This window comes from Salipiger sp., assembly GCF_059781815.1.
On sequence record NZ_JBYNAH010000001.1, the window covers coordinates 9,887 to 64,918 of the forward strand.

56 protein-coding genes are annotated in these 55,032 nt (G+C 65.1%); 25 read left to right on the plus strand and 31 right to left on the minus strand.

The features are described from left to right. Positions 1-145: 145 nt before the first annotated feature. Positions 146-703, minus strand: coding sequence for a nucleotide exchange factor GrpE (locus tag AC6RA4_RS00050; RefSeq protein ID WP_500156164.1), 558 nt, complete (start codon positions 701-703; stop codon positions 146-148). A gap of 9 nt (positions 704-712) precedes the next feature. Next, complete coding sequence (gene hrcA / locus AC6RA4_RS00055) at positions 713-1,777, minus strand: heat-inducible transcriptional repressor HrcA (RefSeq protein WP_500156166.1); 1,065 nt, start codon at positions 1,775-1,777, stop codon at positions 713-715. Positions 1,778-1,890: 113 nt separating this feature from the next. On the opposite strand from hrcA, the gene rph reads away from it, so the two are divergent. From rph to hemW, 3 genes are read left to right on the plus strand one after another with little or no spacing between them, the layout of a single operon-like run. Beyond that, the gene (gene rph / locus AC6RA4_RS00060; protein ID WP_500156168.1) at positions 1,891-2,604 is read left to right on the plus strand and encodes a ribonuclease PH; all 714 of its coding nucleotides are present in this window, start codon (positions 1,891-1,893) and stop codon (positions 2,602-2,604) included. Further along, the gene (rdgB, locus tag AC6RA4_RS00065; RefSeq protein ID WP_500156170.1) at positions 2,601-3,212 is read left to right on the plus strand and encodes an RdgB/HAM1 family non-canonical purine NTP pyrophosphatase; all 612 of its coding nucleotides are present in this window, start codon (positions 2,601-2,603) and stop codon (positions 3,210-3,212) included. The genes rph and rdgB overlap by 4 nt, the downstream gene beginning before the upstream one ends. Further along, positions 3,205-4,356, plus strand: coding sequence for a radical SAM family heme chaperone HemW (gene hemW, locus AC6RA4_RS00070; RefSeq protein ID WP_500156172.1), 1,152 nt, complete (start codon positions 3,205-3,207; stop codon positions 4,354-4,356). Before rdgB ends, hemW begins: the two co-directional genes overlap by 8 nt. Positions 4,357-4,434: 78 nt before the next feature. On the opposite strand, the gene AC6RA4_RS00075 is transcribed toward hemW, so the two are convergent. From AC6RA4_RS00075 to rho, 6 genes are read right to left on the minus strand one after another with little or no spacing between them, the layout of a single operon-like run. After that, positions 4,435-5,343 (minus strand): ParB/RepB/Spo0J family partition protein, encoded by a 909-nt coding sequence (locus AC6RA4_RS00075; protein WP_500156173.1) that lies wholly within the window; start codon positions 5,341-5,343, stop codon positions 4,435-4,437. A gap of 26 nt (positions 5,344-5,369) precedes the next feature. After that, positions 5,370-6,179, minus strand: a complete 810-nt coding sequence (locus tag AC6RA4_RS00080) for a ParA family protein (protein WP_500156175.1) — start codon at positions 6,177-6,179, stop codon at positions 5,370-5,372. Continuing rightward, a complete protein-coding gene (gene rsmG, locus AC6RA4_RS00085) occupies positions 6,172-6,795 on the minus strand; it encodes a 16S rRNA (guanine(527)-N(7))-methyltransferase RsmG (protein WP_500156177.1) in 624 nt (207 codons plus the stop codon). The genes AC6RA4_RS00080 and rsmG overlap by 8 nt, the downstream gene beginning before the upstream one ends. Then, positions 6,792-8,660 (minus strand): tRNA uridine-5-carboxymethylaminomethyl(34) synthesis enzyme MnmG, encoded by a 1,869-nt coding sequence (mnmG, locus tag AC6RA4_RS00090; RefSeq protein ID WP_500156179.1) that lies wholly within the window; start codon positions 8,658-8,660, stop codon positions 6,792-6,794. Before mnmG ends, rsmG begins: the two co-directional genes overlap by 4 nt. Before the next feature lie 12 nt (positions 8,661-8,672). Continuing rightward, positions 8,673-9,956, minus strand: coding sequence for a tRNA uridine-5-carboxymethylaminomethyl(34) synthesis GTPase MnmE (gene mnmE, locus AC6RA4_RS00095; protein ID WP_500156181.1), 1,284 nt, complete (start codon positions 9,954-9,956; stop codon positions 8,673-8,675). A gap of 19 nt (positions 9,957-9,975) precedes the next feature. Continuing rightward, entirely contained in the window at positions 9,976-11,247 is a 1,272-nt protein-coding gene (gene rho / locus AC6RA4_RS00100) for a transcription termination factor Rho (RefSeq protein ID WP_500156183.1), read from the minus strand. Positions 11,248-11,783: 536 nt separating this feature from the next. Between rho and AC6RA4_RS00105 the strand changes: the two genes are divergently transcribed. The 4 genes from AC6RA4_RS00105 to dnaQ are packed head-to-tail and all read left to right on the plus strand — an operon-like array spanning position 11,784 to position 14,482. Then, entirely contained in the window at positions 11,784-12,383 is a 600-nt protein-coding gene (locus AC6RA4_RS00105; protein ID WP_500156185.1) for a Maf family protein, read from the plus strand. After that, complete coding sequence (locus AC6RA4_RS00110) at positions 12,380-13,210, plus strand: shikimate dehydrogenase (protein WP_500156187.1); 831 nt, start codon at positions 12,380-12,382, stop codon at positions 13,208-13,210. The genes AC6RA4_RS00105 and AC6RA4_RS00110 overlap by 4 nt, the downstream gene beginning before the upstream one ends. Further along, entirely contained in the window at positions 13,210-13,800 is a 591-nt protein-coding gene (gene coaE / locus AC6RA4_RS00115; RefSeq protein WP_500156189.1) for a dephospho-CoA kinase, read from the plus strand. The genes AC6RA4_RS00110 and coaE overlap by 1 nt, the downstream gene beginning before the upstream one ends. Continuing rightward, complete coding sequence (gene dnaQ / locus AC6RA4_RS00120) at positions 13,793-14,482, plus strand: DNA polymerase III subunit epsilon (RefSeq protein ID WP_500156191.1); 690 nt, start codon at positions 13,793-13,795, stop codon at positions 14,480-14,482. Before coaE ends, dnaQ begins: the two co-directional genes overlap by 8 nt. Before the next feature lie 4 nt (positions 14,483-14,486). On the opposite strand, the gene secB is transcribed toward dnaQ, so the two are convergent. Further along, positions 14,487-14,996, minus strand: coding sequence for a protein-export chaperone SecB (secB, locus tag AC6RA4_RS00125; RefSeq protein ID WP_500156193.1), 510 nt, complete (start codon positions 14,994-14,996; stop codon positions 14,487-14,489). A 57-nt stretch (positions 14,997-15,053) separates the two neighbouring features. Next, positions 15,054-15,569 (minus strand): FxsA family protein, encoded by a 516-nt coding sequence (locus AC6RA4_RS00130; protein ID WP_500156194.1) that lies wholly within the window; start codon positions 15,567-15,569, stop codon positions 15,054-15,056. Between the two features lie 103 nt (positions 15,570-15,672). Between AC6RA4_RS00130 and AC6RA4_RS00135 the strand changes: the two genes are divergently transcribed. Genes AC6RA4_RS00135 through AC6RA4_RS00145 form a run of 3 tightly spaced genes read left to right on the plus strand, consistent with a single transcriptional unit; the run spans position 15,673 to position 17,965 of the window. Continuing rightward, positions 15,673-16,332 carry a Tim44/TimA family putative adaptor protein gene (locus tag AC6RA4_RS00135; protein ID WP_500156196.1) on the plus strand — a complete coding sequence of 220 codons (660 nt, stop codon included), beginning with the start codon at positions 15,673-15,675 and terminating at the stop codon, positions 16,330-16,332. Further along, complete coding sequence (gene mltA, locus AC6RA4_RS00140) at positions 16,332-17,375, plus strand: murein transglycosylase A (RefSeq protein WP_500156198.1); 1,044 nt, start codon at positions 16,332-16,334, stop codon at positions 17,373-17,375. The genes AC6RA4_RS00135 and mltA overlap by 1 nt, the downstream gene beginning before the upstream one ends. After that, entirely contained in the window at positions 17,372-17,965 is a 594-nt protein-coding gene (locus tag AC6RA4_RS00145) for a Smr/MutS family protein (protein ID WP_500156200.1), read from the plus strand. Before mltA ends, AC6RA4_RS00145 begins: the two co-directional genes overlap by 4 nt. Positions 17,966-17,968: 3 nt before the next feature. Here AC6RA4_RS00145 and idi read toward each other — a convergent pair whose 3' ends face one another. Beyond that, on the minus strand, positions 17,969-18,490 hold the full coding sequence (gene idi / locus AC6RA4_RS00150) for an isopentenyl-diphosphate Delta-isomerase (RefSeq protein ID WP_500156202.1): 522 nt from the start codon (positions 18,488-18,490) through the stop codon (positions 17,969-17,971). A gap of 138 nt (positions 18,491-18,628) precedes the next feature. Between idi and AC6RA4_RS00155 the strand changes: the two genes are divergently transcribed. After that, a complete protein-coding gene (locus AC6RA4_RS00155; RefSeq protein ID WP_500156203.1) occupies positions 18,629-19,057 on the plus strand; it encodes a c-type cytochrome in 429 nt (142 codons plus the stop codon). Positions 19,058-19,165: 108 nt separating this feature from the next. On the opposite strand, the gene AC6RA4_RS00160 is transcribed toward AC6RA4_RS00155, so the two are convergent. Beyond that, complete coding sequence (locus AC6RA4_RS00160; RefSeq protein WP_500156205.1) at positions 19,166-20,284, minus strand: polysaccharide biosynthesis/export family protein; 1,119 nt, start codon at positions 20,282-20,284, stop codon at positions 19,166-19,168. A gap of 190 nt (positions 20,285-20,474) precedes the next feature. Between AC6RA4_RS00160 and AC6RA4_RS00165 the strand changes: the two genes are divergently transcribed. Continuing rightward, positions 20,475-21,086 carry a sugar transferase gene (locus AC6RA4_RS00165; RefSeq protein ID WP_500156207.1) on the plus strand — a complete coding sequence of 204 codons (612 nt, stop codon included), beginning with the start codon at positions 20,475-20,477 and terminating at the stop codon, positions 21,084-21,086. A gap of 10 nt (positions 21,087-21,096) precedes the next feature. On the opposite strand, the gene AC6RA4_RS00170 is transcribed toward AC6RA4_RS00165, so the two are convergent. Together AC6RA4_RS00170 and AC6RA4_RS00175 are read right to left on the minus strand one after the other, a co-directional pair. Further along, complete coding sequence (locus AC6RA4_RS00170; RefSeq protein WP_500156209.1) at positions 21,097-21,768, minus strand: YjbF family lipoprotein; 672 nt, start codon at positions 21,766-21,768, stop codon at positions 21,097-21,099. Then, a complete protein-coding gene (locus AC6RA4_RS00175) occupies positions 21,765-23,849 on the minus strand; it encodes a YjbH domain-containing protein (protein WP_500156211.1) in 2,085 nt (694 codons plus the stop codon). Before AC6RA4_RS00175 ends, AC6RA4_RS00170 begins: the two co-directional genes overlap by 4 nt. A gap of 274 nt (positions 23,850-24,123) precedes the next feature. On the opposite strand from AC6RA4_RS00175, the gene AC6RA4_RS00180 reads away from it, so the two are divergent. The 10 genes from AC6RA4_RS00180 to AC6RA4_RS00225 all read left to right on the plus strand — a co-directional run bounded on the left by AC6RA4_RS00180 (position 24,124) and on the right by AC6RA4_RS00225 (position 37,274). Beyond that, on the plus strand, positions 24,124-24,957 hold the full coding sequence (locus AC6RA4_RS00180; RefSeq protein WP_500156212.1) for a flagellar motor protein MotB: 834 nt from the start codon (positions 24,124-24,126) through the stop codon (positions 24,955-24,957). Positions 24,958-25,062: 105 nt separating this feature from the next. Then, entirely contained in the window at positions 25,063-26,361 is a 1,299-nt protein-coding gene (locus tag AC6RA4_RS00185; RefSeq protein WP_500156214.1) for a flagellar hook protein FlgE, read from the plus strand. 39 nt (positions 26,362-26,400) lie between these two features. After that, a complete protein-coding gene (gene flgK / locus AC6RA4_RS00190; RefSeq protein WP_500156216.1) occupies positions 26,401-27,861 on the plus strand; it encodes a flagellar hook-associated protein FlgK in 1,461 nt (486 codons plus the stop codon). Between the two features lie 24 nt (positions 27,862-27,885). After that, a complete protein-coding gene (locus tag AC6RA4_RS00195) occupies positions 27,886-28,890 on the plus strand; it encodes a flagellin (RefSeq protein WP_500156218.1) in 1,005 nt (334 codons plus the stop codon). Next, complete coding sequence (locus AC6RA4_RS00200; protein ID WP_500156220.1) at positions 28,887-29,999, plus strand: flagellar basal body P-ring protein FlgI; 1,113 nt, start codon at positions 28,887-28,889, stop codon at positions 29,997-29,999. The genes AC6RA4_RS00195 and AC6RA4_RS00200 overlap by 4 nt, the downstream gene beginning before the upstream one ends. Before the next feature lie 100 nt (positions 30,000-30,099). Further along, positions 30,100-30,969 (plus strand): flagellar motor stator protein MotA, encoded by an 870-nt coding sequence (gene motA, locus AC6RA4_RS00205; RefSeq protein WP_500156221.1) that lies wholly within the window; start codon positions 30,100-30,102, stop codon positions 30,967-30,969. Then, on the plus strand, positions 30,966-33,209 hold the full coding sequence (locus tag AC6RA4_RS00210; RefSeq protein ID WP_500156223.1) for a hypothetical protein: 2,244 nt from the start codon (positions 30,966-30,968) through the stop codon (positions 33,207-33,209). The genes motA and AC6RA4_RS00210 overlap by 4 nt, the downstream gene beginning before the upstream one ends. Positions 33,210-33,357: 148 nt before the next feature. After that, a complete protein-coding gene (flhA, locus tag AC6RA4_RS00215) occupies positions 33,358-35,418 on the plus strand; it encodes a flagellar biosynthesis protein FlhA (RefSeq protein ID WP_500156225.1) in 2,061 nt (686 codons plus the stop codon). Further along, positions 35,415-36,176, plus strand: coding sequence for a flagellar biosynthetic protein FliR (locus AC6RA4_RS00220; protein ID WP_500156227.1), 762 nt, complete (start codon positions 35,415-35,417; stop codon positions 36,174-36,176). Before flhA ends, AC6RA4_RS00220 begins: the two co-directional genes overlap by 4 nt. Before the next feature lie 6 nt (positions 36,177-36,182). Continuing rightward, positions 36,183-37,274 carry an EscU/YscU/HrcU family type III secretion system export apparatus switch protein gene (locus AC6RA4_RS00225; RefSeq protein ID WP_500156229.1) on the plus strand — a complete coding sequence of 364 codons (1,092 nt, stop codon included), beginning with the start codon at positions 36,183-36,185 and terminating at the stop codon, positions 37,272-37,274. 427 nt (positions 37,275-37,701) lie between these two features. On the opposite strand, the gene AC6RA4_RS00230 is transcribed toward AC6RA4_RS00225, so the two are convergent. From AC6RA4_RS00230 to AC6RA4_RS00270, 9 genes are read right to left on the minus strand one after another with little or no spacing between them, the layout of a single operon-like run. Continuing rightward, a complete protein-coding gene (locus AC6RA4_RS00230) occupies positions 37,702-38,229 on the minus strand; it encodes a flagellar basal body-associated FliL family protein (protein WP_500156231.1) in 528 nt (175 codons plus the stop codon). Positions 38,230-38,239: 10 nt separating this feature from the next. Further along, on the minus strand, positions 38,240-38,968 hold the full coding sequence (gene flgH, locus AC6RA4_RS00235) for a flagellar basal body L-ring protein FlgH (RefSeq protein WP_500156232.1): 729 nt from the start codon (positions 38,966-38,968) through the stop codon (positions 38,240-38,242). 3 nt (positions 38,969-38,971) lie between these two features. Continuing rightward, a complete protein-coding gene (gene flgA, locus AC6RA4_RS00240; RefSeq protein ID WP_500156233.1) occupies positions 38,972-39,388 on the minus strand; it encodes a flagellar basal body P-ring formation chaperone FlgA in 417 nt (138 codons plus the stop codon). Then, positions 39,388-40,173, minus strand: coding sequence for a flagellar basal-body rod protein FlgG (gene flgG, locus AC6RA4_RS00245; RefSeq protein ID WP_500156235.1), 786 nt, complete (start codon positions 40,171-40,173; stop codon positions 39,388-39,390). Before flgG ends, flgA begins: the two co-directional genes overlap by 1 nt. A 10-nt stretch (positions 40,174-40,183) precedes the next feature. Beyond that, complete coding sequence (locus AC6RA4_RS00250; protein WP_500156236.1) at positions 40,184-40,897, minus strand: flagellar hook-basal body complex protein; 714 nt, start codon at positions 40,895-40,897, stop codon at positions 40,184-40,186. Position 40,898: 1 nt separating this feature from the next. Further along, complete coding sequence (locus AC6RA4_RS00255) at positions 40,899-41,168, minus strand: flagellar biosynthetic protein FliQ (RefSeq protein ID WP_500156237.1); 270 nt, start codon at positions 41,166-41,168, stop codon at positions 40,899-40,901. A 3-nt stretch (positions 41,169-41,171) separates the two neighbouring features. Continuing rightward, entirely contained in the window at positions 41,172-41,462 is a 291-nt protein-coding gene (fliE, locus tag AC6RA4_RS00260) for a flagellar hook-basal body complex protein FliE (protein ID WP_500156238.1), read from the minus strand. A gap of 29 nt (positions 41,463-41,491) precedes the next feature. Further along, positions 41,492-41,884, minus strand: coding sequence for a flagellar basal body rod protein FlgC (gene flgC, locus AC6RA4_RS00265; protein WP_500156240.1), 393 nt, complete (start codon positions 41,882-41,884; stop codon positions 41,492-41,494). Between the two features lie 16 nt (positions 41,885-41,900). Beyond that, positions 41,901-42,278 (minus strand): FlgB family protein, encoded by a 378-nt coding sequence (locus AC6RA4_RS00270; RefSeq protein WP_500156242.1) that lies wholly within the window; start codon positions 42,276-42,278, stop codon positions 41,901-41,903. Between the two features lie 85 nt (positions 42,279-42,363). On the opposite strand from AC6RA4_RS00270, the gene AC6RA4_RS00275 reads away from it, so the two are divergent. After that, positions 42,364-43,725 carry a FliI/YscN family ATPase gene (locus AC6RA4_RS00275; RefSeq protein WP_500156244.1) on the plus strand — a complete coding sequence of 454 codons (1,362 nt, stop codon included), beginning with the start codon at positions 42,364-42,366 and terminating at the stop codon, positions 43,723-43,725. 5 nt (positions 43,726-43,730) lie between these two features. On the opposite strand, the gene AC6RA4_RS00280 is transcribed toward AC6RA4_RS00275, so the two are convergent. From AC6RA4_RS00280 to AC6RA4_RS00305, 6 genes are all read right to left on the minus strand, one after another. Next, positions 43,731-44,948, minus strand: a complete 1,218-nt coding sequence (locus AC6RA4_RS00280; RefSeq protein ID WP_500156246.1) for a DUF1217 domain-containing protein — start codon at positions 44,946-44,948, stop codon at positions 43,731-43,733. Next, positions 44,945-45,349, minus strand: a complete 405-nt coding sequence (gene flbT / locus AC6RA4_RS00285) for a flagellar biosynthesis repressor FlbT (protein WP_500156248.1) — start codon at positions 45,347-45,349, stop codon at positions 44,945-44,947. The genes AC6RA4_RS00280 and flbT overlap by 4 nt, the downstream gene beginning before the upstream one ends. Continuing rightward, positions 45,346-45,723, minus strand: coding sequence for a flagellar biosynthesis regulator FlaF (flaF, locus tag AC6RA4_RS00290; RefSeq protein ID WP_500156250.1), 378 nt, complete (start codon positions 45,721-45,723; stop codon positions 45,346-45,348). The genes flbT and flaF overlap by 4 nt, the downstream gene beginning before the upstream one ends. An 83-nt stretch (positions 45,724-45,806) precedes the next feature. Then, positions 45,807-47,096 (minus strand): flagellin N-terminal helical domain-containing protein, encoded by a 1,290-nt coding sequence (locus AC6RA4_RS00295; RefSeq protein WP_500156251.1) that lies wholly within the window; start codon positions 47,094-47,096, stop codon positions 45,807-45,809. 208 nt (positions 47,097-47,304) lie between these two features. Beyond that, on the minus strand, positions 47,305-47,667 hold the full coding sequence (locus tag AC6RA4_RS00300) for a flagellar protein FlgN (protein ID WP_500156253.1): 363 nt from the start codon (positions 47,665-47,667) through the stop codon (positions 47,305-47,307). Then, positions 47,654-47,914, minus strand: coding sequence for a rod-binding protein (locus tag AC6RA4_RS00305; RefSeq protein WP_500156255.1), 261 nt, complete (start codon positions 47,912-47,914; stop codon positions 47,654-47,656). Before AC6RA4_RS00305 ends, AC6RA4_RS00300 begins: the two co-directional genes overlap by 14 nt. Positions 47,915-50,275: 2,361 nt before the next feature. On the opposite strand from AC6RA4_RS00305, the gene AC6RA4_RS00310 reads away from it, so the two are divergent. Then, positions 50,276-51,646 carry a flagellar hook-length control protein FliK gene (locus AC6RA4_RS00310; protein WP_500156257.1) on the plus strand — a complete coding sequence of 457 codons (1,371 nt, stop codon included), beginning with the start codon at positions 50,276-50,278 and terminating at the stop codon, positions 51,644-51,646. Between the two features lie 10 nt (positions 51,647-51,656). Then, positions 51,657-52,331 (plus strand): flagellar hook capping FlgD N-terminal domain-containing protein, encoded by a 675-nt coding sequence (locus tag AC6RA4_RS00315; protein ID WP_500156259.1) that lies wholly within the window; start codon positions 51,657-51,659, stop codon positions 52,329-52,331. Positions 52,332-52,693: 362 nt separating this feature from the next. On the opposite strand, the gene ubiB is transcribed toward AC6RA4_RS00315, so the two are convergent. Both ubiB and ubiE read right to left on the minus strand, forming a co-directional pair. Further along, positions 52,694-54,226 carry a 2-polyprenylphenol 6-hydroxylase gene (gene ubiB, locus AC6RA4_RS00320; protein ID WP_500156261.1) on the minus strand — a complete coding sequence of 511 codons (1,533 nt, stop codon included), beginning with the start codon at positions 54,224-54,226 and terminating at the stop codon, positions 52,694-52,696. Positions 54,227-54,229: 3 nt separating this feature from the next. Further along, a complete protein-coding gene (ubiE, locus tag AC6RA4_RS00325) occupies positions 54,230-54,982 on the minus strand; it encodes a bifunctional demethylmenaquinone methyltransferase/2-methoxy-6-polyprenyl-1,4-benzoquinol methylase UbiE (protein WP_500156263.1) in 753 nt (250 codons plus the stop codon). Between the last annotated feature and the right edge of the window lie 50 nt (positions 54,983-55,032).

Consider the following 55,032-nt stretch of genomic DNA (forward strand, 5'->3'; position numbering starts at 1 on the left):
GGACCTCGCTTCGCTCTGCGGTGGCTAGTTAGTTAGTTCTTTTGGCGCCCCCCCCCCCCCCCCCCCCCCCCCGGGGGGGGGGGGGGGGGGGGGGGGGGGGCGCCCCCCCCCCCCCCCCCCCCCCCCCGCGCCGGGAGCCCAGAGATCAGCTCGCCGGCATCGAGCTCACGCCGACCTGCGCGGGACGCAGCAGACGGTCGTAAAGCATGAAGCCTTCCGCCGAGACCTGGATGATCTCGCCCGCCTTTGTGCCCGGCACCGGCGCCTCGAACATCGCCTCGTGCTGCTGCGGGTCGAACTTGTCGCCGACCTGCGGCGAGATCGTCGTCATGCCATGCTTGGCGAAGGTGTTGGTCAGCTCGCGCAGGGTCAGCTCGATGCCCTCGATCAGCGCCTCGGCGGCGTTTTCCTCGCGGGCCACGCCAAGCGCGCGGTGCAGGTTGTCATAGACCGGCAGCAGGTCGCGGGCGAGACGCGAGCCGCCATATTGCTGCGCCTCGCGACGATCCTTGTCGGCCCGCTTGCGCGCATTCTCGGCATCCGCCAGCGCGCGCATGAAGCGATCCTTGAACTCGTCGCGCTCGGCGCGCAGCGCATCGATCTCTGCTGCCTCGGTATCGATCTCCTCGGCCTCGTCCGCATAGGCCTCGGCCTCGGCGGCTTCGATGTCATCGAGAAACTCGTCGTTCTTCGGGTCTGCCATTGTTCACCTCTAGCTCCGCTCGGCAATCAGCTTGCCGACCAGCTGCGCCGTATAATCCACGATCGGGACGATCCGGCCGTAGTTGAGGCGCGTGGGTCCGATCACGCCCACCGCGCCGATGATCTTACGATCCGCGTTCATATAGGGAGACACCACCAGAGAGGAACCCGAAAGTGAGAAAAGTTTGTTCTCCGAGCCGATAAAAATGCGCACCCCGTCGCCGGTCTCGGCGAGTTCCAGAAATTCGGCAATGTCCCGCTTGCGCTCGAGGTCGTCGAACAGGCTGCGGATGCGGTCGAGCTCCTCGGTCTCGGCCTCGGTGCCAAGCAGATTCGCCCGTCCGCGCACGATCAGCCGGGCCGAATTGTCGGCGTCGCTCTCCCACGTGGCGATGCCCGCCTCGATGAGATCGGCGGCCAGCGTGTCGATCTCCTGCCGCCGGCGCGAGATTTCCTCGGCCATCACCCCGCGCAGTTCCGAGAGCGTCTTGCCCTCGATCAGCGCGTTGAGGAAATTCGCCGCCTCCCGCATCGAGCTTGGCGTCTGTCCGGGCGGCGGCCGGAACAGCCGGTTCTCCACGTGGCCATCGCCAAACACCAGCACCACCAGCGCCCGGTCATGGCCGAGGCTGACGAACTCGATATGCTTGATCGGCGCCTCGTGCTTCGGCGTCAGCACCAGCGAGGCGCCATGGGTCACCCCCGACAGCGCCGAGCCCACACGGTCGAGAATGCCGCCCACATCGTCGCCCCCTGGCCCCAGCGTGGCGTCGAGCTTTTCGCGATCCGAGAGATCGAGGTCACGCACCTCCAGAAGCCCGTCGACAAACATCCGCAGGCCAAGCTGGGTCGGGATCCGTCCGGCGCTCACATGCGGGCTGTCGAGCAGGCCGAGATATTCGAGATCCTGCATCACGTTGCGGATCGTCGCCGCCGAGACCTTTTCGCTCAACGACCGCGTCAGCGTGCGCGAGCCGACCGGCTCGCCGAACTCCAGGTAGCTCTCGACAACCTTGCGGAACACCTCGCGCGAGCGATCGTTCATCTCTTCGAGCAGCCGGGTTCCTTCGTTCATCCGTGTCTCTCCGCGTCCTTGGGCCATTAAAAGCACCCCTCCTGCGCCGTCAATCGGGGTTGCGGGGATAGCGGGGCACCAGTATCCCGGGCGCAACCGAGAAAGGGACTTCCATGAGACCGTCAGGACGAGATTTAAGCGAAATGCGCCCCGTTTCAATCGAGACGGGTGTCACGAAACATGCCGAGGGCTCGTGCCTGATCAAGATGGGCGACACCCATGTGATCTGCACCGCCTCACTCGAAGAGCGCGTGCCGCCGTTCATCAAGGGCTCGGGGCTTGGCTGGGTGACCGCCGAATACGGCATGTTGCCGCGCTCCACAGGCTCGCGCATGCGCCGCGAGGCCACCACCGGCAAACAAGGCGGCCGCACCGTCGAGATCCAGCGCCTGATCGGCCGCAGCCTGCGCGCCGGCGTCGATCGCGTCGCGCTTGGCGAGCGCCAGATCAGCGTCGACTGCGACGTGATCCAGGCCGATGGCGGCACCCGCTGCGCCGCGATCACCGGTGGCTGGGTGGCGCTGCGCCTTGCCGTGAACAAGCTGATGAAGGCCGGTGACGTGAAGACCGATCCGCTGATCTCGCCGGTCGCGGCGGTGAGCTGCGGCATCTATGCCGGCCAGCCGGTGCTCGACCTCGACTATCCCGAGGACAGCGAAGCCGGCGTCGACGGCAACTTCATCCTGCGCGGCGACGGCCAGCTCATCGAGGTGCAGATGTCGGCCGAGGGCGCGACCTTCTCGCGCGACCAGATGGGCAAGCTGCTCGATCTGGCCGAAGCCGGCGTGTCGCAGCTCGTCGAGGCGCAGAAGGCCGCGACCGCATGACCCGCAAGTTCGAGGGCAAAAAGCTTCTCGTCGCGACCCACAACCGTGGCAAGCTTGAGGAGATCGCCGATCTCCTCAAGCCCTACGGCATCGAAGTGGTCGGCGCGGCCGAGATGGAGCTGCCGGAACCGGAAGAGACCGGCACCACCTTCGTCGAAAACGCCCGCATCAAGGCCCATGCCGCAGCGAAAGCCACCGGCCTGCCGGCGCTCTCGGATGACAGCGGCATCGCCATCGATGCGCTGGATGGTGCGCCCGGCGTCTACACCGCCGACTGGGCCGAAACCGGCAATGGCCGCGATTTCATCATGGCGATGACCCGCGCCCATGACGAGCTGACAGCCTCTGGCAAGCCCGAGCCCTGGACCGCGCGCTTCTGCTGCACCCTGGTGCTGGCCTGGCCCGATGGCCATGACGAGGTGTTCCCCGGCGTGATGGAAGGCCGCGTGGTCTGGCCGATGCGCGGCGATCAGGGTCACGGCTATGACCCCGTGTTCCAACCGCAGGGCTACGACATCACCTTCGGCGAGATGGATCGCTGGGAGAAGAACAAGATCAGCCACCGCGCCGATGCCTTCGCCAAGTTCGTGACGGGCTGTTTTGGCTGAGACTTGGCAAGCTGGGGGCTTCGGCCTCTACGTGCACTGGCCGTTCTGCGAGGCCAAGTGCCCCTATTGCGACTTCAACAGCCATGTGGTGTCGCACGTGGATCAGGCCCGCTGGGCCGCCGCGCTGGTCAGCGAGCTTGCCCGCTACGGTCGTCTGACCGAGGGGCGGGTTCTGCGCTCGATCTATTTCGGCGGCGGCACGCCCTCGCTGATGGCGCCGGAGACGGTTCGCGCCGTGCTTGATGCTTCCCGCGATCACTGGGCCTGGGCCAACGATATCGAGATCACCCTCGAGGCCAATCCCCGTTCCGTCGAGATCAACAAGTTTGAAGGCTTCGCCATAGCGGGCGTCAACCGCGTGTCGCTCGGGGTGCAGGCGCTGCGCCCTGACGACCTGCGCCGCCTTGGCCGTCTGCACGATGTCGACGAGGCTGTCCGCGCGCTCGAGATCGCCAAATCGACCTTCAACAGGGTCAATTTCGATCTCATCTACGGGCGGCAGGGCCAGAGCCTCGCGGCGTGGGAGGTGGAACTGCGCGAGGCGCTGGATCTCGCCGCGGATCACCTGTCGCTCTACCAGCTGACCATCGAGGAAGGCACCGCCTTCTGGGATCGCGCCCAGGCCGGCAAGCTGCGCGATCTGCCGAGCGAGGATCTCGGCGCCGATCTCTACCTCGCGACGCAGGAGATCTGCGAAGCGGCAGGCAAGCCGGCCTACGAGGTCTCGAACCACGCCGGCGAGGGCGACGAATCCCGGCATAACCTAGTCTACTGGCGCGGCGGCGATTACGTCGGCGTCGGCCCCGGCGCGCATGGGCGGGTGACGGTGAACGGACAGCGCTACGCCACCGTGGCGCGGCGCGCGCCCGGCGACTGGATCAAGGCGGCGGAGGCCGGTTCCGGAGAGCTCGAAAGTGAGGCCCTAACGCGCCAAGATGTATGGGCAGAATACCTGATGATGGGGCTGCGTTTGAGTGAAGGCCTAGATCTCGAACGTGCGCAGCTGATCGATCCGGATCGCACCGGGGCTCTCTCGCTCGACCCGCTTGTCGAGCTAGGCTTGATCTGGCGCGACGGCCAACGCTTTGGGGCAACCCAACAGGGCCGGATGCTGCTCAACACGCTCACTGCCGAATTGCTCTAAACCCCTTCAAGATCCCAGACACAACAAAGCCCCGGCGCCTTTCGGCCCGGGGCTTTTCTTTGCGGGTCTCCCCTGCCCTTACCGGGCTGCGCTGAGGATCATGCAGAGCGTATCGAGCTCTTCGAGGCTCTCGTAGGAGATCGTGAGCTTGCCGCCCTCTGCCCCCGGCTTGTGCGCCACCGAGACTTTCATCCCGAGCGCCGCTGACAGGTCGCCCTCGAGCGCACGGGTGTCCGCGTCCTTGTCGACCGCGTGCGGCGCGGCAGCCGAAATCTTGGGACGTTTCGGCTCGGATGCACCGCGAACCAGAGCCTCCGCCTGCCGGACGGAGAGCTTCTTTGCCATGATCTCGCGCGCGATGGCCTCGGGGTTCTCGGCGGTCACCAGCGTGCGCGCATGACCGGCGCTGAGATCCCCGTTCCGAACGTAGTCCTGCACGCTATCCGGCAGGTTCAACAAGCGCAGAAGGTTCGCGATATGGCTGCGGCTCTTGCCGAGCGCCTCCGCGATCTTCTCCTGGGTATGGCCAAAGCGGTACATCAGCGCCTTGTAGCCCGCCGCCTCTTCGATGGCGTTCAGGTCGGCGCGCTGAATGTTCTCGATGATGGCGATCTCGAGCGTTTCCTGATCGTCGAGCTCGCGCACCAGAACCGGCACTTCGTGCTGCTGCGCCATCTGTGCGGCGCGCCAACGGCGTTCACCGGCGACGATCTCGAACTGACCTTCCGCTCCCGGCGCCGGGCGCACGATGATCGGCTGGATGATGCCCTTGGTCTTGATCGACTCGGACAGCTCCTGCAACTGCTCGGGCGTGAAGGTGCGACGGGGCTGGTCCTTGTTCGGAACCAGGCTTTCGATTGGGACCATCCGGTCCGGGGTCTTCGGAGTCATGCTTTCCTGCTCGCGGGCAGGTGCAATATCGACATCCGACATCAGCGCGGACAACCCGCGACCAAGGCCTCGGCGTGCTTCCTTTTTCTCTGCCATCTCTGCTCTTTCTTTTCTTTTTCGGGTCAGGCGGCGAGCCGCGCGTTCTTGCGCAGCAGTTCGTCGGCAAGGTCACGATAGGCCGCGGCCCCCTTCGACTGGCTGTCGTAATTCAGCACAGACATTGCGTAGGACGGCGCTTCGCTGACCCGCACGTTGCGCGGGATCACGGTCGAGAACACCAGATCGCCAAGGTTCTCGCGGGCATCGTCTTCGACCTGCCGCGAGAGGTTGTTCCTTGCATCGTACATGGTCAGCAGCACGCCCTCGATCCGCAGGTCGGGGTTCGCACTCTGCCGGATCTCCCGCACTGTCAGCATCAGCTGCGACAGCCCTTCGAGGGCAAAGAACTCGCTTTGCAGCGGAACAAGCACGGAATGAGCGGCCACCATGGCGTTCACGGTCAGCAAGTTGAGCGACGGCGGGCAATCGATCAGCACGTAATCAAAGCCGAACCGGTCGATCTCGACCTGGCGCAGCGCGTCATGCAGCAGAAAGCTGCGCTTTTCGTTCGAGACAAGCTCGATATCCGCCGAGCTGAGATCCACCGTCGCCGGGATCAGATGCAGGTTTTCCTGATCGGTCGGCAGAATCGCATCCTCGAGCGCGACATCGTCGAGCAGCAGCTCGTAGGTCGTGTACTGCCGGTCATCGGGTTCGATCCCGAGCCCGGTCGAGGAATTGCCCTGAGGATCGAGGTCGACGACGAGGATCTTGTGCCCCTTCTCGGCCAGCGCGGCGCCCAGATTGATCGTCGTCGTGGTTTTTCCGACGCCGCCTTTCTGGTTCGCGATGGCAATAATCTTGGGGGCGCTAGGCCGCGACGGATCAGACATGTGTCAGCTCTCCGATGGTCAGGACGACTGCGTTTGGATCTGTAATGCTTGTACGCCGGGCGAGATCGAACTTCCACGATTCCCGCGCGGCGGCCACCTCTTTTTCCCAGTTTGCGCCTTTCAGGAACACGGCCTGCCCGCTGTCGGACAGGTGCCGGTCCGCGAAGGACAACAGGGTCGACAAGTCCGCCAGCGCCCGCGCGCTCAGCACATCGGCATTCAGCGGTGGGATCTGTTCGATGCGCCCGACAATCACCTGCGCCTGCACGCCGGTCTCACGCAGAACCGAACGCAGGAAGACCGCCTTGCGCTGATCGGATTCTACCAGCGCGACTTTCAACTCCGGCGCAAGTTCATGAGCAAGGATCGCGACCACAAGACCCGGGAAACCACCGCCCGCACCGAGATCTGCCCAGAGTCCGGAGTTCCGCCCTTCCAGGTCGAAAACCTGCGCGGAATCGATGATATGGCGGTTCCAGCCATCGGAAAGCGTACTCTTGGCGACGAGATTGATCTTCGGGGACCACTTCTCGAGCATCTCAATGAAATGCGTCAGCCGCTCCTGTGTTTCACGTGAAACATTGATCGCTGGCAGGCGCGGGTCCAGGGCGCTCATGCGGACTTGACCTGACCATGCCGCCGCAGACGCAGCAAAAGCAGCGAGAGCGCCGCGGGCGTCATGCCATCGACCTTGCCAGCCTGCGCGAGATTCACCGGCCGCGCCAGGGAGAGCTTGTGCTTCAACTCGTTCGAAAGCCCTTCGACAGTCGCAAACTCGAAATCGCGCGGAATCGTCATCGCTTCATCCCTGCGCAGCGCCTCTACATCCTTTTGCTGACGCGCGATGTAATTGGCGTAAAGCGCGTCCCGTTCGAGTTGCTCGGCGATCTCGCCATCGATCTCTCCGAACGACGCTTCGCCGCGCGTGAGCGTGGACATATCGACATCCGGGAAGGCAAGCAGCTCGAATCCGTTGCGCTTCTGCCCATCGGGCGAGACCTGGATACCCATCGCGCCAAGATCCTTCGGGGCAAACTGGCGTGATTCAAGCAACTCGCGGCCCGCCGAAAGCTTTTCGAGCTTGGTTTCAAACGCGATGCGGCGCTCCTCAGAAAGACAGCCAAGCTCGATGGCCCGCGGTGTCAGGCGCTGATCGGCATTGTCGGCCCGCAGCGACAGACGGAACTCCGCGCGCGACGTGAACATCCGATAGGGCTCGCTAACCCCGCGCGAGGTCAGATCGTCGATCATCACGCCGATATAAGATTCGGAACGACCGAACTGCACGCTCCCCTGCCCCAGCGCTTCGGCCGCTGCGTTCAGCCCGGCAACGAGGCCCTGCGCCGCGGCCTCCTCATAGCCCGTCGTCCCGTTGATCTGCCCGGCAAGGAACAGGCCAGAGACATTGCGAACCGCAAGACGAAGATCGAGCGAGCGCGGATCGACAAAATCGTACTCGATGGCGTAGCCCGGCTGCAGAATCTCGGCGCGCTCAAGACCGAAGATCGAGCGCACGTAATCGATCTGGACGTCTTCCGGGAGCGACGTCGAGATGCCATTGGGATAGATCGTGTGATCGTCGAGCCCCTCCGGCTCGAGAAAGATCTGGTGAGACGTCTTGTCGGCAAAGCGGACAATCTTGTCCTCGATCGAAGGACAATAGCGCGGGCCGATCCCCTCGATGTGGCCGCCATACATTGCTGAGCGGTCGAGGTTCTCACGGATAATCTCGTGCGTGCGCTCATTGGTATGCGTAATGCCGCAGCTGATCTGGCGCGCCGCTGGGGCCTTCGACAGGAAAGAAAACAGCACCGGTTCGTCATCGCCGGGCTGTTCCTCAAGCTGCGACCAGTCGATGGTGCGCCCGTCAAGGCGCGGGGGCGTTCCGGTTTTCAGGCGCCCAAGCTCAAGACCGAGGTCATCGATCCGCTCGGCCAGACGCACCGAAGGGCGATCGCCCATGCGCCCGCCCGGGTGAGACTTGTCGCCAATATGGATGACACCACGCAAGAACGTGCCCGTGGTCAGGACCACCGCGCCGGCACTTAAGTTGGAGCCGTCTTCCAGAACCACGCCCGAGACCTTGTCCGCCGACATGATCAGGTCGACCGCTTCACCCTCAACGATGGTCAGGTTCGGCGTCGCCTTCATCTCGCGCAGCATTGCTTCGCGGTAGAGCTTGCGATCCGCCTGAGCCCGCGGTCCCTGCACGGCCGGTCCCTTGCGGCGGTTCAGCAAACGGTACTGAATACCCGCCTGGTCCGCCACACGACCCATCACGCCGTCCATCGCGTCGATCTCGCGGACGAGATGGCCCTTCCCGAGCCCGCCAATCGCCGGGTTGCAGGACATGACGCCGATGCCAGCCTCGGAAAGCGTTACCAGAGCGGTGCGGGCACCCATGCGGGCGGAGGCCGCCGCGGCATCCGCGCCAGCATGTCCGCCGCCCACGACGACAACGTCGAAATCACGATGTTTCACGTGAAACACTCCTCACTTACCGATGCAGAAGCTTGAGAAGATCTCGCCTAGCAGATTCTCTACGTCGATGCGACCGATCAAAACTTCGAGCGCCCTGATTGCTGTACGGATTTCCTCAGCCGCGAGATCATAGCTGTCCGGGCCACGAGCGAGCAGATCTTTCGCGGCGTCAAGCGCGATCCGACCGTCGAGAAACGCAATCCGGTGCCGCTCCCGCGTGGCGAGCCCGGCAGCCTGGACCTTCTCGGAAAGACGCGCGCCGATCTCGGAAATCAGATGATCGAGCCCCTGCCCCGTCTTGGCGGAAATCCCATCGGACGCGCCGGACAGATCCGCCTTGGAGCGCAGCACGATATCGCCGCTGATGGGTTCAAAATCCGGCATCCCGCGCTCGTCGCTCAGGATCACGCGAAGATCCGAGGTCAGAGCTCGGTCCCGTGCACGGGCAATGCCGATCTTTTCAACCGGATCCTGGGTGTCTCGCAACCCGGCGGTGTCTAGCAGCGTTACCGGCAAGCCGGCGATCTCCATCCTGACCTCGATCACGTCGCGTGTCGTGCCCGCGATCTCGGAGGTGATGGCCGCGTCGCGGCCCGCGAGCGCGTTCAGCAAACTCGATTTTCCGACATTCGGCGCGCCGACAATGGCGACCTCGAAGCCCGTGCGGATGCGCTCGGCGCCATCCATCCCGCGAATTTCGCGATCCAGCCCGGCGATGACGCGGTCGAGGATTGCACGAACGTCGGCGGACACATCGACCGGAACCTCTTCATCGGCAAAATCGATTGTCACCTCAAGCAGCGAGGCCGCATGCACGAGATCCCGGCGCCACTCTTCGACACGATCGCCAAGAGCACCCGCAAACACGCGCAGCGCTTGGATGCGCTGACTTTCGGTCTCGGATTCGATGAGATCGGCCAGCGCTTCGACCTGAGTCAGGTCGAGCCGGTCATTTTCCAGCGCGCGTCGGGTGAACTCGCCGGCCTCTGCCATGCGCAACCCGTCCATATCTTCGAGCTCTCGCAGCACGGCACGCTGGATCGCAACGCTGCCATGGACGTGAAACTCGGCCACCGCCTCCCCGGTGAAACTGCTCCCATGCGCAAAAAGCAGGACCAGCGCCTCATCGAGCACCTGCCCCGCCCGGTCGGTCAACCGGCGCAGCGCAGCCTCGCGTGGTTTCGGCAACGCGCCACACAAGCGCTCTGCCGACGCCCAGGCCTCGGGGCCGGAAACGCGGATGACCGCTACGCCGGCTTTCCCCGGCGCACTTGCAAGCGCAAAGATCGTGTCCAAACCTGCCTCCCGGCCGGCGTCAGCTGTTCATCGAGTCGAAGAATTCCGAGTTTGTCTTGGTCTGCTTGAGCTTCGACAGAAGGAATTCGATGGCGTCGGTGGTGCCCATCGGGTTGAGGATGCGGCGCAGGACGAAGGTCTTCTGCAGATCGATCTTGTCGATGAGCAGGTCTTCCTTTCGGGTGCCCGACTTGAGGATATCGATCGCCGGGAAGACGCGCTTGTCGGCCACCTTGCGGTCGAGAACGATCTCGGAGTTGCCGGTGCCCTTGAATTCTTCGAAGATCACCTCGTCCATGCGGCTGCCGGTGTCGATCAGCGCGGTCGCGATGATGGTCAGCGAACCGCCCTCTTCGATGTTCCGCGCCGCACCGAAGAAGCGCTTCGGCCGCTGCAGGGCGTTGGCGTCGACACCACCGGTCAGGACCTTGCCCGAGGACGGCACCACGGTGTTGAAGGCACGACCAAGTCTTGTGATCGAGTCGAGAAGGATCACAACATCTCGTTTGTGCTCGACCAGGCGCTTCGCCTTTTCAATGACCATTTCCGACACCGCCACGTGGCGCGTCGCCGGTTCATCGAAGGTCGAGGAGACAACCTCGCCCTTCACCGAGCGCTGCATGTCGGTGACTTCCTCGGGGCGTTCGTCGATCAGCAGGACGATCAGGAAGCATTCCGGGTGGTTCTTCTCGATCGAGGTGGCGATGTTCTGCAGCAGAACCGTCTTACCGGTCCGCGGAGGCGCCACGATGAGCGAGCGCTGGCCTTTGCCGATCGGCGCGACGAGGTCGATGATGCGGGCCGAGCGATCCTTGATGGTCGGATCCTCGATCTCCATCTTCAGCCGCTCGTCGGGATAGAGGGGCGTCAGGTTGTCGAAAGCAACCTTGTGACGGGCGCGCTCGGGATCCTCGAAGTTGATCTTCGAGACGTCGACGAGCGCGAAGTAACGCTCTTCGTTGTCAGGCGCGCGGATTTCGCCTTCGATGGTGTCGCCGGTGCGCAGCGAATACTTCCGGATCATCTCGGGCGAGACGTAGATGTCGTCGGGACCGGGCAGATAGTTCGCTTCCGGAGAACGCAGGAAGCCGAAGCCGTCCTGAAGCACCTCGAGAACGCCGTCACCGCAGACTTCCCAGCCTTCATCCGCCCGCTCGCGCAGGATCTGGAACATCATCTCGCCCTTGCGCATGGTCGAGGCGTTCTCGATCTCGAGCTCCTCCGCCATGGCGAGCAGATCCTTCGGGCTCTGCGCCTTCAGATCAGAGAGGTTGAGCGTTTCGGTGCTCATGCTGAATCCTTTCGGGCCAAGCGTGTCGTCGGCCTCAAAACTGTCTTTCTCTGGGAAGTGATCAGCCCGGACGGGCGTCGGACTCGGATTTAGCTATCCCGAGGGGGTGAGTCAATCTTGCTGAGAGATCGAGAGGCGTGAGGCCGGGGCCTCCCTTATCTCAAGAAAGAAAGAGAAAGGATGATTTTGGTTTAGGCCCCCTCGAGTCCGGTGGATTATTGAGTTCTCTCAGAGTTTTCCCGATCCGGATTGCCTGTGGATAAAATTGTGGGGGTTATGAAGAAAGTATACAAATTATCGGAAATCTTTGTTCGTTTTCAATGCCGTGTATGAAACATGCGGTCTCGGGAAAACTTTTGGACAGGGCGGGGACCGAGGGGGGCGTCCCCAGCAGCGAGTTATCCATGCCCACAGACTCAGGAATCACCCCGGCGCGCCGTGAAAGGCCCGGGTTTTCCCCGTGCTTGCATGTCGGTGGGATTTTCCTCAGAACCATCCCCCGACAAGACCCCAAAGCTTTCGACAGGTTTTTCCACATGAGTCTGCCGTTCATCCTCGCCTCTGGGTCCGAAATCCGGGCCGAGCTGCTGCGCAAGGCGGCGGTTCCCCATCGAATCGAGCCCGCGCGCGTCGATGAATCCGCCATCCGCGACTCACTTACCGCCGAAGAGGCCTCGCCGCGCGACATCGCCGACGCATTGTCGGAGTATAAGGCCCGCAGCGTGGCCCGGAAGAACCCGGGCGCCTTCGTTCTCGGCTGCGACCAGATCCTCGCGCTTGGCAAAGAGGTGTTCGCGAAGCCCGAAACCCCGGAAGAGTGCCGGGAACAGCTCGTCCGGCTGCGCGGGCAGCGGCATCACCTCTATTCTGGGGCCGTGATCTATCAGGATGGCGAGCCGATCTGGCGTCACGTGGGCGTCGCGCGGCTGGTGATGCGCAACTTCTCGGACGCCTATCTCGACGATTACATCGCCCGGAACTGGGAGAGCGCGCGCCACTCGGTCGGTGGCTACAAGCTCGAGGAAGAGGGCGTGCGCCTTTTCGCCCGCATCGAGGGCGACCATTTCACCATTCTCGGGCTGCCGCTGCTCGAGCTCATCGCCTTTCTGCAGGTCCGGGAGATCATCGCCGCATGACCGACACGCGAATTCCACTGGCCGGGGTCATCGGGCATCCGGTCGCACACTCCCGCTCGCCGCTTCTGCATGGTCACTGGCTCAAGACATACGGGCTTCAGGGGCACTATATCCCGATGGATATCGCGCCGGAGAAGCTCGAAACCGCCTTCCGCACCCTGCCCGATTTGGGCTTTGTCGGCGTCAACGTCACCATTCCCCATAAGGAGAAGGTGATGGAGATCGCCGATCTGGTCTCCGACCGGGCGACGCTGATCGGGGCGGCGAACACCATCATCTTCCGCAAGGATGGCAAGATCCACGCCGACAACACCGATGGCTACGGTTTCATCGAGAACCTGCGCCAGGGGGCGCCGGGATGGGATCCGAAGGCCGGCCCGGCGATGGTTCTGGGCGCCGGCGGCGCTGCACGGGCGGTGATCGCCTCTCTGCTCGAGGTCGGCGTGCCCGAAATCTGTATTTCGAACCGCACCCGCAACCGCGCCGAGCAGCTGCGCGAAGAGTTCGGCGCGCGGATCCGTGTTGTCGAATGGGTGCAGGCCGGCAACGCGATGGACGAGGCGGCGCTGGTGGTCAATTCGACCTCGCTTGGCATGGTCGGAAAGCAGGAGCTGCGCGTGCCGCTTGACGGATTGCAGCCGGGGACGGTGGTCACCGATCTGGTCTACACGCCGCTCGAGACCCGGCTTTTGCGGGTCGCGCGGGAGCAGGGCTGCACCTGCGTCGATGGCCTGGGCATGCTGATCCACCAGGCGGTGCCCGGCTTTGAGCGCTGGTTCGGCAAACGCCCCGAGGTCGATGACGCGACCCGCGCCGCGATCCTGTGATGGGCTTTCTGCTCGGTCTCACCGGCTCGATCGGCATGGGCAAATCCACCACGGCGGGCTTCTTCGCCGAGGAAGGCTGCGCGGTCTGGGATGCGGATGCGGCGGTGCATCGTCTCTATTCAAAGGGCGGCGCGGCCGTTGCTCCGATGCAGGCGGAATTTCCGGATGCCATCGAGGATGATGCGATCTCGCGCGACCGTCTTCGCGCGATCATCGCGGGCGATGCGACCGCGCTGCCCCGCATCGAGGCCATCGTGCATCCGCTGGTGCAGGAAGACCGCGCCGCGTTCATCGCCGCGCATCCCGACCGGATCGTCGTGCTCGACATCCCGCTGCTCTTCGAGACCGGCGCCGACAGAGCGATGGATGCAGTCGCATGTGTCTCTATTCCAGCCCAACTCCAGCGTGAGAGGGTTCTGGCGCGGGGCACCATGAACGCCGAGGATCTCGATCGCATCCTTGCGCGACAGATGCCCAATGCTGAAAAATGCGCGCGGGCAGATTATGTCATCGAGACCGACACGCTTGAGCACGCCAAGGCTCAGGTGCAGTCTGTGATGCAGGATATCGAAAGGCGGCGACATGCGTGAGATCGTACTCGACACCGAAACCACCGGCTTCGAGCCGGAAACCGGCGACCGGATCGTCGAGATCGGCGCGGTGGAGCTCTACAATCACGTGCCCACCGGCAAGACCTATCACCAGTATATCAACCCCGAGCGCTCGATGCCTCAGGAGGCGTTCGAGGTGCACGGGCTGGGCGACGATTTCCTGCGCGACAAGCCGTTGTTTGCGCAGATCGTCGATGACTTCCTCGCCTTCATCGGCGACGCGAAGCTGGTGATCCACAACGCGACCTTCGATGTGAAATTCCTCAATGCCGAGCTGGGCTGGTCCAAGCGCCCTCTCCTGCCGAAGGATTGCGCCATCGACACGCTGGCCATCGCGCGGCGCAAGTTTCCAGGCTCGCCCGCCTCGCTCGACGCGCTGTGCCGTCGCTTCGGGATCGACAACTCGTCGCGGACGCTGCACGGCGCCCTGCTCGACAGTGAAATTCTGGCCGATGTCTATCTCGAGCTGATCGGTGGCAAGCAGCCGGATCTCGTGCTGAGCCCGGTGCGCCAGGGCGGTGGCTCCGATGGCGCGGCAGAGGATTGGCGCCCGCAGCGCCGACCGGAGCCTCTGGCGCCGCGGATCACGGAAGAAGAAAAGGCGGCTCACGCCGCCTTTGTCGAGAAACTCGGAGAGGCCGCGCTCTGGTCGCGCGGCTGAGCGCTTAGGCGTCGAGCTTCTGCTCGCCGGCGGCGGCGCTCGCCTGCTGGCGGCGCAGCAGTTCGTTGCGGTACAGCGCGACGAAATCGATCATCTCGAGGTTCAGCGGCGGGAAGCCACCGTCGCGGGTCACGTCCGAGACGATGCGGCGCGCGAAGGGGAAGATCATCCGCGGGCACTCGATCAGCAGGAACGGGTGCAGCTGCTCTTCCGGGACGTTTTCGATGTGGAACACACCGGCATAGTCCATCTCGAGGATGAACAGGGTGGTGTCGGTGCCCTTCGACTTCGACTCGACCTTGAGCTTGAGGACAACCTCGTACTGGTGATCGGCGGTGCGCTTCTTGGCGTCGAGGTTCACCTGAACCTGCACGTCGGGTTGCACTTCGCCGTTGCTGCCCTTCTGGGCCAGGATGTTCTCGAACGAGAGGTCGCGCACGAACTGCGCGAGCACGTTCATCTTCACCGGGGCCTGTGCTGCGGCCTCACCGTTTTGGGTGGCTTCTTCTGCCATGTGGTCTCACTCCTCGAAACAGGTTTGGCTATGCAATAGCAGCCCCGAGACGGCGTCTCAATGCTTCGTCCAGCCAGAGCCGGGGTGATTTGGCTTCTTGCCCTGGCCAAGCTCGGTAAACTCCCCGTCGATGACGTCGCCCTCGCCGGAATGCTGCGGGTTTTGCCGGATGTCGGGCCGCGGGCCGGGATGCGGCCCCGGACGGCCGCCCATCTCGAAGCGGGTCACGGTCACACGGCGCGAGATGTAATTCAGCACCATCTTGCGGAAGGCCGGTGTCAGAAGCGCAAAGCCCACCGCATCGGTGAAGAACCCCGGTGTCAGCAGCAGGGCCCCGGCGAGCAGGATCATCGCGCCATGGGCCAGCGGCGTGGTGGGATCCTCGAGCCGCGAGAACGAGCCCTGCAGATCGCCCATCGCCCGCAGCCCCTGCGAGCGCACCAGCCAGGTGCCGATCACCGCGGTGATGACGACGATGGCGAGCGTCGGCCAGAGGCCGATCAGGCCGCCCACCTGGATGAACAGGCCGATTTCGATCAGCGGCACGAGCAAGAATGCCAGAAAAAGCCACATATGCGGTCTCCCTTCGGGTTGGGGGCCGGTAGACTTGCCGGGACCCAGCCCCTACATAGGATTGCAACGACAAAACTTCCACGTTTGCGCGCATGAGGTGCCGATGAACACGCCGATCGTCCAGCTTCTGGTCCTTGCCGGGATCGCGATTTTCCTGATCCTGCGGTTGCGCAGCGTGCTGGGAACCCGCGACGGCTTCGAGAAGCCCCAGGCCCCCGCTCCCAGCCGCCGCGACGACACCGCGCGCGACTTCGAGGTCATCGAAGGGGGCCCCGATCGCGACATCATCGATCACGTCCCCGAAGGCAGCCCCGCCGCCGAGGCCCTGGCCAAGATGAAGCGCGCCGAGCCCTCCTTCGGCGTGGGTGAGTTCCTCTCCGGCGCGCGCGGCGCCTACGAGATGATCCTGATGGGCTTCGACAATGGCGAGATCGAGGATCTCAAGCCGTTCCTGTCCGACGAAATCTACGAGACCTTCAGCGATGTGATCGAGCAGCGCGCCCAGCAGGGTCTGACCATCGAGGCGCAGTTTGTCGGCGTACGCGAGCTGACACTGATCGACGCGACCTTCGACGACGCCGAGCGTCTGGCCGAGATCACCGTGAAATATGTCGGTGAGCTGACCTCGGTGGTGAAGAACGCCGCCGGCGAGGTGATCGAGGGCAGCCCGACTGCGGTCAAGCGCCAGAAGGATGTGTGGACCTATGCCCGCCGCATGGGCAGCGACGATCCCAACTGGCAGCTGGTCGCGACCGACGAATAATGCGACAGGCGATCCGTGCCGCGATCCTCGCCGGCATGGCACTGGCAGGCACCATGAGCGCGGCGGACACAGACACCACATACCAGATTCTCGAGTTCTCCGATCTCGACGGATGGGCGGCGGACGATCACTCCGCCGCCCTTTCGGTATTCCTCGAGACCTGTGGCGATCTCAGGGAACCCGACTGGCGCAGCCTTTGCGCGCTGGCGCGGGAAACCGACGATGCGAAAGACTTCTTCGAGCTGTTCTTCCGCCCGGTGCTGATTTCCGACGGAGCTGACGGACTCTTCACCGGCTATTTCGAGCCCGAGCTCGACGGATCGCTGATCGAGACCCCGCGCTATCGCTACCCGATCTACCGCATGCCGCCCGAAGCCGTCGAAATCCGGCCCTGGCTCGAGCGGCGCGAGATCCTGTCGACCGACGTGATGCGGGGCCGGGGGCTCGAAATCGCCTGGGTCGACGACCCGGTCGAGCTGTTCTTTTTGCAGGTTCAGGGCTCTGGCCGTATTCGCCTGCCCGACGGGCGCCATCTTCGGGTTGGGTACGGCGGGGCCAACGGCCACCCCTACCGCTCGATCGGCAAGGAACTCGTCCGGCGCGGCACCTTCGATCCGCACCAGGTTTCGGCGCAGGTGATCAAGAACTGGGTGCGCAGCAACCCGTTCGACGGCGAGGACCTGCTCTATCACAACCCGTCCTACGTCTTCTTTCGCGAGGTGAGCGAAGTGCCCGCCGAGCGCGGTCCGCTCGGTGCGATGAACCGCTCGATCACCACGCTGCGCAGCATCGCCGTCGATCCCGCCTTTACCCCGCTGGGCGCGCCGGTCTGGATCGAGAAGGCCGGGGCCGAGCCGCTTCACCGGCTGATGATCGCGCAGGATACCGGCTCGGCGATCAAGGGCGCGCAGCGGGCCGACATCTTCTTCGGCACCGGCGATGCTGCGGGGCGTCGGGCGGGCGAAATCAAGGATCCGGGCCGCCTCGTGGTGCTTCTGCCGATCCAGCGCGCCTACGCGTTGCTGCCGGAATCGGTGCTATGAGAAAGCGGCGGCTGCGACCGGAGGAGCTGGAGCTATGGCAGCAGGTGGCCAGATCCGCCGAGCGCCTGCCGGGGCAGAAACCGGCGCCAGAGCCCGAAGAGGCCGCGAGCCGGCGGCCGCCGCGCAAATCGCCGCCGCCAAGAGATCCCCTGCCCTCTTTCGATCTCGGCAGCCGGTCGCAACCGGCGCCCGAACATCACGATTTCCTCGGCACCACCTCGGACCGGCTGGCGCGCGATCCGGTGCGCATGGACTCTAAGGCGTTCACCCGGATGAAGCGCGGCAAGCTGGTCCCGGAGTCGCGCATCGACCTGCACGGCATGACCATCGATCAGGCCCATCCCGAACTGATCCGCTTCATCCTGACCTCGCAGACCCGCGGCTTGCGGCTGGTGCTGGTGATCACCGGCAAGGGCATGCGCGAGGATCCGCACGATCCGATGCCGCGCCGGCGCGGTGTCCTGAAGACGCAGGTGCCGCAATGGCTGCGCCTGCCGCCGGTGGCGCAGGCGGTGCTTCAGGTCTCCGAGGCGCATGGCAAGCATGGAGGCTCGGGCGCCTATTACGTCTATCTGCGCAAGCGCCGCTGAGGCTCAGAGATCCGCGAGGATCTGCTCGGAATGCTGGTCGAGATAGATCCGCAGCCACGGCGTGAACCGCTCAGGCTCGTCACGCGTCTGCCGATGCAGATCGTCGAGCGCGACCCAGTCGGTGTCCATCACCTCGTCCGGGTTCGGCGCGATCTCCAGCCCCTCGGGCGCATGGCCCACGAAAATGTCGACCAGCTCGTGCTCGATCATGCCGCCGCCCACGTCGGCACGGTACTCGACCTGGCCGCGAGGGCTGAGCGCGACGCCCTCGATCCCAAGCTCTTCGCGCAACCGGCGCAGGGCACAGTCGAGCGGCGCCTCGTCCCAATGCGGATGGGTGCAGCAGGTGTTCGCCCAGAGCCCCGGCGTGTGATACTTGCCGAGCGCCCGGCGCTGGATCAGCACCGCGTCGCCGCGCAGCAAAAAGACCGAGACGGCCTTGTGCCGCAGGCCCTTGAGATGCGCCTCGAGCTTGTCGACCGGCGTCAGCGTGCCGTCGACCCATGCGGGGATGTCGTTGGTCATGGCGCTTCTTTCCAATGCCATGCGGGCGGCGTCAAGCCGCACTGCCATTTGGTCGCAGACGGGCGGTCCGGCTATTGTTGAGCCGCGCGACACTGCGCTAGGTTTTTGTCCGGAGATACGTCACGGGAGACAAAATCCATGAAACTCAAGATAGCCACGGCCATCGCCGCAGTGACTCTTGCAGGCAGCGCCATCGCTCAGGAGGCCGGCGACGCCGCCGCGGGCGAGGATCTTTTCGGCAAGCGCTGCCGGTCGTGCCACATGATCGTCGACGATGCCGGCGAGACCATCGTCAAGGGCGGCCGCACCGGCCCGAACCTTTACGGCGTGATCGGCCGCGAGGCCGGCGCGGTCGAGGATTTCCGCTACAAGAAATCCATCGAGGAAGCCCGCGCCAAGGGTCTGGTCTGGGATGAGGCCACTTTCGAGGCCTACGTTCAGGACCCGAGCGGTTTCCTCAAGGAATACCTCGATGACAGTGGCGCGCGCTCGGGCATGAGCTTCAAGCTGCGCGAAGGTGCCGCGGACGTGTATGCTTACCTCGCCTCGCTCAGCGGCGAGATGTGATCCTGCTGTAACGGTCCGGAGCGGCGGAGCCAGGACCGCCGCGACCGGAGCAACGAAAAAGGGCGCATCCTCGGATGCGCCCTTTGCATTTCAAACTGTCGCCGGGGATCAGTTGGCGAGACCGGCGATCTGCTGCGTGGTGCCGAAGGCGGTGCCGATCAGCGAGAACAGCGTCCGGGTCTGGCTGAGCGGGGATTCGGTGGCCAGCACGGTGTCGCCCGGGTTCAGGGTGAACTTCCGCGCCGAGAACAGCCCGTCCGCCGAGGTCAGATCGAACACGAACACCACTTGCTGCATGTTCGGAGCGCTGCCATCGGAGCGCAGCTGGTGCACATCGTATTCGCGCAGGATCAGGACACCCTGGGGGTCGGCGCGGGTATCTGCGAGACCGCCAAACAGTGCGACGGATTCGATGGCCGAAACCTTGTCCTTCGGGAAGTCGATCAGCGCTTCCGTGCCCGAGGCGCCGATGGCGGTGAAGGTCTTCTTGTCTTCCTCGATGATGACGGTGTCACCGGGCATCAGCAGGGTGTTGCGCGTGCCGTTGTCGAGCAGGTCTTCCGCCGAGGTCTCGTAGGTCGAGCCGTCTCGCAGCAGCCGCACGCGCGGATTGTTGAGGCTCGGGCTGATGCCGCCGCCATCCGCGATCAGGCCGAGGATCTTGTAGTTGCGCGAGGGCATCGGGTAGGCGCCGGGCCTTGCCACGCCGCCGACCAGTTCGACCGAGTTGCTGCGGCCCTGATGCAGGCTGAGCTGCACCTGCGCCGAGGGCGCGATCTGCATCAGCTGGTCCTGGATGCGGGCGCGCGCCGCCTGCGGTGTGAGACCGCGGATATGCACGTCATCGACATAGGGAACAAAGACCGCGCCGTTGGGGCCGACCTCGACCCCGGTCAGCGCCGCGGACTTGGCGGTGGCGGCGGTCAGCAGGGAGTTTTCCTGGCTGTCCCAGATCACGATATCGACCTTGTCACCGGTCTGGATGACGCTCGAGTTCGTGCCGGAGGAGGTTCCGGGCCAGGCGTATTCGTTTTCCCAGCCGGTGCGCGGCCAGGTGGCGATCATCGGCATGTTCGCCCGGGTCACCGGGATCACCTGGAACGAGGGGTTCTCAACGTTGTATTCGTTGATGATCTCGGACTGGACGGCCGCGCCGCGGGGCAGCTGTGAGCAGCCGGCGGTGATCAGGATCAGGAGCGCAGCGAGAATTTTGTGTGGTCTTGGCAATACAGGGGCCCTCGGAAATCCTTTGGTCGTATCACAGGCTTTCTTAGCCTTTGTCGCAGGTGTTAGACAATCTTCTATCGTCGGAAACGCCAATCGGACAGGTAATCGTGACAGTATCAGCGTTTTGCCAGCGGGACAGGCGAAAACCGGCCACCCGATGCGTCAGGCCCCATCCGGCGGAGGCGCGCGCATGACGTTCTCTAAACGTGCTTTCGATGTGGTTCTGTCCTGCCTTCTCATCGTGGTTCTGTCACCGGTGATCGTGGTCATTGCCCTGCTGATCCTGATTCGGGACGGCGGGCCGGTCCTCTATCTCTCGGAACGCATGAAGACGCCGGACGAGGGCTTCCGGCTGTGGAAATTCCGCACCATGACAACGGATCTTCATGACAGTGGCGTGTCGGGCGGCGACAAGGCCAACCGGATCACCCGCACCGGCGGCATGTTGCGGCGCTATCGGCTCGATGAGCTGCCCCAGCTCTGGAATATCCTGCGCGGCGATATCAGCTTCGTCGGGCCACGCCCGCCCTTGCGGCGCTATACCGAGATGTTTCCCGACCTCTATGTCGAGGTGCTGAAATCGCGCCCGGGTGTCACCGGGCTTGCGACGCTGGCCTTCCACCGCACCGAAGAGCGCCTGCTCGCGCCCTGCAGCAGCAAGGAAGAGACCGAGGCGGTTTATTGCCGGCGCTGCGTGCCGCGCAAGGCGCAGCTCGACCTGATCTATGCCCGCCGGCGCAGCCTGTGCTACGACGCGCGGCTGATGCTGGCGACGGTGCTCCGCCGCATCTCACTGCACTGATTGCCGCCGGTTATCGCCGGATCTTGTGCATCGCGACATAGCCGAGGTTCTGCCCCAGCCATTGCCGTGAGGCGAGCACGTCTCCGTCGTTCGAGACAACGTAGTAATCCACGAACGGCGGGCCGTCGGCGCTTTCGCAGGCGGCGACCACTTCCGTCGCCATGCCCTGCACGAGGCCCATGGAGACCTCGACCGGTTTGTCGGGCTCGACGCCACAGCGGTAGGTGAGCACCTCGGTGACATCCTCTGGCGTCAGGAAACGCTGAATATACGTCGCCTGCCCGGTCCGGCGCGCCCGTACCAGTTCGAGCAGCGCCGCCTCGTCGGTCGACATCAGATCGCCGCTGAGGCCGCGCGTGCCGGTGATCATGCCGTTGCGCATGGTCACCGCCTGACGACCGACGTTGGCGTAGGTGTCATAGGGTCCGTTCTGCTCGATCCGGATCAGCAGCGTCTGCGAATCCCGGTCCGTCACGCTGAGGAAGGCGACGGGCAGGTCGGTCGCCGTCAGGGTCCGGACGATGCTTTCCTGGCTGACGCGCGAGGGTGTTCCCTTGCCGCCGAAGATCGCGCCGTAGGCCGGTTTGAGCGGAAAATCGTAATACGGGTCGTTGCTGCAGCCGACCAGCGCGGTGCTCAGCCCGAGAACCGCGGCAAGACGCGGAAACAGTCGCGAAATCATCGCCAGAATCTCCCCCAGGAGTTGGCGACATCGGGCTCGTGCCACGTGCGCACCTGTTCATAGAGCCGGCTCGAGACATTGAGCCGGGCGCCGCCGTCACGCTGCACCGAGCGGATGGTGAAGGTATCGGTCCCGCGCGAGGGTTGCGCCGTGCCGATCGCGAAGGGAACCGTCAGCATGATGCCCTTGTCGAACGAGCCTTCGCCGAACTCTTCCTCCGAGACATCGGTGAAGGTGGCAAAGGCGCCGACCCGCCAGCCATTGGCGAATTCGCGCGACAGGGTGAAGGTCGCGCCGTAGTCGCCGGCGAGATAGCGGCCGACATCGACCTGACCGTGGAACCCGTTGCCAAAGGCGTAATAGCCCGAGACATGGCCGTTCACGTCGGGGATCTCGCGTTCGATGCCGGAGACCGGATCGACGGTGACGTTGTCCTGAAGCCCGAACAGGCCGTCATAGGCGCGACGGCGCACGTAGTTCAGCTCGGCGCCGAGGGCGAAGCGGCTGTCGGCGGGTTTCCAGAGCACCTCGCCCGACACGCCGGCATACATCCGCTCGAGATAGCCGACGCTCAGACGGCTGTAGAAATCGGGGCCCGGGCGGCCGTAGAAATCCAGCGTCAGGCGGCTGATCGCGGGATCGCCCTGCTCGGCATATTCCTTGTAGTCGGTTCGAACGCGCGGCAGCAGCGACTCGGATTCCCGCGTGATGCTGTCGAGATTGCCGAAGACCTTCTTCTTGATCGCGCCCGAGAGCACGATGTTCGGCCGCAGCTCCCAGCTCGCCGACAGGCTCGCGCCGACGTCGATGCGCAGCGGGGCTTCCGGGTCGAAGGTGGCGTAATCGTAGTAGGGCGTCAGCTTCCAGGTGAAGCGCGGGAATTCCTCGAGATCGGGCGAGAGTCCGCGGCCATAGGCATCGGTGATCTTGGTCCGCGCCAGCATCTCGACCGCGGCGTCGTTCTCGAGCGCCTCGAGATCGCTGCGCTGCAGGATCACCGCCGACATCGGGATGCCGTTCTCGGTCGGCACGATGACGAATTCCTCGACCGAGGCGGGCATCAGCCGGGTCATGACCCTTGCGGTGCGGCCGATGGCCTGCGCAGGGGCGCCGTAGGTCGGGTTGCGCAGCTGGACGGTTGCCGTGCGCGCCGTCAGGTCGAAACCAACGAGGTCGATCTTCTCGCGCTCGAGGCTCGAAGCGAGCCGCTGCTTGGTGCCTGCCTCGGCGCTCGCGAGATCTGTCGTCCAGCCAAGATCCGAAGCCGTTTCGGGCGCCCGCGGCTTGACCGGCAGGCCACCGGTCTCGGCGCCGCCGGGGGTGCCGAGGGTCTTGGGGTTGAACGGATAGCTGAGCTGGAGCCCGAAGGTATCGCCGTAGGCGTAGTAGAGCGACAGCTGCGAGTTGTTGTCGAAGCGGTACTGCACCCCGACATTGACCGGCGAGTTGTGGTTGAAATCGCTCTTCGCGGTTTCCTGGTCATACTGGTCCGAGGAGTATTCAAGCTCGAACGTCAGGCGGTCGTTCGGCGAATAGCTGATGCCGGCGAAAGGCGCGACATCGCCGCGAAACCAGCGGTCATAGGTCGGGATGCCGCCGCGGCCGAGGATGGTTTCGGGGCGGGTGCCGAAGGTCGCGATGGGATCGTAGCTGCCAAGCCGCCCCCATCCCAGACCGCCGGTGACCTTCAGGCCCTTTGCCAGCGTCTTGGTGGCGACGATGTATTCGCCGCTGTAGATACCGGTGCCGATGAAATCCTGCAGACCGACGGCGATCGCCGGGCGCATCCGGGTCTCGCTCAGAAGCTGAAGGCGGATGTCGAAGCTGCGGTCGTAATAGACCCCGTCGACGCTCGACGGGTCGTCGAAATTCTCGATCCCGGTATAGCGGAACGTGCCGGTGAGCCACGGCGTGATCTGGAAGGCCAGCGAGCCGCGGTTGCTGTCGGCAATGCGGCCGTAGGTCAGGCCGATGGTCGCGTCGGGCGCCATCTCGGCGGTCGGCATGTCGATCAGACCGGGCGAACCATAGGTGTTGTAGCTCGGGAAGGTCTGCGAATAAGCCGCCCCCGTGACAAGCATGACCCCCGCGGCGGTCGCCACGACGCCAATGCGTCTCGCTCTTTTTGCTGCCCCAGCCGCCATTCAGCAGACCCCGTGTTCCGTAAGGTTCCTCGGCCTTACAGCTATTCGGAAACCGGTCATCTGTCTATCTGCAGGAGACTCGCGCTCGCGGTTTGTGGGATTCTCGGCACGTCTTCGCCCGTGAATGCGCTAACAGTTTTAAACGTTAAGCCAAGGGTAACTGCCGCTCCGCTAGACCCCTGCCCGGGGTGAAAGACAAAGGTGGTGGAACATGGCGGTCGACAGCAATGTCGCCCCGGTCATCATCAAGAAGAAGAAGGTTTCGGGCGGTGACGGGCATCACGGCGGCGCATGGGAGGTCGCCTATGCGGATTTCGTCACTGCCATGATGGCCTTCTTCATGTTGATGTGGCTACTGAACGCGACAACTGAAAAACAGCGCAAGGGGCTGGCGGACTATTTCAGCCCGACGATCGCGGTGAACCGCGTATCCGGTGGCGGGGATGGCAGCCTCGGGGGCGAAAGCATCTTTTCCGAGAACGTGCTGCCGCGGGTCGGCACCGGCGCGACCAGCCTCCGGCCGACCTCGCAGAACGCCGCAAGCGGCGCCGGACGGCTCGGCGATGACGGGGCCGAGGCCCCGAAGGACGAGGCTCTCGAGGCGGTCGAGGATCTGCTGATGGGGCATGGCGGTGAAAGCATGATCACCGACAACCTGATGCGCCACATCGTGACCCGCGTCACCGATGAGGGGCTGGTGGTCGAGCTGTTCGCGACCGAGGACGCCCCGCTGTTCGATCCCGGCGGCGCCCCGACCGAGCTGTTGCGCGCGCTGTCGGGCGTGATCGCCCGGGTGTCGGGGATGGTCAGCAATCCGCTCGCCATCGAGGGGCATGTGGGTGCCTATCCCGTCGTGCTTGCCCGCGATCCTTCATGGGAGGTCTCGACGCGCCATGCCGACCGCTTCCGCGAGCTGCTGCTCTCCGACGGGCTCGAGAAGGCCCGGATCAACCGGGTCACTGCGCACGCGGATCGCGAACCCTCCGAGAGCAACCCGATGGACCCGCGCAACACCCGGCTCGAGATCATCTTCCTGCGCAGCTGAGCGGCCGGAGATGTGCTTCGGATTTTAGCTGTTAGGGCCGGGTTAAGCCGCAGCCTCTAACTCTGGTGACGAGTTCTTCGAAGGTGACAGCAGAAAGGCGCGTCCATGACCATTTCTTCGTCTCTCAATGCCGGCGTTTCGGGACTGTCGGGCAATGCCAGTCGCCTCAGCGCGATCTCCGACAACATCGCCAACTCCTCGACCTACGGCTATCGCCGGGTCGAGACGGATTTCACCGCGCTGGTGATGTCCAGCGGGCGTCAGCGCGCCTACACCGCCGGCGGCAGCTCGATCGACAATCTGCGGCTGGTCGACGAGGGCGGCGCGATTGTCTCGACCAGCAATGCCACGGATCTCGCGGTGGACGGCATCGGCATGCTGCCGGTGGCATCGCAATCGCAGTTCGAGGCGACGGGCGAGCCCGAGCTGCTGCTCACCTCGACCGGTTCGTTCCGGATTGACGAGAACGGCTATCTGGCAAGCGAGAACGGGTACTACCTGATGGGCTGGCCCGCGGCTCTCGATGGGACGATCCCGCCCTACCCGCGCGACACGATCAACGGGCTGGAACCGGTCAAGTTCAGCCTCAGCCTCACCGGCGACCCGACCACCTCGGTCGATATGGCACTGAACCTGCCGGCCACCGCCACGCAGGCCGGCGCGGGAGGCGATGCCGAGTATCTCGAGATCGAGTATTTCGACAATGTCGGCATCTCGCAGAGCATCTCGATCACCTTCACGCCAACGGTGCCCGCCACTGGGATCTCGAACGAGTGGACCATGGTGATGACCGACAGCGCGCAGGACGGCGCGGTGATCGGCGAGTATACCATCACCTTCGACGACACGACCGGCGCGGGTGGCACGATCGCCACCGTGGCCGATATCACGGGCGGTGCCTACGATGCCGCCACCGGCCTTTTCACCGTCGACGTGGCAGGCGGCCCGATCGAGTTCGATATCGGTGCGGCCGGCACCACCGGCGGCCTGTCGCAGCTTGGCGACAGCTTCGCGTCGATCTCGATTTCCAAGGACGGCTCCTCGGTGGGCAACATGGTCTCGGTCGAGGTCGACGAGAACGGCTATGTCAGCGCGCTCTACGACAGCGGCCAGAGCCAGGTGCTGTATCAGGTCCCGCTAGTCGACCTGCCCAATTACAACGGCATGATTGCGGTCGACGGCTCGACCTTTCGGCCCTCGCCGGACAGCGGGTCCTTCTTCCTCTGGGACGCGGGCGATGGCCCCACCGGCAGCGTGAAATCCTACGCGCGGCAGGAATCGGCCACCGACATCGCGCAGGAACTGACCGACATGATCCGCACCCAGCGCGCCTATTCCTCGAACGCCAAGGTGATCCAGACCGTCGACGAGATGCTGCAGGAAACCACCAACATGAAGCGCTGAGCCCGGTAGCGGGATCGGCGCCTGACCGGAGGGCGGAAAATGTCATTGAGCGGAGCACTGTCCAACGCCCTAAGCGGGCTCACGGCCAACAGCCGCGCCGCCGGTCTGGTGGCCTCGAACATCGCCAACGCGACGACGGAGAGCTACGCGCGGCGTACGCTCGATCTCACCTCGCGCGCCCTGGGAAGCTCCGGCGGAGTGCTGATAGACGGCGTCACCCGCCATGTCGATCTCGCGGTGCTGGCGGACCGGCGTCTGTCGGATGCGCAATCCGGCTTTGCCGACGGGATGCAGAGCTTTTCCAGCCGTATCGAGACGCTGCTCGGCGCCTCCGACAGCGCCGGCTCGCTGGTGGGGCGCTATGCCGCCTTCGAGACCGCGCTGCTCTCGGCGGCCTCCGACCCGTCCTCGGACCAGCGCCTCACACTTGTCGCCCAGCGCGCCGAGGATTTCACCACCATGCTCAACGAGGTCAGCGAAGAGATCCAGGATGCGCGCACCGATGCGGATTGTATGATCGCCGTCCAGGTGGATCGCCTCAACAGCGCGCTGGGCCGGGTGTCGGAGCTCAACATCGCGATCGGCGACAGCCTGCTGCGCGATGGCGATCCGGCGTCGCTGATGGATCAGCGTCAGCGCGTGATCGACGACATCTCGGACATCGTGCCGCTGCGCAGTGTCGCGCGCGACAACGGAGCGCTTGCGCTCTATGCGGCGTCGGGCACCGTTCTGCTCGATCCGGACTTCCACAGTGATCCGGTCGAGATCAGCTTCGCCCCGCAAGACCCGGTCACGGCCGATCTGAGCATCGGCGGCGGCGGACTGTCCGGGCTCGAGATCAATGGCCAGCCGATCAACAGCAGCAATGACGGCCCGCTCGGCGGCGGGAGCCTCGGCGCCCAGTTCCAGATCCGCGATCTGGCCGGACCCGAGATGCAGGCGGTGCTTGACGGCATCGCCCGCGACCTGATCGACCGCTTCGCTCCGGGTGGGCCCGATACCACGCTCGCCGCCACCGATCCCGGACTTTTCACCGATGCCGGCTCTGCCCTTGATCCGATCGATGAGACCGGCCTCGCCGGGCGCATTGCACTCAACGCGCTCGTCGATCCGGCGGGCAGCGAGGTCTGGCGTTTGCGCGATGGCCTCGGCGCGGCAACCCAGGGCCCGGTGGGCGAGGCGCGCCTGCTGCAGGGCTACTCCGACGCGCTCAAGGATCTGGTCAGCCCGGGCTCGACCGCGCTGGGCACCGGGGCGCAGAGTTTCGCCCAACACGTCGCCGATTTCCACGCCGCCATCGCCGCCGCCCGGCTTCGGGCCGATGGCGAGCAGAGCTTCAGCAGCGCCCAGAACACCGCGTTGAAGGAGCTGGAACTGTCGAAAGGGGTCGATACCGATGCTGAGCTGCAGGATCTGCTGCGCATCGAGCAGCACTACGCGGCGAATGCGCGGGTCATCACCGCGGTGGACGAGCTGATGCAGACCCTGCTGAACATCTGAGGCTGAACACCCGAGGAGGCGCGAATGGACACTGTCGGAGATCTTGCCAGAACGCTGGTGCTGCGCACGCATCAGACCCGTCTCAACCGCGATCTCGACCGGCTCGGCACCGAGATTGCCACCGGCTTCGTCAGTGATCCGGTTGCACATCTCGGCGGCGACGTCTCGACCCTGCTCTCCATCGACCGGCGCCTGACGCAGCTCGAAACCTACCGGGTCAATACCACCGAAGCCGCCTTCCTCACCGGCACGATGCAGACCACGCTGGAAGAGATTCAAACCCGCTCCGAGCTGCTTTCGCAGGTGCTGCTCGCGGTCGAGCTCACCCCGAACGACGAGATGTTCCGCACCCTCTCGACCGAGGCTGGCAATGCGCTTGGCCATTTGCTCAACGGTCTCAACCGTTCGGTCGCCGGCCGTTTCCTGTTCTCGGGCACTGCCACCGATACCCCTTCGGTGATCGACAGAGAGGCAATGATCGCCGAGCTTCAAGCCGCGCTGGCCGGTGTCACCGCCGCCGCCGATGTTGAAACCGCACTCGACACATGGTTCGACGCCGCTGGCGGCGGCTTCGAGACTGACGCCTATCTCGGCGCGACCACCTCGCTCGCACCGCTGCAACTGAGCGCGACCGAAAGCGCCAGCGTCGATATCCGTGGCGACGATCCGGTGTTTCGCGACGTGATGAAGGCGATGGCCAAGGCCGCGCTGGCAAGCGACGGCTCGCTGACCCTGAGCGGCGCCGTCAAGGTTGAGCTTATCTCGACCGCCGCGCTCGATCTGCAGACCGCGATGGCGAGCATGGTCGAACTGCGCGCCGGTCTCGGGACGCTGGAACAGCGGATCGAGGAAACCACCGCGCGCAACGCGGCGGAGCGGACCGCCACCAGCATCGCGCGGCTCGACCTGGTCGGCACCGACCAGTTCGAGACCGCCACACGCTACGAGAACACCCGCGCCCAGCTCGAGAGTCTCTATGCCATCACCGTGCGGTCCTCGCGCATGTCGCTGGTGGAGTTCCTGAGATGATCCGGTCCCTCGTCGGTTGCGCCATTGCGGTGACGTTGGTCTTCACGGCCCAGATCGCGGCGGCGCAGGCGGTGCGGATCAAGGATCTGGTCGAATTCGATGGCGTGCGCTCCAACGATCTCGTCGGCTATGGGCTGGTGGTCGGGCTCAACGGCACGGGCGACGGGTTGCGCAATGCGCCCTTCACCGAAGAGATCATGCAGAACATTCTCGAACGCCTTGGCGTCAACGTGACCGGCGAGCAGTTTCGGCCCCGCAACGTGGCGGCGGTCTTCGTGACCGGTCGCCTGCCGCCCTTCGGGCGTGCCGGCAGCCAGATCGACGTGACGGTTTCGGCCATCGGGGATGCCAGCAGCCTGCTGGGCGGAACCCTGATCATGACCCCGCTCAACGCCGCCGATGGCCAGATCTATGCCGTTGCGCAGGGCACTGTGATCGCGGGTGGGGTCAATGCCGAGGGCGATGCCGCGCGGGTGGTTCAGGGGGTGCCGACCTCGGGCATGATCCCGGCGGGCGCTCGGATCGAGCGCGAGGTCGAATTCGCCGTCTCCGACCTGTCGACCCTAAGATTGGCCCTGCGAGAGCCCGACTTCACCACTGCGGCGCGGATCGAAGCGGCGATCAATCGGCGGGTCGGGCGCCGCGCGGCAGAGATGCTCGACGCGGGCACCGTCTCGGTGACCCTCGGTCAGACCGGGATCGGATCTCCGGCGCAGGCGGTGGTCGCGATTGAAAATCTGCCGGTGGAGCCGGAACGGCGCGCCCGCGTCGTGGTCGATCAGCGTTCGGGCACCATCGTGATGGGCGAGGATGTGCGGATCTCGCGTGTGGCTGTGTCTCAGGGCAACCTGACCCTGCGGATCGAGGAAACCCCGATTGCCGTCCAGCCGAACCCCTTCGCCGAGGGCGAGACGGTGGTGGTCCCCCGCACCGGCGCCGACATCGTCGAAGAGCCCGGGATCGGGCTGGCCGAGGTTCCGGGCGGCACCTCGCTTTCCGAGGTGATCGCGGGGTTGAACGCACTCGGCGTTTCGCCGCGCGACATGATCGACATCCTCAAGAGCATCAAGGCCGCCGGCGCGCTGCATGCGGATTTCCTCGTGATGTAGCTGCTCGAGGCGCTGGCGCTGAGGGTTTGTTAACCGCCGCTGCGCTAGCACTTAGGGCAGACGAAGGCAGCCTTGCGGAAATGGTGAAGGAGTCGCCGTAATGATGGGAATCATCGGGATCGTCGTGATCTTCGGCATGGTGTTCGGTGGTTATCTGCTTGCCGGGGGCAAGATGTCGATCATCCTGAAATCGCTCCCGTTCGAGATGATGATGATCGGCGGTGCCGCGCTCGGCACCTTTCTGATCGGAAACGATGGCAGCGTCGTCAAACACACGCTCAAAGACGTGGGCAAGGTGTTCAAGGGCGTGAAATGGAAGCCTGGCGACTACAAGGATCTTCTCTGCCTTCTGTTCGAGCTGATCCGCCTGGCGCGGCAAAGCCCGGTGGCCATCGAAGAGCATGTCGAATCGCCGGACGAGTCTGCCATCTTCTCGCGCTACCCCAAGATCCAGGGCGACAAGATCGCGATCGAATTGATTTGCGACACCATGCGCTCGATGTCGATGAACTACGACGATCCTCATCAGGTCGAAGAGGTGCTCGACAAGCGGATCGAGGCGCTTGAACATCATCGCATGCACTCCAGCCACGCGCTGCAGGCGATGGCGGATGGTTTGCCGGCGCTTGGCATCGTGGCTGCGGTGCTCGGAGTGATCAAGACGATGGGGTCGATCGACCAGCCTCCCGAGGTTCTGGGCAAGCTGATCGGTGGCGCCCTGGTGGGCACCTTCCTCGGCGTGTTCCTCGCCTATGGCTTCGCGGGCCCGTTCGCGGTGAAGGTCAAGGCGGTGGTCGAGGAGGATCTGCATTTCTATCAGCTGATCCGCGAGGTTCTGGTCGCCAACCTGCACAATCACGCCACCAATATCTGCATCGAGGTCGGCCGCCAGAACACTCCGGCGCATTTCCGACCAAGCTTCACCGATCTCGAGGAAGCCCTGAAAAACGTCAAGCAGGCGGCGGCATGATCCGGGCGGCGCTGCTTGCTCTGTTGTTTTCGCTGCACGCGGGCGGCGCGCTGGCACAGGAGATCCGCGTCCGGTCCGGGGAGCATGGCGCGTTCACCCGGTTGGCCTTCGATATCCCGGTCGGAACCGAATGGCAGCTGGATCAGGTTGCGCCGCGCGAGATCGAACTGCGCTTTGCCGGCAGGAGCTTTACGTTCGACAGCAGCGGCGTCTTCGACCGGATCGATACCGCGCGCCTTGCCAGTCTCGAACAGACGCCCGGGGGCGCCGGTCTTGACCTCGGACTCGGGTGCGCCTGCGTTGCAGAGGCCTTCCTTGCGGCGCCGGACATGCTGGTGATCGACATCCGCCCGGGCGAGGCGGCGGAGACGGCCACGCCAGAAACGCCGGGGGGCGCGCAGCAAATGCCCCTGTCCGAGATCCGGGTCGGTGCGCTGCCAGGGATCGGCCCGGCGCCTGCGCGCGACCCGCTGCTTCCCGGATTCGCGCCTCAGCCGGCAGCTTCCGAAGCGGAGCGGTCGGCAGCCGAAACCGTCGCCCCGGCAGGAGAGCTGGATCCGGCGGCGCTCGAACGACGCTTGGCCGAGCAGCTGGCTGTTGCCGCCACAGACGGTCTGCTTTCGCCCGGTTTGCGCCCGTTTCAGGCGACTCCGTCAGATGAGCAGTCGCAGTCACCATCAGAAAACCGCGCTGCCGCGGCATCGCCGCCGGATCTCGCGGGCCACGGCGCTGCGATCGAGGCCTCTATCCTCGATCGAGACCCCTCCGACATGCGGGCGCGTGTTCGGATCGGGGGTACCGGCTGCGTTGCGGACGCGGCGCTCGAGGTCTCGCCCTGGGGAGACGAGCAAACCTTCGCGACGGCCCTTCCGGACCTGCGCAAGCGGCTCTACGGTGAGTTCGACGCCCTCGATCCGGAGGTCCTCGCCGAGCTGGTTCGCGCCAATATCTATATCGGGTTCGGGGCCGAGGCGCGCGCGCTGCTGGAAATGGCGCCCGAACACCGCGATCCCGTGCTCTACGCGCTCGCGGGGATCGTCGATGGCGAAGCCGATCGCGCCGGTGTGTTTGCGGGCCAGACCGATTGTGCTGGGCCGGCATCGCTTTGGGCCTTGGCCGGGGCGCCCGTGCTGCCGCGCGACGCCCAGGTCGACCACAGGGCGATCCGGCGTGGATTCGAGGCTTTGCCCGACACGCTGCGCAAGGTGCTCGGCCCCACGCTGGCAACCCGTCTTGCCGAGGCTGGCCATCCCGAAGCCGGGCGCAATCTGCTCGCACGTCTGCAGCGTTCGGGCGGCGCCCCGGAGGAGGACATGCGCTTCAGTCAGGCTCAGATCGACCGCTTGGAAGGCGCGGTGGACGAGGCGACATCGGCCCTCGCAGATCTGTCACACAGCGCTGGCGCGCATGCGCCCGATGCGGTCGCCGCGACCATCGAACTGGCCTCGTCGCAGGGAGCGCCGGTGACGACCAGGATGACCGATCTCTCCGCCGCCTATTCGACCGAATTGCGCGCCACCGAGAAGGGACCGGATTTGTGGCTTGCCCATCTGCGGGCGCTGTCCGCGAATGACCTGTTTCAGGAGGGGTTCGCCACCTTCCGCCAAGGCACGGATATGCCCGAGGAGACCCGAAAGACGGGGGCATCGGAACTGCTCCTCTCTCTTGCAGAGCGCGGCTCGGACACCGCTTTTCTGCAAGAGGCTGTTGCGCGACGGGCCACGTTCGAGACGCTTGTCTCCGGGGCGGTCGCGCTTGCGGTTGCGGGCCGGTTGCTCACCCTTGGTCTTCTTGACGAGGCGTTGGTCTGGGCGACGCTCCCGACGATCGAGCGGGACAATCGTGACAGGCGGCTTCTGCTGTCGAAGGTTCATCTCGCGCGATCCGATCCGCAACAGGCCGAGATCGCCCTCATCGGCCTGCAGGGGGAGGATGCGCTTGCGCTGCGGGCCCGGGCGCGCGCCATGATGGGCGATTACGATTACGCGCAGACCGCGTTCGGCGCGCTGGGCGAAACCGGAGAGGCCCGAACGGCAGCCTGGCTGGCCGGGGACTGGGGGGCGCTTGCCGGCGAGGAGGATGCGATCTCGGCGACGGCGGACCTGGTCGAGTCCGAGCTTCCCGCCAGCACTGGCGCAATTCCGAGTCTCGAGCTTGCCGAGGCGCTCGCGACCTCCGGGGCCGAGACCCGCGACACGCTCCGCGCCCTGCTCGACCAGACCCGGCTGGCGGAGGATTGACCATGAGAGCCGACCGTCCGGGAACCGCCTCGCCTTGGCCGTTCGTGTCTCAGCGCTGTTTCCGTTCAGCGGTCCGAGCGGGTCCACGGGTGGCCCGGCCCGCGGCCGCAAGCCGCGCGGAACCGGGCCCAGGCTGATGGCGCCGGGCATGTTCTTCAAACCAACCGTTCTGCTCGCGGTCGCGCTGATGGCGGTCATCGTGATGATGATCCTGCCGGTGCCTGCCTGGGTGCTCGATGTCGGTCTCGCGGCGTCGTTCGGCCTCGCGATCCTGATCTTCACGGTCACCCTGTTCATCGAGCGCCCGCTCGATTTCTCGGCGTTCCCGACCATCCTGCTCGCCTCGCTCATGCTGCGGCTTTCGCTCAACGTGAGCTCGACCAAGCTGATCATCGGTCAGGGTCATACCGGCACCTCCGCCGCCGGCGATGTGATCGAGGGCTTCGCCAATTTTGTCATGGGTGGCAGCGTCTTTCTTGGCCTCGTCGTTTTCGGCGTGCTGATGATCGTGAACTTCGCGGTGATCACAAAGGGGGCCGCGCGCATGGCCGAGGTGGGTGCACGCTTTGCGCTCGACGGTATGCCTGGCAAACAGCTTGCGATCGGCAGCGACATGTCCGCCGGGGCCATCGATCATGCCGAAGCCAAGGCGCGGCGCGAGCGGGAACAGCAGAAGACGACCTTCTTCGGCTCGCTCGACGGGGCTTCCAAATTCGTCAAGGGCGACGCGGTGGCGGGCCTGCTGATCACGCTTCTGAACCTCCTGATGGGCATGGTGATGGGGATCTTTGGCCAGGGCATGCCGCTCTCCCGCGCGTTCGAGACCTATGCCATCCTGACGGTTGGTGACGGGCTGGTGTCGCAGATCCCGGCGGTGATCATCTCGATCGCGTCGGGGCTGCTACTGGCCCGCGGTGGCGCGGTCGGCGCCACCGATGTGGCGGTCGCGGCGCAACTGGCGCGGCATCCGGCGGCGCTGGGCACGGTGGCGGTTCTGATGGCGCTCTTCGCGCTGGTGCCCGGCCTGCCCTTCCTGCCCTTCATCCTCGGCTCCGGCGTTCTGGGAGGGCTTGCGGTCTACATGGCGCGGCGACAGTCCGAACCGCCGCCCTCTCCCGAGGGCGATGCGCCGGAGCCGCCCCGCGACCGTCCCATCGGTGACATTCTCGATGTCGACGAAATCCACGTGGAGTTCGCGCCTGACCTAGTGAACATGGTGCTCGATCCCGGCACCGGGCTCGATGTCCGGATCGACAACATGCGCCGCCATATCGCCTCGGGCTTCGGCATCATCCTGCCCGAGATCCGGCTGACCGACGCGCCCGCGCTCGAGACCGGCATCTACGTGATCCGGATCCATGGCGTCGAGGTCGCGCGCGGCGAGCTCAATCCCGATCTCGTGCTCGCCCTGATGCCCGACGACCACGCCAGCCTTCCCGGCGGACGCGATGTCACCGAGCCGGTCTATGGCGCCCCGGCGCGCTGGATCAAGCCCGAGCATCGCGACCGTGCCGCGCTGACAGGGGCCACCATCGTGACTCCGACCGAGGTTCTCGCGACCCACCTGCTCGAGGTCATCAAGCGCAATTTCGGGCGGCTTCTGACCTTGAAAGCGCTCCGGCGCCTGCTCGACGAGATGGTCACCCTCAGCAATCCGGCGCGGGCCGAGGCGAACCGTCACCTGCTCGATGAGCTGATCCCCGACAAGGTCCAGATCGATACCCTTCATCAGGTCCTGCGGCTGCTGCTCGAAGAGCAGGTCAGCATCCGCAACCTGCCCCTGATCCTCGAAGCGATTTCCGAAATGCGCGGCCAGCAGCTCCGGCCGGACGTGATCTGCGAACATGTGCGCCAGCGCCTCGGCTTCCAGCTGGTGGCCGGCATGCGCCGGAAAGACGGCACGATCCCGCTGATCCAGCTTGCCCCGGAATGGGAAGACGCCTTCTCGACCTACCAGATCGAAGGCGCCGGCGGCGGGCTCGACGTCGCGTTGCCGCCCGAGCTGTTCGAAAGCCTGACCAGCGGTGTCGCCGAGGAAATCACCGAGGCCGGAAATCGCGGGATCTTCCCGGCGCTGGTGACCAGCGCCCGGCGCCGCCGCTTCCTGCGCACGATCCTGTCGGCCAAGGGCATCGTCAACCCTGTGCTCTCCTTTGAGGAAATCGGCATCGAGGCGCGGCCGTCGCTTGTCGGGGTGGTCGCGGCATGAGCGCGGCCGGGACGCTGATGCCGCTGCTCACCGGCTGGTGGTGGGCGGCGCTGGTCGTGTTTTTGCGCATCGGCGCGATGATGGCGGTGCTTCCCGGGCTGGGCGAGCAGACGGTGCCGATGCGGGTGCGGCTGGCGCTCGGACTTGGGCTCACCGTCACCGTGCTGCCGGCGAGCGGTGTCGCGCTGCCGCCGCCCGGGCTCCCGACCGTCGCATGGGCGCTGCTGACCGAAAGCGTGACCGGGCTGATCCTCGGGCTCTGGCTGCGGCTCTTCATCCACGCGCTGCAGACCGCTGGCAGCATCGCGGCGCAATCCACCTCGCTCGCGCAGCTGCTTGGCAACAGCGCGGCAGACCCTATGCCGGCCATCGGCCATGTGCTCACGGTCGCGGCGCTGGCGCTGCTGATGGCGACCGGGTTTCACGTCAGGGTGGCCGGGTTCGTGATCCTGTCCTACGATCTTTTCCCGGCTCTGATCCTGCCCGATCCGGCGCTCATCGCGCAGGCCGGTTGGGGGCAGGTCGCAAGAGCGTTTGCCCTCGCCTTTACGCTCGCGGCCCCCTTCGTGATCCTCTCGGCGCTCTACAATCTGACGCTCGGTTTCATCAACAAGGCGATGCCGCAGCTCATGGTGGCCTTCGTCGGGGCGCCGGTGATCACCTTCGGCTCCATCGCGATGCTTCTGGTAACGGCGCCCCTTATGCTCTCGCTCTGGCTCGGTGCGGTCGATCGCTTCCTCTCCGGTCAGATCCCGTAGGTCCCCATGGCAGAAGACCCGTCCGCCGAGAAATCCCACGAACCGTCGCCGCGCAAGCTGGAAGAGGCGCGCCGCAAGGGGGAGCTTCCGCGCTCTCCGGATCTCCTGACAGCGGCGGCCTATCTCGGGGCTCTGGCCACCGCGGTGGGGCTTGGGGCCGGGTCGGTCCTGAGTCTCGGCGACGCGATGCTGCCGTTCATCGAGCATCCCGACAGGCTCGGTCCGCTGTTCTTTGGCGGCATGACCACGGCGCCCTCCGCCGCGATCCTTGCAGCGGTTCTGAAACCGGTGCTGCCATGGCTCGCGGTGCCCGGCGCCGCGGTCCTTTGCACCCTCTTTGCCATTCGCGGGCTGGTCTTTGCGCCCTCGAAACTGGCACCGAAATCGAGCCGTCTTTCTCCGGTCGAGAACGCGCGCAACAAATACGGTCGGCGGGGGCTTTTCGAATTCGCCAAGAGCTTCGCCAAGCTGCTGCTCTATTCGGTGGTGCTGGGTCTGTTCCTGTCGTCGCGGTTCGATCTCATTGTGGGGGTGTTGCGGGGCGCGCCGGCGGAAGCGGCGGGGCTGATGGCGAACCTCATGCTGCAGCTTCTGGGGATCGCGTCGGCGGTGGCATTGTGCCTCGGCGCGGTCGATTACCTCTGGCAGCGGGCCGAGCACATGCGGCGCAACCGGATGTCGCAGAAAGAGCTGCGCGACGAGTACAAGGAGGCCGAGGGCGATCCGATGTTCAAGCAGCATCGCCGCGCCCGGGCACAGGAAATCGCGCTGACGCAGATGATGGCCGATGTGCCGCGCGCCGATGTGGTGATCGTGAACCCGACCCATTACGCGGTCGCGCTGCGCTGGAGCCGCAAGCCCGGAGACGCGCCGGTCTGCGTGGCCAAGGGGGTCGATGAAATCGCCCGCCGCATCCGCGAGGTCGCGGAAGAGGCCGGGGTGCCGGTGCAGTCCGATCCCTCCACCGCACGCGCTCTTTATGCCACGACCAGGATCGGCGAGCAGATCGCTCCGGAACATTACCGGCCGGTGGCGGCGGCGATCCGGTTTGCCGAGGACATGCGCGCGACGATGCGGCGTCGGCGGGGCGGGACATGACCGGCGGGCTTTCTGACCTCCGGCAGGTCACGCGTCTGTTGCGTGACCGGGCGCTCGAGCGGCACCGGAGGGAGCGGGACGAAGAGACCCGTTTGCTGGCCGAACTCGCGCGGATCGACGCGCTGCGCGAGGCCGCCAATGCGCAGCGCGACACGCTCGAAGCGCGGCGTCTGATTGGCGCAGATACCCTCTGGCAAGGCTGGCTGGCGCGGCGGCGCGGCGAATTGAACCGCGAATTGGCGGTGTCGCGCGCGCCAGGCCCACAGCCTTTCTCAGGCGCGTCTCGCCTTCGCGCGGGACGATGCCACCGAGCGACTGCTCATGAGGGAATCCGCCCTGCGGCGCAAAAAGCGGCTGCGCGAGGAAGACCTTCGGCTGGATGCGGTCTGGAGACTGGCGCTGGCGCGCAGGGCGCCGTGATCGCGGGTCAGGAATCCTGCCGGGCGATCTCGGTGATCAGCACGTCGATGACCACGCCGCCCATCACGTTGCGGGCCGCTTCCCACAGCGCCCGGCGCAGACGGTCCAAGCGGTGCTGCTCGGTGAAATTGCCCTCGAACCCGCCGATATTGGCGTGGTCGAAGAGCACCCGCAGGAAGACATCGCGCAGCTTCGGTTCCTGGGCAAAGACCGCCTCGTTGTTGCCGGGGCCGACTTCCAGGCTGAGCGACAGCACCACCAGCGATTCAATCCGTCCACTGCCGACCACCGGCACCACGAACTGGTTGTTGAGCCGCACATATTCATTCGCGCCCTCACCGTGATCGCCGCCGGTCTCGCCCGGCTCCGCCGCAGCGTGGGGATCTTCGGGCGCGGCGTGCGCGGCACCATCCGCGGCGGCCTCGGCCCCGTGTGCCGCATCCTCCATCGGTGGCGCCGGGGCCAGGAAGAGACCGGCCGCGACCCCGGCGGCGGTGCCGATCAGCGCCAGCAGGATGGGAAGAAGTTTCTTCATCGCGGCCTCGTCAGAACGGCAGGATCATGTCGAGCACCTGCTGGCCGTAGCGCGGTTGCTGCATGTCGCTGATCTGGCCGCGGCCGCCATAAGAGATCTTTGCCGAGGCGATCTTGTCATAGGTGATCTCGTTCTGCCGGGTGATGTCTTCCGGGCGCACGAACCCCGAGACCAGCAATTCGCGGAGCTCGAAATTCACCCGCACCTCCTGTGCGCCCTCGATCGCCAGCACGCCGTTGGGCATCACATCGGTGATCGTGGCCGCGACCCGCAGCGTGAGTTCCTCGCTACGCCGCACCTGGCCGTCGCCGCTCGACGAGGCCTGGCTGCCCAGATCCACCGCATCCGCCATGGTCGCGCCAAGTGGCAGGTCTTCGTCGATGCGCTGTGGCAGTCCCAGCAGCTGTGGCGCCGAGAGGCTTTCCGAACCGGAACGCGAGCGCGATGTGCTGTTCGAGATGCTGGCCTGATCGTCGATCTCGATCACCACCGTCAGGATATCGCCGCGCTTGATCGCCCGGCGATCGCCCAGCAGTGAGCTCTTCTCCCGGCTCCAGAGCGAGGCCTGATCGGTGGCGCGTTTGGGCAGCGCCACGGTCGGGACCCCGGAATAGGCCATGGCGACCCGTTCGGGGCTTTGGTCCTGCGGTGTGAAACTCGGCGCCTGGCCCAGGTGATCGAGACGGCTGCAAGCCGGCAGGGACAGGAGGCAAATCAGGCAAAGAAGACGGAGCACCATGCATCAGTCTCCTGAAACGCGCACGGTTCCCGCGCCGGTTACGGTCCCGAAGAGGGTGCTGCGGGACGAAAGGTTCATCACCCGAACCCGCTCGCCCTCTCCGGCGCGGTCGAGTGCGCGGCCTTCGGTCACGATATGGAGCCCGTTGCGGGCGAAACTCAGCTCGACGATCTGGTTGCGCTCCACCAGGGCCGGGGTCCCGACAGCGCCGCGCATCACCGGTCGTCCAGGATAGAGCGCGACGCGGGCTTCCTGTCCGATCACCTCCGCAAGCGAGACATGCGCGCCGGGGATCTCTGCCGGGTCGAGCCGCACCGCATCCGCCGACACGATATCCTGGGCACGGACGGTTCGGGTTGCGACGACGGTTTCGGCATCCGCCACCGCCGCCAAGGCGCACAGGATCATCACAAGCCTCATCACCGCACCTGCACCGTCGCCCCAAGCATCTGGTCGGCGGCGGAGATGACCTTGGAATTGAGCTCGTAGCCGCGCTGGGCTTCGATCAGCTCGGTGATCTCGTAGACCGGATCGACCGAGCTGTCCTCGAGGTATCCGTGCCGGAAGGTGCCAAGCCCTTCCTGCCCGGCGGTGGTCTGGATCGGCGGGCCGGAGGCCTCGGTCTCGGTGAAGAGATTGCCGCCGATCGCCTCGAGGCCCTTGGGGTTGGTGAATCCCACCAGGGTGAACTGGCCGAGAAGCTGCGCCTCGACCGCGTCGTTGAAATAGGCGTAGACCTCGCCCTCGGCGTTGATCGAGAGGCTGGCCGCGTCGTCGGGGATGACGATCTCGGGGGCGACCGGCAGCCCGTCGGAGGTGACGACAAGCCCGTCGCCATCGCGCTTCAGCGCGCCGTCCCGGGTATATCCGGCGATGCCCGAGGGCAGGGTCACCTCGAGATAGCCGCGCCCCTCGATGGCGAGGTCGAGATCGCCGCCGGTTTGCGACAGCGCCCCTTGCGCGAGTTTCATCGTTACCGCCGCAGGGCGCGCCCCGAGCCCGAGCTGCACGCCGGTGGGCAACATGGTGCCGTCGGCCGCGTTGACGGTGCCGGCGCGGGCCACCTGCTGGTAGTGCAGATCGGCGAACTCGGCCCGCCGGGCGTTGTAGCCGGTGGTGCTCATGTTCGAGAGGTTGTTCGAGATCACTTCGACCCGCATCTGCTGGGCGCTCATGCCGGTGGCGGCGATTTTCAGGGCACGCATGTCGCTCTCCTCATGTGATAAGCGCCTTGATGGCGGCGCGAACGCGTTCGTCCTCGCGCTGAAGGAAATTCTGACCCATCTCGTAGGCGCGCTGGACCTCGATCATCCGGGCGATCTGCAGGATCGGGTCGACATTCGAGCTCTCCACGAAACCTTGTCGGACGCTTGGGGCCGGAACAGGCTCGACTCCGCCATCGGCCCGAAACAGCACGCCGCCCTCACGCACCATGGCGCCGGGATCGATCGGCTGGACGATGCCGATCTGTCCGATCGGTGCCCCGTTGCTGCTGAGCGTGCCGTCCTGCCCGATGGCGAGATCCGTGGCGTCTGGCGGAACGAAGACCGGCGCGCCGCCGGCATCGAGCACCGGATATCCGTCCTGCGTGACGAGATCGCCTGCAGGGCTGCTGGCGAAGGCCCCGGCGCGGGTCAGGCGCTCGCCCGCCGGGGTCTGGACGAGGAAGAAGCCCCCACCCTCGATGGCGAGGTCCAGCTGCCCCTCTGTCCGGGTCAGCGTGCCCTGTGCAAAGGATGTGTTGCGCACATGGGCCGCGGACATGGCGACGCTACCATCGCGGTCGGTCTGGCGGACATATTCCGAGAACACCACCCCTTGCTGCCGGTAGCCGGTGGTCGCCATGTTGGCGATGTTGTTCGCCACCATCTGCATCTCGCGCATCAGGCCCTGTTGCCGCGACAGCGTGGTATAGTCGGTGATGCCCATCTCAGCCCCCGGTGATCACCGGGATGATCCGGCCCTGAAAGAAGCCCACCAGCGTCTCGGACATGAAGCTCATCGACATCCAGAACACCACGACGATGGCCAGAAGTTTCGGCACGAAGGTCAGGGTCATCTCCTGCACCGAGGTGAGCGCCTGGAACAGGCCCACGCCGACACCGGCGAGAAGCGCCGCGGTCAGGATGGGCACCGAGGTGATCGTCGCGATCCAGAGGCCCTGACGGAGCGTGTCATAGAAGATGGTCTCGTTCAGCATGGCTCAGACCGGCATCCGCAGGATTTCCTGGTAGGCCTCGACGACCTTGTTGCGCAGCGCCACCACGGTCTCGACCGCAAGCTCCGACTGGGCCAGCGCCTGAACCAGCGCATGCGGGTCGGCATCGCCGGCCATCGCGGCGGCTGCGGTGTGTTCTGCGTCGTTCAGCGTTGCAGCGAAATCCTGCGCCGCGCCGGCCAGTCGCGTTCCGGCGCTGTCGGGATCGGGCTGTGGTTCGGTGGCGGCACGCTGGGCCGCGTATTTCTGCGCGGCAAATAGCGATCGGACGTCCATTCTGGTCTCCTTTCACGCATTATCAGGGTCTATCCACGGCGCAGCAGATCCATCAGGCTGCTGGACATCTGCCGCGTCTGTTCGAACATCTTGAGGTTGGCCTCGTAGCTGCGCTGGGCCTCGCGCGCATCGGCAAGCTCGATGATGAGCTCGACATTGGTGCCGTCGTAGAAGCCGGACGCGTCGGCCAGCGGATGTTGCGGGTCCCAGATCCGCTCCAGCTCGCTGCGGTCGAGCCGGGTGTCGCCGATCCGGACCTGCCGGATACCATTGCCGCCTTCGCCGAGTTCGAAGGACAGGGTCTTGCGGCGGTATCCCGGCGTATCGACATTGGCGATGTTCTCGGAGACCACGCGCAGCCTGTCGGCCTGGGCGCGCAAGCCGCTGGTCGAGACCGTTAGGGCATCGGAAAAGGCGCTCATTCCTCAGGCTCCCGCTTTAGCTGCCAAGGCTCGTACGAAGGATGTTGAGGCTCGATCGGTAGATCGAGAGCGCCCGGTTGTGGCTGCGCGCGGCCTCCACGGCGGTGACCATTTCTCCTTCGAGAGAGACAGAATTGCCGTTCGGATCGACGCTTGCCCGGCGCTGGCTCGGGTCGGGCAGTGTGCGTCCCTCAAGGCCGTTGAGATGGCCGCCACGGGTGGCGCGCTGGCCACGGCTGGGCTGGCGCAGCATTGCGGCGAAATCGGGGATCTCCAGCGCACGGTATCCCGGCGTATCGGCATTGGCGATGTTCTGCGCGCTTACGGCCTGTCGCAGGCCGGAATGCTGCGCCAGCGCCATCGCGGTTTCAAAAAGGCTCAGGTTCTGGAACATCGGGGCTTCTCCCTCGATTGGCTTCAATCAAGGCTTAACGGTGATTCCTTTAGAAATGGTTTGAGACCGCTGAAGGGGGCGCGCGATGGAGAAACTCGAGCTTTCGGGCCTGCTCACACAGATTGGCCAGATCCGCCCGACGCGGGCGGTGGGGCGGGTGCGTTCGGTCGACGGTACGGTGATCTGGATCCGTGGCCTCGCGCATCTGGCCTGTATTGGTGACCGTTTGCGGCTCTATCACGGCGGCGGGGCGCTCGAGGGCGAGGTCTTGCGCATCCGCGAAGAGCTTGTCGCGATGTTGCCCGACGAAGGGCCCGAAGGGGTGGCGCAGGGCGATCGGGTCGCGGTGCTCGGGCCGCCGGTTCTGGCGCCGTCTGACGACTGGATCGGTCGGGTGATCGACCCGTATGGCCATCCGCTCGACCGGCGACCGCTGGCGCCGGGGCCAAGCCGAAGACCCTTTCGCGCCAGCCCGCCGCCCGCCGCGCAACGGCGTGGCCTGGGTGAGCGGTTGAGCACAGGCCTTGCCGCGTTCGACACGCTTCTGCCGATCGTGCGGGGGCAGCGCGTGGGGCTTTTCGCGGGCTCCGGTGTGGGCAAATCGCGGCTTCTGGCGTCGCTCGCACGGGGTGTCGAAGCGGACGTGGTCGTGCTCGCCCTGATCGGGGAACGCGGGCGGGAAGTGCATGATTTCGTGCACGAGATCCTCGGACCCGAGGGGATGGCGCGCAGCGTCGTTATCGCGGCAAGCTCGGACCGTTCGCCGCTCGAACGCCGCCGCTGCGCGCTTGCAGCGATGACGGTGGCAGAGCATTTCCGGGATGGTGGGCGGCAGGTTCTATTCCTTGCGGATTCGATCACGCGCTTTGCCGAAGCCCATCGCGAGGTTGCGGTGGCGGCGGGCGAGATGCCCGTGCTGCGCGGTTTCCCGCCCTCGACCGCCAACCAGATCATGCGACTGGCAGAGCGCGCGGGCCCGGGCTTGCCCGGCGCCGGCGATATAACGGCGGTGTTCAGCGTGCTGGTGGCCGGGTCGGACATGGAGGAGCCGGTGGCCGACATCCTCCGCGGGGTGCTGGATGGTCACGTGGTTCTGAGCCGCGAGATTGCCGAGCGCGGGCGGTTTCCCGCCATCGATGTGCTACGATCCGTCTCGCGGAGCCTGCCAGAGGCGGCGACGGAGGAAGAGAATGAGGTTCTGCTTCAGGCGCGCCATCTGCTCGGTGCCTATGCCCGGTCCGAAACCATGATCCGCGCGGGCCTCTATCGCGAGGGAGAGGATCCGGTTCTGGATCAGGCGATCCGGGCCTGGCCAGATCTGGATGCCTTCGTATCAGAGCCTGCTCCGCATGGGCCGCATGCCGCGTTCAATCAACTTCGGCTCATTCTGCGCCGTTCGGGTGTCCGGCCGCCGCAAGTGCGGCGACAGCTGTCTGCCGCGGGCTGACAGCGTCAGGACGGATTCCGGTCGTACCGGATGGTGCTGAGCAGGGTGAGCGCGATCTGCTGCGAACCGATGGCGCCCGTTTGTGAGATCTGCTCCTGAAGCAAGTAGCTCTGGATGATCCGGTTGAGCGCCTTGGGATCCTGCAGGTCAGAGAAGGACTCGATGCCAAAGCGCTGGCGCGCCTTGTCCGAGATAATCTCGACCTGCTTGTCGAGGTCGATCTGGCTGAACCCGTCTGGCAGCGCCAGCGCGGTTTCGAACACCTCGCGCATCACGGTGCTGCCGAGAACGTTATACCATTTTGCGGTCTCGCTGAGATCGTTCGCCGCAAGCTCGGGCACCGATCTCTGGAATTTCAGCGCTGTTCCAATGGCTTCATCCACCTCGCCAACGGCGTCTTCGAAACGCTGCCAGCGGAACTGCTCGGTGATGTTGGTGGCAAAGGCTTCGGTCTGAAGCACTGTGCGGGTTTCGGCCGCGTAGAAGGCGAACGCCTGGGAGAAGGCGCGCAGATTGCGATCTGCAACGACATTGGAAAGGGCGTTCGCTTTTGCGGGATCCTCTTCAAGCGCCCGACGCAGCAAAGTGGTGCTGCCGGCGCGGTCGCCGAGATCGAAGGCCGTGATGGCGACCTGTCGCAGCTCTGGATCTCGCAGGAGTTCGTCGGCTGAGGAAACGCCTCCAATGTTCTCGGTGAAATAGGTACGCGAGATCTCGAGATTTTCTTCAACCTGCGCCGCGAAGAGCGCGGCATAGGCGGGATCGGCGATATATTCCGGCTGCGTCAGGGTTTTGGCCAGTTTGGCGCGAACATTCTGTTCGTAACGGGCCAGGATCGTCTCTGCAAAACCGTCTTCCTGGGTCTTGTGAGTCGTCACCGGTTCGAAATCGAAGGCCTCTGCCAGGGCGACGAAGCGGCTGTCGTTCAGCTTGTTCGCGAGGGCGTCGTCGGCATCGGTACCCTCTTCGATCAAGCGCCGTACGAGATGCTTGCTGTCGATCTCGTCCTGCATACCGAAGGCGGTGAGAGCCACGCTGAGGAGGCGCCGATTGTCGATCAGCTCCTCCGCAGAGCCGATGCCGCCGATGGCCTCCTTGAAATAGGTGACCTCGCGCGCGATTTCGGTCGTCTTGTTGAAGGCTGTGCGCTGGGTCTCCATCGTGTTTTGCAGAATTTGCCAGCCGACGAGCCCCGGGCCGGCGATCATCGGTGAATAGGTCATTGCTGTCGCGCGGCGAGGAGCCGGTCCTCTCTGGGTATCAGGCTTCTAAGCGCTTTCAGAGATTGATAATATTGCGCATCTAGCAGGCTCGTGGTGGCCTTGGTCAGGAGGTCCCGGCTGTCCGGATCGGTCAGAATGCGGCTGAGTTCCTCGATGCCTCGAAGCAGCTGTCGCTGGGCTTCGTCCGGGTCGATATCGCCGGTCAGGATCAGCTGCATCATGTAGCAAAGACGACGGACCGGCGTCTTGGCCTCTTCCGGGTGAATGGCATCCCGGAGGCGCAGGATATTTGCCTTCGGCGTGACGATGGACAGGCGGCTTCGGCGGTCGCCATTTTCGATCACGGCACCATTGATCAGGACACGTTCGCGCGGGCCGAGTTTCAGGACAAGACCGCTCATCGCTTCGGCCTCTGACTGCCAAGGCCACGCAGGATCGCCGCGTTGACTTCAAGGAGGGGCGCTAGCCTTGCTTTGCGGGCAAGCACCTTGCCGGTATGCATCTGAACGAATTCGGCCAGATAGAAAATCTGCGCCCGCAGGTCTTTCGAGAGGCCGTTCTCGGGGCTGGCCACGTCGACGGCCAGCGCCGTCCAAAGCCGACGGTTGTCATAGAGGGCCTGCACCAGACGCGGGTACGCAGCTGGCCCGGCCTCTGCCGCGGACTTGATGCGATGGGTCACGCGCGCGAGCAGGTCATACTCGATGGCCCGATCGGTCCGTGTGCTGGTCGTGGGTTGGGAATAGGCGCGCTGCGCCATGATCTGGGCGTTCACGGCGGAACCTTCCGATCCTGTTTCGGCGAAATCCGATTGTTAGCGGATCGGGGACCGGATGATCCGGTCCCCGAGGCTCTGCCTTACTGGAAGAGCGAGAGCAGCGACTGCGGCGCCTGGTTGGCGATGGACAGCGCCTGAACGCCAAGCTGCTGCTGCACCTGAAGCGCCTGAAGCCGGGCGGAGGCCTCTTCCATGTCGGCGTCGACCAGCGTGCCGATGCCCGATTTCAGCGAGTCGATCAGGCTCGAGATGAACTCGGTCTGGGTCTCGATGCGGCCCTGGACCGAACCGAAGGCCGAGGCCGAGTCGATGGCCGTTTGAAGCAGGCCCTCGATGCCTTCGAGAGCTGCGTCGGTACCTTCGTCGGTCGTGACGTCGAATTCAGACAGCAGTTCCAGACCGCCACCGATGGTGCCGTCGGCTTCGGCCTCGAGCGTTGCAATATCGGCGATGTCGGATTGCTCCACCACGCTGTTGTCGTCAGAGATCGCTTCGTCATAGTTGTTGGTGAAGTCGATCTGGCCAGCATTGGTGGCGTTGACCGAGAAGGTGATATCGAGGCCATCCGAAACGGCCTGGAAGTTCAGGCGCTCGACCATTGCCGAAGTGACGTCGGCAAGGGTGTCGCCGTCCCGGGCCACGTATTCGATATCTGCCGAGAAATCGAGCGCATCGCCGGAGGTGTCGCCAGCGAAGTTGCCGCTGCCGGTCACTTTGAAGTTTGCACCGGCGACCAGCTCGTCGTCTGCGCCGACCCCGTCGAAGGTGACGTACTCGGCCGTGGCACCGCTCGCCACACCGCCTGTATTGACCGAAACGTCCAGGTTCACGGTGCCGGTGGAGGCTGCGCCGGTCCCCAGATCCTGCTTCGCGACAGCGATGTCGGAGGCGGCGACGCCGGTGCCCGAGCGGTCGAGCGACGCAAGGACGTTGATGCTCCCGGAGTCGGCGGTCGAATCGGTGTTCGACAGCAGGTTCAGACCGTTGAACTGGGCCGCACCCACCACCGCATCGATCTGATCGCGCAGCGCGTCGATATCCGTCTGGATCTTGGCCCGGTCGACGTTTTCCTCCTGCGCGGCGACGATCTTGCCTTTGATGTCGGTGAGCAATTCGGTGACCGTTTCCGAAGCGGAGCGTGCCACCGCGACGGTGGACTCGCCAAGGTTGAGGCTGTCGGAAATGCCTTTGAAGCCTTTCACGTCTGCTTCCATCACCTTGGAGATCGCCCAGACGGCGGAATTGTCCTTCGCGCTGGCGACGCGCTTGCCGGTCGAGATCTCGCTCTGGGTCGTCGCGAGGCTGGAATTGATGGTCTTGAGGGTCTGCAGCGCCACCATGGCGCCGTTGTTCGTCAGAATGCTAGACATGGATGTTCGTCCTTGGGGTCATGCGGCGCTTTGCGCCGTATTTGCGATGTGCCGGTGACCGGCGTTCAGAACGTCTTTCTGACGAGTGCAGACCGGGCCGCTTGCCCACTGCGCCACCCATTCCGGATGCAGGGCAGACATTGATCCACGGAAGCTAACGAAGCGCTAAGATCGGCATGGGGACTCACATGTATTCGAGGCAAATACGTCAGGCCCGGCGCTCGACCTGCCGGGTTGCCGGCAGGTCGATGGTGGCGCGGCGCCCCGTAGAGTCATAGACCTCCATCGACCTGCGAAGCTGTCGCGTGATGGCGAGCCTGTCCGTCGCGTTGCGCAGGCCCGCAAGGGCCTGATCGAACAAGGTCTGATTGCGCAGCATGCTGTCGTGCAGCCGGCGAATCCGGTCGACGTCCGGAGGCGGATCGCCGGGCAGCTGCGCGATCAGGTCCTCCTTGCGCTGCATCAGGGGGCCGATTTCGTCGAGCGCCCCGTCGAGCAGGGTCTGCCTTTCCTGCGCCAGAAGTCTCTCGAGCGTCAGAAGCGTGTCTGTCGCAGTGTCAGGCATGGTCATGCCTTGCGATCGCTTGAAAGATCGCTTCGGCCAGTCCGATTCCACCGGCCTCCGCAAGCGCTTGCGCATGCTCCTGGGCAAGCATCGACGCGAACTGATCTTCTCCGATGCCCCCACCGAACGCCTCCCGGCTGTCGCCAAGACCGGCGGATCGCAGCATTTCGCTGAGAAAACTCGCCTCTAGCGCGACCGATGCGCGCCGCAGAGCTGCGGCAGGGTTAGGGGGCGGCGGGCCGACAATCTCCATGAGTCTCTCCAATTCTAGCGATTGAAGGGAAGACTGCATCAAGGGCGGTAAAGAAGCGGTAAGGAAAAACGTTGTATAGCCGCTGGAGTGGAAGAATTCCCCGGAGCGACCATGCTGAGTTCATTGTCAGGTCTGTTTAGCCTCCTGCGCCCGGCCGGGACTGCCGGCACCGAACACGGGCCGAGGGAACAGCCTTCGGCGGCCGGTCTGCCTTTCTTCGAAGACGTGTTCGCCGCGTTTGCCCAGGATACCGAGAGCGCGGCGGGCGAGCCTGAGGAGGAGGCGGAGCAGGCCACGCCAGAGCAGGGAGCGACAGATCCGGAGAGCGGGGCGGAACCGGGTCTTGACGCCGCGCCGGCGGAATCCGGTAGCGCCGAGGCGGTTGCACCCGAGGCGAACAAGGGGCTGCCACCGGACGACTTCGAGACGGCGCAAGGGCGCTTGGGGGCAGATTCGAGCCCAGGGGGCATAGAAGGTTCGGAGGATTTTGAGGGGGTGTCGACCACTCCCCAAACCTCGAGCTTCGGGGCGCCTGACCGCGCGGGGTCTGCCACCCCGCTGCAGGCATTTGGTCTCGCCATGCCGAAGGAGGGTCGGTTCGACCACGGGCGACCTGACCTGGGAGGGCTCGAAAAGCCCTCAGACAAATCCCCGTCGCGTGTGGCCAGACCGGCTATCGGTCTGCCAACGCATTCCGACAGGGATTTTCCGAATCAGGCCGGGGGGCGGCCTTCCGAGGGTCGCACGGCGCTGCGAGGCACTGGGCTTAAGCCGGTCGAGACCGGCTTGAACGCGCCTCGTGATGGGCGGTTAGCCTCCTCGGATCTGAGAGGGTCCGATGGGGGGGATCGCAGTCACCCAACCGGCGATGCGGGGCGAAAAAGCATTCGCGGGGGGCTTTCCCCAGCGGTCTCAATGACTGGTGTGAGGATCTTGCCGCAACAAGGGCTTGATGGCGCAACGCAGCGCAATGTCACTAGCGGCGATGCAGCCCCTCGCGGGGCACGGGAGACTGTCGGCGGGCCGGAAATCCGCGCGCCTTTGGGTGAAACGCCCGCTCAGGCAAAGAATAGGACAGCTCTTATCCGTGTTCCAATCGAAGTGAGCACCCGGCACCCGGCTGCATCGACGCTTTCCGACGTCCGGCTCCGCGCGGGTGAACTGGTAGCGTCGCCCTCAACATATGTTCGAGGTGGGAACGAAGAGGCTCAATTGAGAGACTTTGCTCAATCTCGACCCGGTGAAGGGCGAAGAGGGCTTTCGTCGAAATCGCCCTTGTCTACGGCTGGGGATCTACGTCGGCAGGGCACGTCCGACGAAAGGCATGGCATCCTTGCGGGCGTGGCGGATCGCTCAGGTCGGTTGGGAAGACCGGCGCCCGTCACCGGACGGGCGGTGGGTCAAGGTCAGGACATGCTGTCGTCCCGTGCCGTACGCGATGCACTGCCACTTTCAAAGCAAGGCCCGGGCGCTGCGCCACCTATCCCTGACGACGCAGGGCAGAGCGCATCTTCAGAAAGATCTGCATCGGCTAATAGCGAAGGAAGGGTGGAACGCCTCTCGTCTCTATCAAGGGAAACAGCTGGGCGGCCGATTGCGCGCCCGACAACTCATCCGAAATCGGAAAAGGCAGCCCCGCGCAGGCAGACGACAGGCTCGGTAACACCGCATCAGTCGCAGCCAGCCGCCAAGGGCGCACGCTCGTACCAGACTGAGGTCAAAGCCTCGTCGCACACACTTCGACCGGCAATCGACGTTTCGCAGCATCTTGCCGGAATCGGCCTTCCAGCAGACGAGGTCGCGGTTGATGCGAGAAAATCGATCAGGCAGCAGCCGCCTCTAAGCGGCAGGCTCGCTCACACCGTGCCGTCACAGAGATGGCAGGAGCCTGGTCCTGCGGGGCCTTCGGCAGAGCTGCCGCCACGAGCGTTGCAGCAAGCGCGAGATGGCGCGACGGGCGCGCCGCGGATAAGGGCCGATAGCGCAGGCCCTGGTTCACCCTTCCGCCACGCCGGTGGTGAGATAGAGGCAGCTTGGCGCGACGTTCCCAATCCTGCCACCAAGGCAACGATGAGAGCCGGACAGGAAATTGCGGGCCTTCGCGTGACCGGAGGTGTCGAGCGGGCGGAAGTGCACGGTGCGCGACGCTCGCGAGCGACTTCGAATGACAGGGCCCCAAGAGGGTCGATTTCAAAGATAGGGGTGTCCGGTCAACAGCTTGGAGGAACGCAAAGGAGCGGCCGAGGTGCCAGCCATGTGTCACCTAAGTCGGCAGCTGCGTCGTTCGCTCTGTCGGGGCTGGAGCCGGCTCCGGAACAACGAAGACGTGCGGTTCCGCCCGGGCCCGATCAAGCCGGGTCGATGCCCGAGGCAAAATTGTCGTCAACAGACACTCTTTCGCCCGAAAAGGACGAGGCGCCTGTCATCCCTGGATCCAGATCCATACGAGAACTGGGGTTGCCTGCAGAGACCCGCTTTCGATCCAGCCTGATGCCCCCCGCGAACGAGGCCACGGAGCCGACCGCTGCCGGGGATGTGAAGACAGCGCTGGCGCCGCCGGCGGGCAGGGGCGACGCCGTCGAGGGGAAAGAATTCCGGCCATCGTCGTTGCCGGGGTCGCGAGAAGACCCCGCGGCCGCCACTCAGGGGCAACGCGAGGCTCTGCCGGTTCGTCAGGCGCGAGCCGCTTCCAGTGTGATCGCGGAGAGTGGCAAGGCGCCGGTCGACGCGCGAGGGCTTGAGATCGCGGCGCCCGTTCGAAGCGATGGGCAGGCGGATCGTGCCGTCGGGTTGCCGTTTGCGGAACTGCCAGCCCCTACGGGTGGGGCTCTCAAGACACGCGTAGCTGCGGGCCAGTTGGGTCTGATCGCTGCCGAGATTTCCAAGCCTGGATCGAACCTGCGCGGGCGTGAGTCCGAGCGCCGGACCGTGCAACCGGCGTCGGGCAGCCCGGCCGGCGGGACAGCGATACCCGCCAAAGAAACTGGCAGTGCACCTGGTGGAATTCCCGCCGATGTCATCTCCGATCCGGTGCCCCATCTGGGTCGGACTGGCACGCTTACAAGCGGACCGGAGCAGATCAAGCGTGTCGGGACCGCCCGGCCGCGTGCAGAAGGCGCCTTTATGAACGCCAGACAACACTCTCCCGCGATGGCTGGAGGAGAGGTCATCCGATCGCAGAGCGCGGAGAAGCCCGCGTTGGTCGTGACCTCTCCAGTGCTCGATCGTGAAGAGCCGATCCTCGAAGCCGTTCCTGTCTCGCCGAATCCTCATGACCCGCGCGCGCAGGCGTCGGGTCAGACGGTTCCTGGATCCGCGTCGTCGGGTCGGGAGCAGGGAGCGCTGATATTGAGACGAAGCGCCGACGCCCTCGCGTCTGCTCTCGAGGCGCAGACCGAGGTCATCGAGTTGAAGTTGAAACCGGAAGAGCTTGGCCAGCTGCGATTCCGCATCGCAAATGGAGACATGGGCCTGACACTGAACGTGGCCGCAGATCGGCCCGAGACGCTCGATCTGCTCAGACGCAATGTCGACCAGCTGGCGCGCCAGCTATCCGATCTGGGCTATGGCTCGGCGAGCTTCAGTTTCGGCGAAGAGCGATCCGGCGCGGCGCCGCATTCACCACAGGGGGGCCCTTCGGAGGCTGGAGAGACCGCGGCTCCACAGATCGAAGCCGTGCAAGATCCGACGGCCTCGGCACGACGCTCTGACGGTTTGGATATGCGCATCTAGGGAGGGCAGCATGCAGGGCAGTACGGCAACGGTCGCGATCCCAACAGGTCTTGCGGCGAGTGGCGGTGTGGGGGCGGCAGAGCAAACTGGCGCAACCGCCGTGCTGAGCAGCGATTTCGAGATGTTTCTCAAGATGCTGACGACGCAGATGCAAAACCAGGATCCGCTCAATCCGTTGGATTCGAGTGACTATGCGACCCAGCTCGCCACCTTTTCCTCGGTCGAGCAGCAGGTTCTGACCAATGATCTCCTCAGGGACCTGAGCGAGGCGCTGACCGGCGGCAATCTGCAGCAGCTTGGGTCCTGGATTGGGCGGGCTGTCCTGGGAGATGCGCCGGTACGGTTCGACGGAAATCCGGTGGTCCTCCGGCCAGAGGTCGCTCCGGGTGCCGATACGGCATATCTTGTGGTGCGGGATGCATCGGGCACCGCGGTCCAAGAGCTGCCGCTGGAGCTGTCAGAGAAAGTTGTGGCCTGGTCGGGGTTTGATGCCGGCGGTACCCCGTTGCCCGGCGGGCTTTACAGTTTCTCGGTGAAAAGCCTGTCCGGTGGAACGGAGCTCGCCGAGGCTCCGGCAAAGGTCTACAACCCCGTGATCGAGGTCCGCCGGGACGGCGCGTCGGTGCTGCTGACCTTGTCTGACGGCACCGAAATCGATGCCGAGAGCGTGACGGCGGTGCGATGATAGTGCTTCGGTATGGAACGGTGCAGCGCGCTGCCGTGATGTGCGCGATACCTGTCGACAAGCTGCGCCTGGTCTTTCGTTGGCTGCGGCGAGCGCCCCGGCTTTGTGCCGATACGGCCCATGGCAGCGGCATGGGCGATCATAGGGGCGAGGACGGTGCCGTTGCCGAGGGTCGCGTAAGAATGTTACGACCGGGCGGCACCGAAAGAGCCGCTTATCGCGTTCGAGCCAATGATCCGTTCGGCCGCTGTCTATATGCGGTTGCAAAGGTGGCCGTCGATGACGCCGACAGCCCCCGTGACGCGCGCGGTATGTGCGGCCCAGTCAACCGGTCTTCCCTCGACGGCCGGGCCGGCGGGGACTCAGGCGAGCGTATGCCAGGCAAGCACGAGCGCAGCCCCAAGCGCAGCTCCAGCCCCGCCCCAGCCGAGCCGCGAGCGCCACAGGCCGCGTTTCGGCGCGGTCTCACCCTCCGACTGACGGATCAGCGCCGCTTCGACCAGTCCCGGCAGGCGCGGCCCGAACCGGCCAAGCACCTGCGCGGTCTGGACGAGATCCCGCAGGGCTGCGCGCGGGCCGATCGAGGTCTTAATGTAGTCCTCGACCACCGGCCTGGCGGTGCTCCAGATATTCATCCGCGGGTTCAGCGAGCGCGCGACGCCCTCGACCACCACCATGGTGCGCTGCAGCAGGATCAGCTCGGTCCGGGTCTGCATGCCGAAGCGCTCGGTGACCTCGAACAGGTAGGAGAGCAGCCGCGCCATCGAGATCCGGGTGGCGTCCATGCCGAAAATCGGCTCGCCGACGGCGCGAAGCGCGCGGGCGAATTCGTCGACATCGCGATCAGCCGGGACGTACCCGGCCTCGAAATGCACTTCGGCGACGCGCTTGTAGTCGCGCCGGATGAAGCCATAGAGGATCTCGGCATAGACCCGGCGGGTGTACTCGTCGATATGGCCCATGATGCCGAAATCATAGGCGATGATATTGCCGTTCGGCGCGACCTTCAGGTTGCCCTGATGCATGTCGGCATGGAAGAAGCCGTCGCGCAGGGCGTGGTTCAGGAACAGTTGCAGCACCCGTTCGCTGAGCAGCTCGCGGTCATGTCCCGCGGCATCGAGCGCGGCGTTGTCGCCCAGCGGCGCGCCCTCGGCCCAGCTCATGGTCATGACCCGCCGGCCCGAGAGGCCCCAGACCACCGCGGGCAGCTCGAAGCCATCATCGTCGGCGGTGTTGGCGGCGTATTCCGAGGCAGCGGCGGATTCGAGCCGCAGGTCGAGCTCGCCCATCACCACGCTCTCGAAATGCGCGATCACGTCGCGCGGGCGCAGCCGGCGCGAGGCGGGCGACAGGGTCTCGATCATGTCGGCGGCGAAGTAGAAGGCGTCGATATCGGTGCGGAAGGCGCGCTCGATCCCAGGGCGCAGCACCTTCACGGCGACCGTCTCACCGGTGTCGGCACGGCGTGCCTTGTGCACCTGCGCGATCGAGGCGGCGGCCACTGGGGCACTGAATTCGCTGAAAATCTCGGAGACCGGCACTCCCAGCTCGGCCTCGATCTGGCGCTTGGCCTGTTCGATGCCGAAAGGCGGCAGCTTGTCCTGCAGCACGCGAAGCTGGTTGGCGAGATCCTCGCCGACCACGTCCGGCCGGGTCGAGAGGATCTGGCCGAACTTGATGTAGGCGGGGCCGAGCGCGGTCAGCGCGCGTGGCGCCGGCGGCATCGACGGATCGCCCTCGATGCCGGTCCACTTGAACGGCCAGACCAGCGTGCGGAAGGCGATGCGCACCATCTTCGGCGCGTCGAACGCGTCGAGCACCACGCCCATGGCGCCGGTGCGCTCGAAGGTGGCGCCGGTGCGGATCAGGCGCCATATATTGTGCGGTCCGCGCATGGCTCAGATCTTCCAGCCGGAATGCAGGCAGGCGATGCCCATGCTCAGGTTGCGATACTTGGCGTTCTCGAACCCGGCGGCACGCACCATACCGAGGAAGGTCTCCTGATCGGGGAACTTGCGGATCGACTCGACAAGGTACTGATAGCTGTCGCGGTCGCCGGCGATCATCTGCCCCATGCGCGGGATGATGTTGAAGGAATAGAGATCGTAGGCCTTCTGCATCATGTCGTTGGGAATCTGGCTGAATTCGAGCACCATCAGCCGGCCGCCGGGCTTGAGCACGCGGAACGCCTCGTTGAGCGCCTCCTGCGGGCGGGTAACATTCCGGATCCCGAAGGAGATCGTGTAGACGTCAAACGTGTTGTCTGGGAAGGGCAGCGCCATCGCATCGCCCACCACCCAGTCGAGCTGCTCGGCCATCGCCGCGGCATCGGCGCGCTTGCGGCCCTCGACCAGCATCGGCTCGGTCAGGTCGAGCACGGTGGCATGGCCGTGACCGGCGCGCTTGAGGAAGCGGAACGAGATGTCGCCGGTGCCGCCGGCCACGTCGAGCAGCCGCTGCCCCGGGCGCGGGGCCAGCCAGTCCATCATCGCGTCTTTCCAGACCCGGTGGATGCCGAGCGACATGGCATCGTTCATCACGTCGTATTTCGACGCCACCGAGTTGAAGACGCCCTGCACGCGACCGGCCTTCTCGGTCTCGGGGATGTCGGTGAAGCCGAAATGCGTGGTTTTCTGGGTCTCGTCGGTCATGGGTCTTGCCGTTTTGCTGCTGCATCTCCTTATAGGGCGCGGGAGGGGCG

Bases quoted from the DNA above. Each gene is read 5' to 3' on its own strand.
- ubiB (WP_500156261.1), bottom strand. From the start codon at position 54,226: ATGCGCGGACCGCACAATATATGGCGCCTGATCCGCACCGGCGCCACC.
- AC6RA4_RS00155 (WP_500156203.1), top strand. From the start codon at position 18,629: ATGAAACTCAAGATAGCCACGGCCATCGCCGCAGTGACTCTTGCAGGC.
- motA (WP_500156221.1), top strand. From the start codon at position 30,100: ATGATGGGAATCATCGGGATCGTCGTGATCTTCGGCATGGTGTTCGGT.
- AC6RA4_RS00275 (WP_500156244.1), top strand. From the start codon at position 42,364: ATGGAGAAACTCGAGCTTTCGGGCCTGCTCACACAGATTGGCCAGATC.
- AC6RA4_RS00185 (WP_500156214.1), top strand. From the start codon at position 25,063: ATGACCATTTCTTCGTCTCTCAATGCCGGCGTTTCGGGACTGTCGGGC.
- flgG (WP_500156235.1), bottom strand. From the start codon at position 40,173: ATGCGTGCCCTGAAAATCGCCGCCACCGGCATGAGCGCCCAGCAGATG.
- secB (WP_500156193.1), bottom strand. From the start codon at position 14,996: ATGGCAGAAGAAGCCACCCAAAACGGTGAGGCCGCAGCACAGGCCCCG.
- AC6RA4_RS00200 (WP_500156220.1), top strand. From the start codon at position 28,887: ATGATCCGGTCCCTCGTCGGTTGCGCCATTGCGGTGACGTTGGTCTTC.
- AC6RA4_RS00225 (WP_500156229.1), top strand. From the start codon at position 36,183: ATGGCAGAAGACCCGTCCGCCGAGAAATCCCACGAACCGTCGCCGCGC.
- flgC (WP_500156240.1), bottom strand. From the start codon at position 41,884: ATGAGCGCCTTTTCCGATGCCCTAACGGTCTCGACCAGCGGCTTGCGC.
- AC6RA4_RS00075 (WP_500156173.1), bottom strand. From the start codon at position 5,343: ATGGCAGAGAAAAAGGAAGCACGCCGAGGCCTTGGTCGCGGGTTGTCC.
- AC6RA4_RS00305 (WP_500156255.1), bottom strand. From the start codon at position 47,914: ATGGAGATTGTCGGCCCGCCGCCCCCTAACCCTGCCGCAGCTCTGCGG.
- flgH (WP_500156232.1), bottom strand. From the start codon at position 38,968: ATGGTGCTCCGTCTTCTTTGCCTGATTTGCCTCCTGTCCCTGCCGGCT.
- AC6RA4_RS00105 (WP_500156185.1), top strand. From the start codon at position 11,784: ATGAGTCTGCCGTTCATCCTCGCCTCTGGGTCCGAAATCCGGGCCGAG.
- rph (WP_500156168.1), top strand. From the start codon at position 1,891: ATGAGACCGTCAGGACGAGATTTAAGCGAAATGCGCCCCGTTTCAATC.
- AC6RA4_RS00300 (WP_500156253.1), bottom strand. From the start codon at position 47,667: ATGACCATGCCTGACACTGCGACAGACACGCTTCTGACGCTCGAGAGA.
- AC6RA4_RS00195 (WP_500156218.1), top strand. From the start codon at position 27,886: ATGGACACTGTCGGAGATCTTGCCAGAACGCTGGTGCTGCGCACGCAT.
- rsmG (WP_500156177.1), bottom strand. From the start codon at position 6,795: ATGAGCGCCCTGGACCCGCGCCTGCCAGCGATCAATGTTTCACGTGAA.
- AC6RA4_RS00050 (WP_500156164.1), bottom strand. From the start codon at position 703: ATGGCAGACCCGAAGAACGACGAGTTTCTCGATGACATCGAAGCCGCC.
- ubiE (WP_500156263.1), bottom strand. From the start codon at position 54,982: ATGACCGACGAGACCCAGAAAACCACGCATTTCGGCTTCACCGACATC.
- AC6RA4_RS00130 (WP_500156194.1), bottom strand. From the start codon at position 15,569: ATGTGGCTTTTTCTGGCATTCTTGCTCGTGCCGCTGATCGAAATCGGC.
- AC6RA4_RS00210 (WP_500156223.1), top strand. From the start codon at position 30,966: ATGATCCGGGCGGCGCTGCTTGCTCTGTTGTTTTCGCTGCACGCGGGC.
- coaE (WP_500156189.1), top strand. From the start codon at position 13,210: ATGGGCTTTCTGCTCGGTCTCACCGGCTCGATCGGCATGGGCAAATCC.
- AC6RA4_RS00145 (WP_500156200.1), top strand. From the start codon at position 17,372: ATGAGAAAGCGGCGGCTGCGACCGGAGGAGCTGGAGCTATGGCAGCAG.
- hrcA (WP_500156166.1), bottom strand. From the start codon at position 1,777: ATGAACGAAGGAACCCGGCTGCTCGAAGAGATGAACGATCGCTCGCGC.
- flgK (WP_500156216.1), top strand. From the start codon at position 26,401: ATGTCATTGAGCGGAGCACTGTCCAACGCCCTAAGCGGGCTCACGGCC.
- AC6RA4_RS00270 (WP_500156242.1), bottom strand. From the start codon at position 42,278: ATGTTCCAGAACCTGAGCCTTTTTGAAACCGCGATGGCGCTGGCGCAG.
- mltA (WP_500156198.1), top strand. From the start codon at position 16,332: ATGCGACAGGCGATCCGTGCCGCGATCCTCGCCGGCATGGCACTGGCA.
- AC6RA4_RS00250 (WP_500156236.1), bottom strand. From the start codon at position 40,897: ATGGGCATCACCGACTATACCACGCTGTCGCGGCAACAGGGCCTGATG.
- AC6RA4_RS00255 (WP_500156237.1), bottom strand. From the start codon at position 41,168: ATGCTGAACGAGACCATCTTCTATGACACGCTCCGTCAGGGCCTCTGG.
- AC6RA4_RS00310 (WP_500156257.1), top strand. From the start codon at position 50,276: ATGCCCGAGGCAAAATTGTCGTCAACAGACACTCTTTCGCCCGAAAAG.
- AC6RA4_RS00175 (WP_500156211.1), bottom strand. From the start codon at position 23,849: ATGCTTGTCACGGGGGCGGCTTATTCGCAGACCTTCCCGAGCTACAAC.
- AC6RA4_RS00280 (WP_500156246.1), bottom strand. From the start codon at position 44,948: ATGACCTATTCACCGATGATCGCCGGCCCGGGGCTCGTCGGCTGGCAA.
- AC6RA4_RS00165 (WP_500156207.1), top strand. From the start codon at position 20,475: ATGACGTTCTCTAAACGTGCTTTCGATGTGGTTCTGTCCTGCCTTCTC.
- AC6RA4_RS00230 (WP_500156231.1), bottom strand. From the start codon at position 38,229: ATGAAGAAACTTCTTCCCATCCTGCTGGCGCTGATCGGCACCGCCGCC.
- AC6RA4_RS00315 (WP_500156259.1), top strand. From the start codon at position 51,657: ATGCAGGGCAGTACGGCAACGGTCGCGATCCCAACAGGTCTTGCGGCG.
- AC6RA4_RS00180 (WP_500156212.1), top strand. From the start codon at position 24,124: ATGGCGGTCGACAGCAATGTCGCCCCGGTCATCATCAAGAAGAAGAAG.
- rdgB (WP_500156170.1), top strand. From the start codon at position 2,601: ATGACCCGCAAGTTCGAGGGCAAAAAGCTTCTCGTCGCGACCCACAAC.
- AC6RA4_RS00220 (WP_500156227.1), top strand. From the start codon at position 35,415: ATGAGCGCGGCCGGGACGCTGATGCCGCTGCTCACCGGCTGGTGGTGG.
- idi (WP_500156202.1), bottom strand. From the start codon at position 18,490: ATGACCAACGACATCCCCGCATGGGTCGACGGCACGCTGACGCCGGTC.
- AC6RA4_RS00170 (WP_500156209.1), bottom strand. From the start codon at position 21,768: ATGATTTCGCGACTGTTTCCGCGTCTTGCCGCGGTTCTCGGGCTGAGC.
- rho (WP_500156183.1), bottom strand. From the start codon at position 11,247: ATGAGCACCGAAACGCTCAACCTCTCTGATCTGAAGGCGCAGAGCCCG.
- AC6RA4_RS00135 (WP_500156196.1), top strand. From the start codon at position 15,673: ATGAACACGCCGATCGTCCAGCTTCTGGTCCTTGCCGGGATCGCGATT.
- fliE (WP_500156238.1), bottom strand. From the start codon at position 41,462: ATGGACGTCCGATCGCTATTTGCCGCGCAGAAATACGCGGCCCAGCGT.
- flgA (WP_500156233.1), bottom strand. From the start codon at position 39,388: ATGAGGCTTGTGATGATCCTGTGCGCCTTGGCGGCGGTGGCGGATGCC.
- AC6RA4_RS00080 (WP_500156175.1), bottom strand. From the start codon at position 6,179: ATGTCTGATCCGTCGCGGCCTAGCGCCCCCAAGATTATTGCCATCGCG.
- dnaQ (WP_500156191.1), top strand. From the start codon at position 13,793: ATGCGTGAGATCGTACTCGACACCGAAACCACCGGCTTCGAGCCGGAA.
- flhA (WP_500156225.1), top strand. From the start codon at position 33,358: ATGTTCTTCAAACCAACCGTTCTGCTCGCGGTCGCGCTGATGGCGGTC.
- AC6RA4_RS00295 (WP_500156251.1), bottom strand. From the start codon at position 47,096: ATGTCTAGCATTCTGACGAACAACGGCGCCATGGTGGCGCTGCAGACC.
- AC6RA4_RS00110 (WP_500156187.1), top strand. From the start codon at position 12,380: ATGACCGACACGCGAATTCCACTGGCCGGGGTCATCGGGCATCCGGTC.
- flbT (WP_500156248.1), bottom strand. From the start codon at position 45,349: ATGAGCGGTCTTGTCCTGAAACTCGGCCCGCGCGAACGTGTCCTGATC.